The organism is Nocardia sp. NPDC049707 (assembly GCF_040674855.1).
Classification (GTDB): domain Bacteria; phylum Actinomycetota; class Actinomycetes; order Mycobacteriales; family Mycobacteriaceae; genus Nocardia.
In genome coordinates, this window is the sequence record NZ_JBFANN010000038.1 from 1 (window position 1) to 57671 (window position 57671).

Below are 57671 nucleotides of genomic sequence, written 5' to 3' on the forward strand. Positions count from 1 at the left end.
GCCAGCGCGTCGCGGCAACCACGAGCCGGCACTTCGAGCCACATCCTCCTTGTCCTGCTCCTCGTCAGTACTCAGGGTGTAGCGGGCTCCGGTGCGCTTCGACGGCTCGGACGCGAGACGGGCCGCGAACGGTCGCTCGTAAGACTCGCTCCGTGGTGGTCGGTGATGGCGGGTCGTTCGGCACCTGACGTACGCGTATCGGCACTCGAGTCTTGTCGGTCGCGCGTGCTTCGATGACTCGGACGCGAGACGGGCCGCGAACGGTCGCTCGTAAGACTCGCTCCGGTGTGGTTTGTCCGCGCTGCCTGTCGCCGCATGTACCACTAGGAAACGCGGTAGCAACACAACTGTCCCATGCGTCACTTAGGCGAAACACAGCATCATCACGGATGAAACACCGAATAAGGACCCTTCTGTGCAGGTCCAATTGCCGGAGTCGGCTGGGCCCGAGATGAGGAGGACATTAAGGTGGCTTTTCCCCTTACCGGTGCACCGGACACCGGTGACACCGCCTGGATGCTGGCCAGTTCAGCGCTCGTGTTGTTGATGACGCCCGGCCTGGCGTTTTTCTATGGCGGCATGGTCCGCTCCAAGAACGTGCTCAACATGATCATGATGAGCATCAGCGCCATGGGTCTGGTCGGCGTGCTGTGGTCGCTATACGGATACTCGACTGCGTTCGGTGACAATAAGTTCGGCGTGATCGGCGATCCGGCGCAGTTTTTCGGTCTCAAGGGTCTGATCGGCGGCAATTCGGTTGCCGAGGTCAAGGATGCCGCGGGCACCGTCACCACCGAGGCCGTGAACATTCCGCTCGCGGGCACCATTCCCGCGACCGTATACGTCGCGTTCCAGCTGATGTTCGCGATCATCACGGTTGCCCTCATCTCGGGTGCGGTCGCCGACCGCCTGAAGTTCGGCTCCTGGATGCTGTTCGCCGGTATCTGGGCGACAGTCGTCTACTTCCCGGTCGCGCACTGGGTCTTCGACTTCGACGTCAAGGATGCCGACGGCAATGTCGTGCACGAGGGCGGTTGGATTGCGAACAAGCTGCTCGCGGTCGACTTCGCCGGTGGTACCGCGGTCCATATCAATGCCGGTGCGGCGGGCCTGGCCCTGGTACTCGTCCTCGGTAAGCGCAAGGGCTGGCCGAGCACCCCGTTTCGTCCGCACAACCTGCCATTCGTCATGCTGGGCGCCGGTCTGCTGTGGTTCGGCTGGTTCGGGTTCAACGCCGGTTCGGCGGTCACCTCGGGTGGTCTGGCCGGTTCGACCTTCATTACCACCACCCTTGCGACCTGCGCCGCGATGCTGGCCTGGCTGCTGGTGGAGAAGTTTCGCGACGGCAAGCCCACCTCGCTGGGTGCGGCCTCGGGTGTGGTGGCCGGTCTGGTCGCGATCACTCCGTCCTGTTCCTCGGTCAACGTGGTCGGCGCCCTGACGATCGGCTTCGTGGCCGGTGCGGTCTGTGCGCTGGCGGTCGGCCTGAAGTTCAGGTTCGGCTTCGACGATTCACTCGATGTGGTCGGCGTACACCTCGTCGGCGGCATCATCGGCACCCTGATGGTCGGCCTGGTCGCAGCTCCGGAGGCGGGCGCGGGCAAGACCGGCCTGTTCTACGGCGGCGGTTTCGACCAGCTGTGGCGGCAGGCTGTCGGTGCCGGTGCGGTACTTGCGTTCTCCTTCATCGCGACCCTGATCGTTGCCTATATCGTGAAGTTCACCATTGGGCTGCGCGCCAGCGGGGAAGCCGAGTCGGTGGGCATGGACGAATCCGAGCACGCTGAAACGGCATACGATTTCGCTGCTGTGGGTGGCACGGCACGTACCGCCGTCAAGGAGGCATGACGACATGAAACTGATCACCGCAATCGTCAAACCGTTCACTCTGGAGGACGTCAAGTCCGGGCTGGAGCAGGCGGGTGTGCTGGGCATGACCGTCAGCGAGGTGCAGGGCTACGGCCGCCAGAAGGGCCACACCGAGGTGTACCGCGGCGCGGAGTACTCCGTGGATTTCGTGCCGAAGGTTCGGGTCGAGGTGGTCGTTGACGATGCCTCGGTCGACAAGGTCGTCGAGGTGATCGTCGAGGCCTCCCGCACCGGCAAGATCGGTGACGGCAAGGTCTGGGTGACCCCGGTGGAGTCGATCATCCGAGTGCGGACGGGCGAACGCGGTACCGACGCTCTGTAACCGCGACGCGTGCGACGGACCCGGAGGCGGTAGCGCAGCGTGGCCACATAGGGGCCCGGAAGCGTCGCAATCCAACTCGAGCAAATCGAAATCGAGCGGCGGCCCCGCTCCCACCGGATAGCCCGGTTGGGGCGGGGCCGTACGCATGTGGATGGACGGTGGTTTGTGGGTAGTCATGAGCAAGACGGCAGACGGGTAACCGAGGATGTCGGCACGAACGTCTCCAATGACGCGACCGACCTGGTCCGGGCACGCAATCAATTGCTCGAGGGCGGGCTGCCCCGTAATCCGCGGCTGGACGCGGAATCTCTGCGTTCGGCGCTGGTCGATCTGTTCGACCTGTGGCTGACCACCAAGGGCACCGAACTCGGCATCGACCGCGACAGCGGTCTCGCGGTGGTCGCCGTCGGTGGTCTGGGCCGCAAGGAGATGCTGCCGTATTCCGATCTGGATCTGGTGTTGCTGCACGATGACGTCGATCCGGCGCGGGTGGCCGAGGTGGCCGATCAGCTCTGGTATCCGCTGTGGGACGCGCATATCAAGCTCGACCACAGCGTGCGCACCGTGTCGCAGGCATTGCGGGTGGCCTCCGACGATCTCGTCGCGGCCCTTGGCATGCTCGACGCCAGGCACATCGTCGGCGATATGGAGCTGAGCAATCTGCTGATCGACGGAGTGCGCAGGGAGTGGCGGACCGGAATCCGGTCGCGCTTCGACGAATTGATCGAACAGGCCGAGACCAGATGGCAGCGCAGCGGTGCGATCGCCCATCGCGCAGAACCCGATCTGAAGAACGGGCGCGGCGGATTGCGCGATATCCAATTGCTCGACGCGCTCGCCATCGCCCAGCTGACCGATGCGATGCCGGGGCTCGGGCCGGACGTGCCGGGCGGCGGTCTGAAGCATGCGCGGCGCCGTTTGCTGGATGTTCGCACGGAGCTGCATCGGGTGGCGGGCCGGGCGCGCGATCAGCTGCGTGCCCAGGATGCCGACGAGATCGGCGCGGCCTTGCGCATCGGTGACCGTTTCGATCTCGCTCGCACACTGAGCGATTCGGCGCGGACGGTGAGTTATTCCGTCGATGTCGGCCTGCGCACCGCCGCCAATGCGCTACCGCGCCGAGGCCTCGCTCGGCTGCGACGCATGCCGGTTCGTCGACCACTCGATGAGGGGGTGGTCGAACACGCGGGGGAGGTCGTGTTGGCGCGGGATGCGCGGCCGCAGCGCGATCCCGGACTGATCCTGCGGGTGGCCGCGGCATCGGCGCAGACGGGGCTGCCGATGTCCGCGACCACGCTCAATCGACTCTCCGAGGATGCGCCGGAGCTGCGTGAACCCTGGCCGAAAGATGCGCTCAACGACCTGTTGATCCTGCTCGGAGCCGGTCGCGGTGTCATCGATGCGGTCGAGGCACTGGACCGAACGGGCTTGTGGGGCAGGCTCCTTCCCGAATGGGGTGCGGTGCGCGACCTGCCGCCGCGCGATGCGCTGCACACCTGGACCGTGGACCGGCACCTGATGGAGACAGTCGCCTACGCGAGCGTGTTGAGCACCCGCGTGGCGCGTCCCGACCTGCTGATGTTCGGTGCGCTGCTGCACGATATCGGCAAGGGCCGGGCCGGTGATCACAGCATTGTCGGCGCCGAACTGGCCACCCACATCGGGCGGCGGCTCGGCCTGTGGCCATCGGATGTGCGAACGCTCAGCGCCATCGTGCGCCACCATCTGTTGTTGCCCGACACCGCGACTCGGCGCGATCTGGCCGATCCCGACACCGTGCAATTCGTCGTCGATGCCCTCGGCGGCGACGTGCAACTGCTCGAACTGCTGCATACCTTGGCCGAGGCCGATTCGCTGGCTACCGGACCCGGTGTGTGGGGCGATTGGAAGGCCTCGCTGATCGGGGAACTCGTGCGCCGCTGCCGCCTGGTCATGGCGGGGGGCGAGCTGCCGCAGCCGGAGTCGATCGCACCCGAACTGCTCGCCAAGGCCGCGGCGGGCGGTGTGCACGTGGATCTGCGGCCCGGCGCGGGCAAGTACACCTACACGGTCACCGTGATCGCGCCGGATACGCCGGGTCTGCTCTCGGATGCCGCCGGGGTGCTGGCGGTGCATTCGCTGCGCGTGCTCTCGGCGACTGTCGGTGGCGAAGGTGCCTCGGCCATCAATAGCTTCGTGGTCTCCCCGAAGTTCGGTGATCCGCCGGACGGTGGACTGTTACGGCAGGAGCTGATCCGGGCGACCGCGGGCGATCTGGATCTGTCGGCGCTGCTGGCGAAGCGGGAGCGCGAGGCCATCGGGGCTCGCCCGAGTCCCTATGCGCAGGCGCAGCCCCGCGTGATCTGGTCGGCGACCTCGACCCCCGGCCAGGTGGTCCTCGAAGTGCGCGCTGAGGACCGGATCGGCCTGCTCAGCCGTTTGGCCGCGGCATTTGCCCAGTGCGGCGCCGATGTGCGCTGGGCGAAGGTGGTGACCATGGGGTCCGTGGTGGTCGACGCCTTCGGTCTCGATCTCGGCGTCGATATTCCGGAGCGGCGCGAAACCATCGAAAAGGCGGTTATGGGCGTGGTTCCGCGCCCGGCCCCGAAGTCACCGGAGGGAGTCGGGCCACCCGGTACCAACTCGGGCTCCTGACCGGGATGGTTGACATTTGCACATGATTTGCTGAAAGCGTATGCAGCGGGCTCGACGCACCCTACTATCAGAGCGTCTGGCTATCGCGAGCATGAGGGGAGCAGGTCGGTGGCAATTGAAGTCGTTTCGGCATCGATGATGACGAGTGACGAGACCACGCATATGGCGCGTTGCGTCGGCGGTGATCGGTGGGTGGTTTCCTGGCTGCCCGGCCGGACCCTGTCCGGACAGCAGGCTGTGACCGCTATGACAATTGCCACCACTGTCGCCACCCACGATGTGCCCACCGATGCCGACTGGGCCATGCTCGACGATATGGCCCTCGAGCTCGGTCTCACTGGTCGAGAGGCGGTTTTCATGGTTGCGCAGGAGAACCACGACTACCGCAAAACCGCCAAACCGCGCCGCCGCGCGCTGGAATAGCTCCGCGAAGTGAGCACCGCTTGCGCGAGCACTGTTTGCAATAATGGCGCTCGCGGGTCGCTCCGTGGTTACGCTGCGCTTCCTCCTCCGGGCCCGTCGCTCGCGCCGGGGCGAGTCCCATTACCCTGGGATACCAAGTGACGTCCCACGAGATCAGGAGCGCGATCGGTGTTCGAATCCCTGTCCGACCGGCTTACCGGTGCCCTCAAGGATCTTCGCGGTAAGGGGCGTTTGTCACCGGCCGACATCGACGCGACCTGTCGTGAGATTCGCTTGGCCCTGCTCGAGGCCGACGTCGCGCTGCCCGTGGTGCGCGGTTTCATCGCCAAGATCAAGGAGCGGGCCAAGGGGGCGGAGGTCTCCGCGGCCCTCAATCCGGCCCAGCAGGTCGTCAAGATCGTCAACGAGGAGCTCATCGGGATCCTCGGCGGCGAAACCCGCAGGCTGACCCTCGCCAAGAACCCGCCGACGGTGATCATGCTCGCCGGTCTGCAGGGTTCCGGTAAGACGACCCTGGCGGGCAAGCTCGCGAAATGGCTGAAGGGACAGGGGCATCAACCCCTCCTGGTGGCCTGCGACCTGCAGCGTCCCGGCGCGGTGACCCAGCTTCAGGTGGTCGGTGAGCGCGCGGGTGCGCCGGTCTTCGCGCCGCATCCGGGCACCTCCATCGGCGGTGGTGAGAATCCGCTCGGCATTTCGGCGGCCGATCCGGTCGCGGTGGCCGGCGCCGGTGTCGCGGAGGCGCGCAGCAAGCAGTACGACGTGGTCATTGTCGACACCGCCGGTCGTCTCGGTATCGACGCCGAGTTGATGGCGCAGGCTGCCGGCATCCGCGATGCGGTCAAGCCCGACGAGACGCTGTTCGTGCTCGACGCGATGATCGGTCAGGACGCCGTCAATACCGCGGAGGCCTTCCGCGACGGCGTCGGCTTCACCGGTGTCGTGCTCACCAAACTCGACGGTGACGCCCGCGGTGGTGCCGCGCTGTCGGTCCGCAATGTGACCGGTGCGCCGATCATGTTCGCCTCCACCGGTGAGAAGCTCGAGGACTTCGACGTCTTCCATCCGGACCGGATGGCCTCGCGCATCCTCGGTATGGGTGACGTGCTGAGCCTCATCGAGCAGGCCGAGCAGGTCTACGACCAGCAGCAGGCCGAGGAAGCCGCCCGCAAGATCGGCAGCGGCGAGATGACGCTCGAGGACTTCCTCGATCAGATGCTCGCCATCCGCAAGATGGGCCCTATCGGCAACCTGCTCGGCATGCTCCCCGGTGCGGGGCAGATGAAAGACGTGCTGGCCCAGGTCGACGATAAGCAGCTCGACCGGGTGCAGGCGATCATCCGCGGTATGACCCCGGCCGAACGTGCGAACCCGAAGATCATCAACGCATCTCGCCGCCTGCGCATCGCCAATGGCTCCGGCGTGCAGGTCTCCGAGGTCAACCAGCTCGTCGACCGTTTCTTCGACGCCAAGAAGATGATGGCCATGATGGGCCGCCAGATGGGCCTGCCCGGTTCGCGCCGCGGTAATGCGAAGAAGGGCAAGAAGGGCAAGAAGGGTGGGCGCGGACCGACGCCGCCGAAGATGCGCGGCGGACTCCCCGGTATGCCCGGTATGCCTGGCATGCCCGGTATGCCCGCGGGGATGCCCGATCTGTCCGGAATGCCCGCCGGGTTGGACCAGTTGCCGCCCGGGCTGGAGGGTTTCGACCTGTCCAAGCTGAATTTCCCCAAGAAGTAGGGCGTTTCGGCGTCGCGCTGCGACAGTGCCGACGACGCCGAGGAGGTTTGCTGTGCATCTACGGGGTGTGGTGCTCCCTGATGACGAGGTGCGTGACCTGTGGGTGCGGGATGGGCTGGTGTCGTTCGAGCCCGTCGCGGGGGCCGAAACACTGTGCGGCACAGGGTGGATCGTGCCCGGACTCGTCGATGCGCACTGTCATGTCGGGATCCGCTACGGCGGAGGCCACGAGGATCGGGAGGGGGCGATCGCGCAGGCCGAGATCGAGCGGGACGCGGGTGCGCTGCTGCTGCGCGATGCGGGGTCGCCGATCGACACGCAGTTCATCGATGAGCATGAGGAGTTGCCGCGGATCATCCGCGCGGGCCGCCACATCGCCCGCCCACGGCGGTATATCCGGGAACTCGGCATCGAACTCGACGATGAGCGCGATCTGCCGGAGATCGTCGCCGAACAGGCTCGGTTCGGCGATGGCTGGGTGAAGATCGTCGGGGACTGGATCGATCGGTCGGTGGGCGATCTGCGACCGCTGTGGAGTGATGCGATCCTGAAGGAGGCGATCGACGCCGCGCATGCCAACGGCGCGCGGGTGACGGCTCATGTCTTCGGCGAGGATGCTCTGCCCGGCCTGATCAACGCGGGCATCGACTGTATCGAACACGGCACCGGACTGACCGACGACACCATCGAGCTGATGGCCGAACACGGCACCGCACTGGTCCCGACGCTGATCAACATTGATACCTTCCCCGAAATCGCCGACAGCGCAGGCAAATTCCCCATCTACGCCGCGCATATGCGCGATCTGCACGCGCGTGTGCGCCGCACCGTCGCCGATGCGCACGATGCGGGCGTTCCGATCTACGCGGGCACCGATGCCGGCGGATCCATCCGCCACGGCCGCATTGCCGACGAAATCGCCGCCCTGGCCGGAGCGGGCCTGTCGAAACACGACGCACTCGGCGCCGCATCCTGGAATGCCCGCACCTGGCTCGGCCGTCCGAGCATCGAAGCTGGCGCTCCCGCGGATTTCGTTGTCTACCAGGAAGACCCGCGCGCCAATCCCGCCGCCCTCGCCACCCCCCAATACGTCGTGCTGCGTGGCCGTCTCGTCAAAACCCACAATCCGGTCACCGGCCACCGCTGACCCACCGCTGACTGTGCGGGCATCTCGCTCAGGCAATGGGTATCAACCACGCCAGCTTCGCGCTCGAGGACCTCGTGCTGGCTGTCGAGGTGTGGTCTCCCGGCAATACCCGCGAGGAGCGCGATACGAAGATCGCCGGATATGCGGCCGCGCGCGTCCCGTACCTGTGGGTTGTGGAATTGCCCGAGGACAAGCCAGCGCGCTTCTGGGGCTATCGGCTCGGTGAGAGCGGATACCGCCAGGAGGTATACGCCGCGGCGGGCGAGACGGTCGTGGCCCCGGGACCTGTTCCGATCACCGTCAACACGGTGGATCTGCGCTGAGTCGCTGTCGACCGAGCGTCGTAATTCCGCTCCGACGTCGTGCCGATGTGCTATCGAACGGGTAAGTCGATTGTCAGCTGAACCGGTTCGCGACCCCGCTGATCACGCCGCGATTGCCTCCGACAGCGGCTCGCGCAAGGCCGGGTGCCAGCAATTCCATCGCCACGTCACCGCCGATTTCGGTAGCGGGGGGCCGGTCTGGCACAATGGACCATCGTCCTTCCTGGACAAGTGTCAGCCCGTCTCCGGTTACGTACCGCGCGGCGGTCACACACTGCAAGCGCAAAACCGGGCTCGCAGACCGTGCGGGTCGCTGAATTGCGCCGTGACCAACCACTGAAAGGCAGATCAGCACATGGCTGTTCGCATCAAGCTCACCCGTCTCGGCAAGATCCGCAACCCGCAGTACCGCGTGGTCATCGCCGACGCTCGTACCCGTCGTGACGGCCGTGCCATCGAGAACGTCGGCAAGTACCACCCGAAGGAAGAGCCGTCGCTGATCGAGATCAACTCCGAGCGCGTGCAGTACTGGCTGGGCGTCGGCGCGCAGCCGACCGAGGCCGTGCAGCGGCTGCTGGAGATCACCGGCGATTGGCAGAAGTTCAAGGGCCTGCCGGGTGCCGAGGGCACCCTGAAGGTGAAGCCCGCGAAGCCCTCCAAGCTGGACCTGTTCAACGCCGCGCTGGCCGCCGCCGATAACGAGCCGGTCGCCGAGGCTGTCACCCCCAAGAAGAAGGCCGCCAAGAAGGACGAGGCTGCCGAGACCGAGGCTGCTGAATAATCCGTGAGTGAGCGCAGCGAGCGAACCATCGGCACAGCCGCCATGGTGGTCATGACGGAGCCGAGCGTCAGCGAGGCACAGCCATGAGCGCCGTCGTCGCCGATGCGGTGGAACATCTGGTTCGCGGCATTGTCGCCAATCCGGATGACGTCCGGGTCGAGCTGATCACCGGCCGCCGCGGCCGCACCGTCGAGGTGCACGTCAATCCCGACGACTTGGGCAAGGTGATCGGTCGCGGCGGTCGTACCGCGACCGCGCTGCGCACCCTGGTCGCCGGCATCGGCGGCCGGGGTATCCGGGTCGACGTGGTCGATACCGACGCCTAAATGGAACTCGTCGTAGGTCGGGTCGCCAAATCGCACGGTGTGCGCGGCGAGCTGGTCGTCGAGGTACGCACTGACGACCCCGACGCACGTTTCGCACCCGGTGTGCGGCTGCGTGGGCGGGCAGCGCGATCCAGCGAAGTCCGTGAGTTCACCGTGGAGTCGGCCCGAGAGCATTCGGGCCGACTTCTCCTGCAACTCGTCGGCGTCTCCGATCGCACCGCCGCCGATGCGCTGCGCGGCACGCTGTTCGTCGTGGACAGTGCGGAGCTGCCGCCGTCGGAGGACCCCGACGAGTTCTACGACCACGAGTTGGAGGGGCTGACCGTCCAGCTCACCGATGGCACCGTGGTCGGCGAGGTCACCGAGGTGCTGCATTCGGCTGCGGGAGAACTGCTTTCGGTATGCGCTGCCGATGACGGCAGGGAGATCCTGATCCCGTTCGTCACCGCGATCGTGCCGACGGTCGCACTCGCCGATCAACTGGTCGTCATCGATCCACCCGAGGGTCTGCTCGATCCGGAGTAGCCGATCCACCGGGACAGAGGACAGCATGAAACTCGATGTCGTCACGATTTTTCCGGAGTACCTGGAGCCGCTGCGAACGGCGTTGCTGGGCAAGGCCATCGACAAGGGCCTGATCTCCCTCGACGTGCACGATCTGCGTCGCTGGACGCACGACGTGCACAAGTCCGTCGACGATTCGCCCTACGGCGGTGGGCCGGGCATGGTCATGAAACCGACGGTCTGGGGCGATGCCCTCGACGAGGTATGCCCAGATGACGCCCTGCTCGTGGTGCCGACGCCCGCCGGCGTGCCCTTCACCCAGGCCACCGCGCAACGCTGGGCGACCGAGAAACACCTGGTATTCGCTTGTGGCCGTTACGAAGGCATCGATCAACGCGTCTTCGATGACGCCGCCCGCCGGGGTCGCGTCGAAGAGGTAAGCATCGGTGACTACGTCCTCATCGGCGGTGAAGCCGCGGTTCTCGTCATGGTCGAGGCCGTGGTCCGCCTGCTCCCCGGCGTACTCGGCAATCAGCAATCCCACCAAGAGGATTCATTTTCCGACGGACTGCTCGAGGGGCCGAGCTACACACGGCCCGTCTCCTGGCGCGGCCTCGAAGTGCCGCCGATCCTGCTGTCCGGTGATCATGCCAAGGTCGCCGCGTGGCGGCGCGAACAGTCTCTGGCCCGGACCCGCGAACGGCGTCCGGATCTCCTTGCCGACACCGAAGACTGAAATCGTAACCTTTACGCCTCTTGAAAGTATCGTTAATTAACGGCGCGTTAAACAACGGTAGGTGGCTATGGTGGCAGTGGCTCGGTTCGGGACAGTGCGTCGAGCGGTGGCCTCGACTCTCTTCGGCGGCGCGATGCTGGTCTTATCGGACCTGGTCGCACCGGAACTCGTCGAAGCCAGAGTCGCCGCGGACCGGGACACCCATGAGCCGGATGCCGGCCGCAGCGGCAATAGTGCAGGTCAGCGCGGTCGCAGCAGCAACCACGGCCAATACAAGGGCCGCACCGAGCGCCCATGCCAGTACACCCCCGAAGGCGTCTGCACCGGCGGCCGCTGACCGGTCATCCTGCGGGAGTTCATCGGTCAGGGCAGGAGGCCGAGTCGTCTGGCGGTGACGACTGCCTCATGGCGGGAGTGTGCGTCGAGTTTGGTCATGGCGTTGCGTAGGTAGCTTTTGACGGTTTCGGGGCCTAGAGAAAGGCGTTGGGCGGCTTCGTGGTTGGTGCAGCCGAGTGCGATCTCGGAGAGTACATCGAGTTCTCTTCGGGACAGGCGCGGGCCATCCGCAGGTGGGGCGCCGACCAGGACCCGCGTGAGGCGTTCGCATACCGAATGTAGGCGTTCGCGTAGGCCTTCGTCGTCGGCCGAGCGGGCCACGCCGCGCAGTTCGGCATTGATCTCACGGAGTTCCTCGGCGATGGCGGATGCGGTATCGGGTGCGGGCGTGGTCATTTCCAGCAGGCGCAGGCGACGGTCCACCTCGTCGCGGATGGTGATCTCGGTGGCGAGGCGGCGGCCGGCGGCGACGACCAGATCGGCGGTGCGGTCGCCGAGTGGTGTGGCGCCGCGGGTGGCGGCGTAGAGCACCGCACGGGAGCGATCGTCGACCACAACGGGCACCGCGACCACCGAGCGGATGCGTTCGCCGGAGACCGGAGCGTCGTAGTGGTGGGTGATCTCCGAGGCGTTGCGGTAGTCGGTAACCGAGGCGGGTCGGCGCATATCTATGACCCGGCCACCCAGCCCGGAGGTACGCAGCACGGTCAGTCCGCGCAGGCCATTGGTGACAGTGCCGACGAATTCGGTGAGCAGCAGCGCGTCGTCGTGCACCTCGCCGCCGAACACCACCGGCACGCCGGCCGTATTCGCCACCCAGCGGATCTCCGCGCGCAACGCATCGCCGTCGCGCGGCCGCAGCAGCGCGGTGGTGTGAATCAAAAGACTCACCCCTTTTCGGGGGTAGTGCTGGACATGGTGTGACCCACATCCTATGGGAGATCGAGGTGGCCTGGATCACCGATGAGGAGAGGCGATATGACTGCGGACCTGAACGCGCGCGTGCGTGAGCTGTTGGAGAACTACGACGGACCCGACGTCAGTGCGGCGGATCTGCTGTGTGACCGGCACCCCGCCGACCGAGTCGCCTTCACCATCGTCGACCCCGATCTGACCTCGACTGATCTCACCTACGGTGAGCTGCGCGAGCGCTCTCAGCGCTTTGCCGTCGCCCTCGCCGACCTCGGCGTCGAACCGGGCGACCGCGTCGCCACGCTCATGTCGAAGTCCGCCGATCTGGTGGTGGCGCTGCTCGGCATCTGGCGCCGGGGCGCGGTTCACGTCCCGCTCTTCACCGCCTTCGCCCCACCCGCGATCGCCTTCCGGCTGGCCGCGAGCGGCGCGACGATCGTCATCGCCGACGTCGGTCAGGCGACAAAGCTGGCACCGAGCGATGACATCCCAGCCGATCCATCCTGGCGGGTCATCATCGCCGGGGACGGCCCGGCGGCCGACGCGACCGCACCTCGGGCTGATGGCGAAGCCGGGAAGGTCGGCGATGCCGCTGAGAGCGCCGATCCGACGGCTTCGAAACCGGCGACGACCACCCCACTGCGGTTCGCGGATCTGCTTGCCGCGCATACCTCCGACGATCCGCGAGCGGTTGCCGCGCAGGTAGGCGGGGCCGGCCTATTGGTGCAACTGTTCACCAGCGGCACGACGGGCACGCCGAAGGGCGTGCCGATTCCGGTGCGTGCGCTCGCGTCATTCCATGCGTACCAAGAGTTTTCGCTGGACGTGCGCCCGGACGACGTCTATTGGAATGCGGCGGATCCGGGCTGGGCATACGGACTGTACTGGGCGATTCTGGGCCCGCTGGCCTCCGGTATCCGCAGCCTACTGCTGCATGCCGCCTTCTCCGCGCCGCTGACCTGGCAGGTGCTCGAACGGTTCGGCGTCACCAACTTCACCGCCGCGCCGACGGTCTACCGCGCGCTATCTGCCGATAGTGCCACTGCCCCAACGGATCTTCGCTTGCGGCGGGCGTCCTCCGCCGGCGAACCGCTGACGCCGGATGTGGTGAGGTGGTCGGTCGAGAAGCTCGGCGTCGCGGTGCGCGACCACTACGGACAGACCGAGCACGGCATGGTCATCTGTAATTCCTGGCACGACGCGCTGCGTGCGGACGTACCCGCGGGCTCGATGGGCCGGGCGCTGCCGGGATGGCATTGCGCGGTGCTCGCGGACGACGCCGATGTCGAAGCGCCGGTCGGTGAACTGGGTCGGGTAGCCATCGATACCCAACGCAGCCCGCTGCTGTGGTTCCTCGGCTATCTCGACGCCCCGGAACGCACCGCGCAGCGCTACACCGCCGACGGCCGCTGGTATCTGACCGGGGATGCCGGATCCCGAGATGCGGACGGATTCTTCCACTTCTCCGCCCGCGACGACGATGTCATCATCATGGCCGGATACCGCATCGGCCCGTTCGAGGTCGAAAGTGTGCTGGTACTGGATGAGCGGGTGGTCGAGGCCGCAGTGGTCGGCATGCCCGACGAATTGCGCGGCGAGGTACTCGAGGCATTCGTGGTGCTGCGCAATGGTTTCGAGGGGAATGCCGAACTCGAGGCCGAATTGCAGACCCTGGTGAAGCGCAAGTTCGCCGCACACGCGTATCCGCGCAAGGTGCATTTCGTGGACGCTCTACCCACGACACCCAGCGGCAAGGTGCAGCGGTTCATGCTGCGGCAGCAGGGAGTTCGGTGATGTCCGCACTTCCGAGCTACGCATCCGGCACCGCGGAAACCCCGCTGCTCGGCGATACCATCGGCGATGACTTCGACCGCATGGCCGCCGCCTATGCGGACCGAGAAGCTTTGGTGGACTGTCCAACCGGTCGCCGCTGGACCTATCGCGAACTCGGCGCCGCGATCGACGCACTGGCCACCGGATTGGCCGAACGCGGTATCGCCAAGGGCGACCGGGTCGGCATCTGGGCCCCGAACTGCGCGGAATGGTTCCTCACCCAGTACGCGACCGCCAAGCTGGGTGCGATCCTGGTCAATATCAACCCGGCCTACCGCATGAGCGAACTGGAATACGTGCTGCGCCAAGCCGATGTGCGCATGCTGATCGCCGCTGCGGAATTCAAGACCGCGAACTATGTCGCGATGATCGAGCAGGTCCGGCCGAATTGCCCCGGCCTGGAGCATGTGCTGATACTCGGCACTCCCGAATGGGATGCGGTGGCGCGGACCGATATCGACGCGGAACGACTCGCGGCGATTGCCGCGACGCTGTCCATGGACGATCCCATCAATATCCAATACACCTCTGGTACAACGGGTTTCCCCAAGGGAGCGACGTTGAGCCACCACAACATCCTCAACAACGGCTACTTCGTCGGCGAACTCTGCGGCTATACCGAACAGGACCGGATCTGCGTGCCGGTGCCCTTCTACCACTGCTTCGGCATGGTCATGGGCAACCTGGCAAGCACCAGTCACGGTGCGGCCGTGGTGATTCCGGCACCCGCATTCGATCCGGTCGCAACCCTGGATGCGGTCGCGGCGGAGCGGTGCACGTCGCTCTACGGTGTACCGACGATGTTCATCGCCGTACTCGCGGAACTGGATTCGGGTAAGGACGTGAATCTGTCCAGCCTGCGCACCGGCATCATGGCTGGATCACCCTGTCCGGTCGAGGTGATGAAGCGGGTGATCGATCGGATGGGGATGAGCGAGGTGTGCATCTGCTATGGCATGACCGAAACCTCGCCGGTATCGACCCAGACCCGCCGCGACGACGGCATCGACCGACGCACCGCGACCGTCGGCCGGGTCGGCCCGCACCTGGAGGTGAAAATCGTCGATCCCGCAACAGGTTTGACCGTGCCGCGCGGTGAACCCGGCGAACTGTGCACTCGCGGCTACTCGGTCATGCTCGGCTACTGGTCCGAACCCGAGAAGACCGCCGAGGCCATCGATGCCGCCCGCTGGATGCACACCGGCGATATCGGCGTGATGGATGACGACGGATACCTCGCGATCACCGGCCGGATCAAGGATATGGTGATCCGCGGCGGTGAGAACATCTACCCGCGCGAAATCGAGGAATTCCTCTACGGCCACCCGGATATCCTCGACGCTCAGGTTATCGGCATCCCCGACCCGAAGTACGGCGAGGAGCTGATGGTCTGGATCCGAATGAAGGACGGTGCAACACCCTTGGGCGCCGAGGCGATCCGCGCCTATTGCACCGGCAAGCTCGCCCACTTCAAGATCCCGCGCTATGTGCATATCGTCGACGAGTTCCCGATGACCGTCACCGGGAAGATTCGCAAGGCCGAAATGCGTGAGCTGGCCACGGAACTGCTCATATCTTCGGACCGCGACGACTGATTTCATGAGCACATGGGGTAACTCGTCGGGAACGTCCGAAACTTTGCCTGGGGCGCGACCGCCGGCTCACGACGATAGTCTTCGAGCACCTCACCACCGGCAAAAGGCCGGGGGAGGCGCGCGAGCAGGCCGGTATGCCTGGGCGTGGGCTGTTTGTCAGGTGACAACGGTAGTGTCTCGGGCGTGACGACAGCGCCCGAGATCGCCAGTTCAGCGACGAACACCGACACGACCGCCGCCGCACCGGCCGCGACCACAGCTCTGGCCAGCGTGGGCCGGCGCATCGCCGATGAACTCGGCGTGCGCGAGACCCAGGTCCGGGCCGCCGTCGAGCTGCTGGACGCGGGTTCGACCGTGCCCTTCATCGCGCGGTATCGAAAAGAGGTCACCGGTGGCCTCGACGACGCCCAGCTCCGCCAGCTCGACGAGCGTCTGAGCTATCTGCGCGAACTCGACGAGCGCCGCGCCGCGATCATCGAATCCATCAAGGGCCAGGGCAAACTCGATGACGCGCTGCTCGGGCAGCTGATGACCGCCGAGACCAAGGCCCGCCTCGAGGACATCTACCTGCCGTACAAGCCGAAGCGGCGCACCAAGGCCCAGATCGCCCGCGAGGCCGGTCACGAACCCGTCGCCGATGCGCTGATCGGCGATCCGACCACCGATCCCGCGCAGTACACCGCCGAACAGCTCGACGGTGCTCGCGCCATTCTGGTCGAGCGGTTCGCCGAGGATGCCGACCTGGTCGGCGAGCTGCGCGAGCTGATGTGGAACCGCGGCCAGGTCAGCTCGAGTGTGCGTCCCGGCAAGGAAGAGGCGGGCGCGAAGTTCGCCGACTACTTCGAATTCAGCGAGCCGTTCAGCAAACTGCCCTCACACCGGATCCTGGCGCTGCTGCGCGGCGAGAAGGAAGAGATGCTGCAGTTGCAGCTCGAACCCGATACCGAAGAACTCGAGCCGGGCGAGCGGTCCATCTACGAAGGCCGCATCGCGGTGAAGTTCGATATCGCCGATCGCGGCCGGGCCGCCGACACCTGGCTGCTGGATACGGTGCGCTGGGCGTGGCGGACGAAACTGCAAGTGAGCCTTGGCATCGACACCCGAATGCGACTGCGTCAGGCCGCCGAGAAGGACGCCGTCGACATCTTCGCCGCGAACCTGCGCGACCTGCTGCTGGCCGCGCCCGCGGGTACCCGCACCACCATGGGCCTGGATCCGGGCTACCGCACCGGCGTCAAGGTCGCTGTCGTCGATGCCACCGGCAAGGTCGTCGCGACCGAGGTCATCTACCCGCACAAGCCGCAGGGCCAGAGCGAGAAGTCCCTGGCCGTACTCGGCGCATTGGTCGCCCGCTTCGGCGTCGAGCTCATCGCCATCGGCAACGGCACGGCCTCGCGCGAGACCGATGCCCTTGCCGCCGAACTGATTTCGCGGATTCCGGAGCACAAGCCGACCAAGATCGTGGTCTCCGAGGCCGGCGCTTCGGTGTACTCCGCATCGGCGTATGCCTCGCAGGAACTGCCGGATATGGACGTCTCGCTGCGCGGCGCGGTATCCATCGCCCGCCGGCTGCAGGATCCGCTGGCCGAGTTGGTGAAGATCGACCCGAAGTCCATCGGCGTCGGGCAGTACCAGCACGATGTCTCCGAAACGCTGCTGGCCCGCTCGTTGGGCGCGGTGGTCGAGGATGCGGTGAATGCGGTGGGCGTCGATGTGAATACCGCATCGGTGCCGCTGCTGTCGCGGGTATCCGGTATTGCCAATTCGATCGCCGAAAGCATTGTGGCGCACCGAGATCAGCATGGGCCCTTCCGCAGTCGTAGCGCGCTGTTCGACGTTCCCCGCCTGGGCCCCAAGGCCTTCGAACAGTGCGCGGGCTTCCTGCGCATCCGCGGGGGCGACGATCCGCTCGACACCTCCGCCGTGCACCCCGAGGCGTATCCGGTGGTGCGGCGCATCCTGGAATCGACCGGACGCGGCATGGCGGAACTGATCGGCAACACCACGGCCTTGCGCGCGCTGCGGCCCGCCGATTTCACCGATGAGAAGTTCGGTATCCCCACCGTCACCGATATCATCTCCGAACTCGAGAAGCCGGGCCGCGACCCGCGTCCTGAGTTCAAGACCGCCGAATTCGCGGCGGGCGTGGAGAAGGTCGCGGATCTGGAGCCGGGCATGGTGCTCGAGGGGGTGGTCACCAATGTGGCCGCATTCGGTGCATTCGTCGATATCGGCGTGCACCAGGACGGACTCGTGCACGTCTCGGCCATGTCGCACAACTTCGTCAAGGATCCGCGCGAGGTCGTGAAGTCCGGCGATGTCGTCAAGGTGAAGGTGCTCGAGGTCGACGTCGCACGTCAGCGCATCGGACTGTCGCTGCGGCTGGACGACGAGCCGGGCGCTCCGGCCAAGGGCGACGATGGTCGCGGCCGTGGCCAAGGCGGTCGGGGCGGGCAGGACCGCGGTGCACAGCGGCAGAATGGTCAGGGGAGGCAACAGGGCCAGGGCCGACAGCAGAACCAGGGCCGCAACCAGGGCAACCAGCGGCGCAGCACCCCCGCACCGAGCGGATCGATGGCGGATGCGCTGCGGCGCGCTGGTTTCGGGCAGTAGGGCGATACGGGCGGAGGTTTGTGGGCGGCAATGCGACGGTGGCTCGAAGATGATGTGATCGCGCACGGTCGCTTGCCGCTCCTGTGCTTCCTCCTCGGGTTCATCGTCGGCTTCCTGCTGATCCGGCTCAGCGTCCGATTGATCCGCAAGCAGGTCCGCTGGTGGCCCGGCAATCTGCGCTCCGGCGGTGTGCACATCCACCACATGGTGTTCGGGGTCATCCTGGTGCTGTTGTCCGGCATCGGGATGGTCACCATGTACGAGAGCGCCGATACGCTCACTGCGAGCCTGCTCGCCGCATCCTTCGGTGTCGGCGCGGCCCTGACCCTCGACGAATTCGCGCTGATCTTCTATCTGCGCGATGTGTATTGGGAGGAGCAGGGCCGCACCTCGGTCGACGCGGTCTTCGTTGCGCTTGCGGTGACCGGACTGCTACTGCTCGGGTTCCATCCGCTGTGGTTATTGGATATCAACGACTTCCGGCGCGACCCAAGCACCGAAGTCCGCATCTTCGTCGTCTGCTTCGCCGTGGTGAATCTCGGGCTGGCGGCGATCGTGATTGCCAAGGGCAAGATCTGGACCGGCCTGTTCGGCATGTTCTTCCTGCCGCTACTCGTGGTCGGCGCATTCCGCCTGAGCAGACCGGGCGCGCCGTGGGCCCGCTGGCGCTATCCGGGCAGGCGACGTCTGATGTATCGGGCCATAGTCCGCGAACGCCGCTACCGTCGCCCGGTGATCCGAGCCAAGATCTTCATCCAAGACCTGATCGCCGGAAAACCCGACGTCGTCCACGTACGCGAGGCCGCGGAGGCCGAATTGGCCCGAACTGTCGTCCCCGCCCCACCCGCACCCGCCCATTGGCACCTGCCCTCGATATCCGACCACTCCCATCACGATTGATCGTTGCCTCCGGCCCGATTTTTCCCGCGAGCCGCCGATCTGGCACAATGCACAGGTTGCCCTGGGTACATTCAACCCACGGAGCACCTCTTATTCGGAGCATGAACCGGTCGAGCACGCGAGTGCCGCCAGGGTCCTCTGCTCGCGCAAACATCAGAAGGATGAAATGAACACCCTTGACTTCGTCGACGAAAAGTCGCTGCGCAGCGACGTCCCCGACTTCCGTCCGGGCGACACGCTCAACGTGCATGTGAAGGTCATCGAAGGCTCGAAGGAGCGCATCCAGGTCTTCAAGGGCGTCGTGATCCGGCGTCAGGGCGGTGGCATCCGCGAGACCTTCACCGTCCGCAAGGTGTCGTTCGGTGTCGGCGTGGAGCGTACCTTCCCGGTGCACAGCCCGAACATCGACCACATCGATGTCGTGACCCGCGGTGATGTCCGCCGTGCCAAGCTCTACTACCTGCGCGATCTGCGCGGCAAGGCCGCCAAGATCAAGGAAAAGCGCTGAGTCGAGCCGCTGCGCCCTCGGCGTGGCAGTTTGTGGTCATCAGGCCACACGCGGTTCCTGGAAAGCCCGGCATCATTGGATGTCGGGCTTTTCTTATGTCCGGAGATCCCGAGGTGCGGGGCACTATGTCGACAGACGTCGACGGCTCTGCCGGAAAGTTGACCAGCTGGCGATGCTGTGTTGAAATCCTTTGTGGCAGAGTCAAACTGAGCCAGGTGCCAGGGTGGGGAATCGTACGTGTGAAGTCGGAGAAGCGGGTTCTGGCAATCTCCGCCAGCAGTGCGTGTCCGAGGCAGGCTCAGCGTGTATACGCATCACTGCGGCAGTACCACCGTACGATGCCGGTGAGTGAGGCTGTACTCGCTGCGGCACTCCAAACCAGCGGGCTAATCTGGTCGGCGTGGCAGACGAAAGTGGGTTGAGGGCGGTGTCCGAGCCGGACGACGACAAAGCGGGGCGATCCGACGGCAAGCAGCGTGGGCGTAAACAACGTCCGTTCTGGCAGGAACTCCCGATCCTCATCGTGATCGCGGCGGTCATCGCAGCGCTGATGGTCACGTTTGTCGGACGACCGTACGTGATTCCATCGCAGTCGATGGAACCCACGTTGCACGGTTGTACAGGATGCACGGGCGACCGTATCTATGTCGAGAAGCCCAGCTACTACTGGGGCGACCCCCAACCGGGCGATGTCGTAGTTTTCGTCGGTCCGCCGTCGTGGAACGACACCTTTCGGTCGATTCGCTCGGACAACACCGTCGTTCGTGGCGTGCAGAATTTCTTTTCGTTCTTCGGCCTGGTGCCACCGGATGAGAACGATCTGGTGAAGCGCGTGATTGCCGTCGGTGGCCAGACGGTACAGTGCTGCGACCCGCAGGGCCGGATTCTGGTGGACGGCAAGCCATTGGACGAGCCGTACGTCGAGAACGACTTCGCGTGGTACCCCGGCCAGCAGAACGCGACCTACCCTGCGGGCCGAGTATTCGGTCCGGTGAAAGTGCCCGAGGGCAACCTGTGGGTCATGGGCGACAATCGCAATCAATCGCGAGATTCCCGCGCCCACGTCAGCGATAACCTGCAGGGCACCGTCCCGATCGACAATGTGCGCGGTAAGACGGTCTTCAAGATCTGGCCGCCCAACCGGATCGGTCCGGTGAAAGCACAGGATCCCCAGACGAACTGATCGGTGCTGGCCGCAGGATAATTGGAGAGTGGAGCAGGGGCGAGTGGCTAGGGCTAATGGCGCGACTCCGGGCAACGGGTGGCCGCCGCGGGTCGTGATGCGTCGAGCCGGTGGGTTGCGCACGCTGGAGGCGGCGCTGATCCGTAGCGGACTGGGCCCGGTTGCCGGTGTCGACGAGGCCGGACGCGGACCCTGTGCGGGGCCTCTGGTCGTCGCCGCCTGTCTGCTCGCTCCCAAGGCTTACGACAGGCTGGCCGGACTCGACGATTCCAAGAAGCTCACCGAATCCGTGCGCGAGGAGCTGTACCCGGTCATCACCCGGTTGGCGCTGGCCTGGAAGGTTGTCGTCATTCCGGCCTGGGAGATCGATTCGATCGGCATCCACGTCGCCAATATCGAGGGCATGCGCCGCGCGGTCGCCGGTCTCGGCCGGACACCGGGGTATGTGCTGACCGACGGATTCCGAGTGCCCGGAATTCCGGTGCCGTCGCTGCCGGTCATCGGCGGTGACGCCGCCGCGGCCTGCATCGCCGCGGCGAGCATTCTGGCCAAGGTGACCAGGGATCGGATGATGGTCGAGCTGGACGAGCGGTTTCCGGGCTACGGATTCGCCGCGCACAAGGGTTACAACACGCCCGAGCATACGGCCGCGCTGGAGCGGCTCGGACCGAGCAGCGAGCACCGCCGATCCTGGCGCAATGTGCGGGAGGCGGCAGGGTTGCGGCCGGTAGCGGCGGCGGAGTATGCCGACGCGGAACTGGCCGATGAGGTTTCGCTGGAAGGCGTCGAACCGGATGGCCGAGTGGCTACCCACGCGGCGCATGCGCGATGATGGTGACAGCAGAAGCAATGCGGCGAGAAGGAGGACGTCCCACCCGATGAGTGCCGAGGACCTGGAGAAATACGAAACCGAGATGGAGCTCTCGCTGTATCGGGAGTACAAGGACATCGTCGGTCAGTTCTCGTACGTGGTGGAGACCGAGCGCCGCTTCTATCTGGCCAACTCCGTCGAATTGCGGCCGCAGAACGCCGACGGCGAGGTGTACTTCGAGGTGCGCATGAGCGATGCGTGGGTGTGGGATATGTATCGGCCCGCACGCTTCGTGAAGCATGTTCGGGTGATCACGTTCAAGGACGTGAATATCGAGGAGTTGGAGAAGCCCGATCTGCGGTTGCCGGAGTAGGCGAGCGCGCTGATCAGCGCAGACTGCGATCCGTGCTGATCTGGCGTGGTCCAATAGCATTGCGCACCGACAAGTAGGCGGAGTACGGGTGCCGGAGGCCCGGGTTGTCCACAGCTGAGCGGATTTCCACAGGCTTTCTGTTTGCGCAGGTCGCTGTCATCGGCCGCGAGCGCGGCCCAGGCACGCTGAACCGGTGGCAGACAACCAGGCGCTCGGCGCACAAGGGGAAGAACTGGCGGCCCGATTCCTGCAGGCCTCCGGGGTGGAGATCATCCGCAGGAATTGGCGGTGCAAGTACGGCGAACTGGATCTGATCGCCAGGGACGGCCGCGTCACCGCCTTCATCGAGGTAAAAACGCGAACCGGAGCGAAATTCGGCACGCCGGCCGAGGCGGTCACCTTCGATAAGCAGCAGCGGATCAGGCGGTTGGCGCTGGTGTGGCTGGCCGAGCAGGACGGTCCGTGGCGCGATATCCGCTTCGATGTCATTTCGGTGCTGCTGCATCGCGGCCATCAACCGGTCATCGATCATCTGAAAGCGGTGTTCTGATGGCGCTGGGGCGGGCGTATTCGGTCGCAGTTGCCGGAGTGGACGGTCAACTGGTCGAAATCGAGGCAGATATCGGACAGGGGCTGCCATCGTTGCACCTGGTTGGGCTGCCGGACACAGCACTGCAGGAATCCCGAGATCGGGTGCGGTCCGCAGTGGTCAATACCGGCGAGAAGTGGCCCGATGGGCGAGTGACCCTCGCGCTGTCGCCCGCGACGTTGCCGAAGATCGGAAGCGTTTATGACCTGGCCCTCGCCACTGCCGTGTTGGATGCGGCGGGGGCTGTGCCTTCCGAACGCCTGGCGAAGACCGTGCTGCTGGGAGAGTTGGGGCTCGACGGCCGGGTCCGACGGGTACGCGGGATCCTGCCTGCGGTGATGACCGCCCGCAATGCGGGGTACTCGCGGGTGATCGTGCCGCAGTCTGCCTTGGCCGAGGCCGGTCTGGTGGCCGGGATCGAGGTACTCGGGGCGGTGAGCCTGCGTACCGTGATCATGTGGCTGCGAGGCGAGGGCATGCTCGCCGAGCCGGAGGGCATGATGCCGGATACCCTGCGCAAGGGCGGCGATCTGAGTGAGGTGGTCGGTCAGGACGAGGCCAGGTGGGCGCTGGAGGTGGCGGCGGCGGGCGGACACCACCTGCTGCTGACCGGGCCGCCAGGTATCGGGAAAACGATGCTGGCGCAACGCCTTCCAGGCCTGTTGCCGCCGCTGACCGAGGCAGAGGCACTCGAGGTGACCGCCATTCATTCGGTAGCGGGCCTGTTGTCCGACGAGCATCCGCTGATCACCATGCCGCCGTTCGTCGCACCACACCATTCGACGTCGGCGAGCGCCATGGTTGGCGGTGGTTCGGGGACCGCTCGCCCGGGTGCGGTCAGCCGCGCCCACCGCGGCGTACTGTTTCTGGACGAATGCGCTGAGATTGCCACGAAGGTTCTGGAAGCGATGCGAACTCCGTTGGAGGAGGGTGAAGTTCGCATCGCTCGCCGCGACGGCGTGGCTCGCTACCCGGCCCGTTTCCAACTCGTCTTGGCCGCGAACCCTTGCCCGTGTGCCCCCGCCCGCGATGTCGACTGCATCTGTGCGCCACTCGCCCGCCGCCGATACCTCGGCAAGTTATCCGGACCGTTGATGGATCGCATCGATATCTGGGTCCAAATGCACGGCCACTCCGGCGCATCGTTCGCCGCCGAGGAGGCCGAGAGCAGCGAGGTCGTACGCTGCCGAGTCGCGGCCGCACGGCACGCCGCAGTACAGCGCTGGAAGGACTACGGCTGGGCAACCAATGCCGAAGTTCCCGGCCACATCCTGCGCCAACGCTTTCGGCTCCCGCGCGAAGCGACCGCCCCCATCGAGGCCGCCCTCCGCCTCGGCCGCCTCTCCGCCCGCGGCGCCGACCGCGCGATCCGCGTCGCCTGGACCATCTGCGACCTCCGCAACGCCGACCGACCCAGCGCCCGAGATGTATTGGCCGCCTTGAACTTCCGTCAACGGGGTGCGCAGTGAGCGCGGCAACGGGAGACCAGCGTCCGATCGAGGGTGATATCTCCGTGACCGGGGGCGCTGCGACAGAGGTGGTCGGCGCAAACGCCTCCGGGTGCGCCGATACGGCGCACATCGATACGACCGCATCGGATTTCGCGGCGGCGCCAGTGGGTAATGGTTCTACCGACGGTTATCCGGGCGCGGCGGCGGATAGTGATTCTGCTGCCGCCTGGTGGGTGGGTGAGCCGGCGGGCAGTGACTCGGATTGCGCGTCCGTGGCGGCTTGTGGCCGGCGTCCCGCCGGAGATTCGGACGTTGCCACCGCCAGCGCCGAGATACCGGTCGGCAACGGATCTACTGCTTCGGCGAGTGGGGCGACGAAGACCGCGGGTGCGGCGGTGGGAAGTGATACGTATCCGGTCGCCTCGAGGGTCAGCAGGATGGATGCGGCGGGGCATGGCGGTGCGGAGCGTGGGGTTGTGGATCTGGATGGTTGGGCTTCGGAGGGTTCGGGGGCGACGGTTCCCAGTGGGGATGCTGATGAGCGCCGGTTGGCTTGGGCGTATTTGTCACGGGTTGTTCAGGGGCCGTGTGCTGCGTTGTCGTCGTTGATCGAATCGGTGGGGGTGGTGGAGGCGGCGCGGGCGGTGCGGGAATGTGAGTTGCCGGAGTCGTTGTTCGGGCCGACGGCCAAGCGGCGGGAGATCGATAGTGCAGCACGGGATCTCGAGATCCTGGCGCGGATGGGCGGGCGGTTGGTCACTCCGGATGATCCGGAGTGGCCGGCCTGGCGGATGCTCGGGCTCCGCCAGCTCGAGCCCGGACGTGATCGTGATGGGGCGGTCCCGTTGGTGCTGTGGGTACGCGGGCCACGGTCATTGCTGGAGTCGAGCGAACGGGCGATCGCGGTGGTCGGGGCGCGGTGCAGTAGCGGATACGGGGAGCACATCACCGGCGAGATCGTCGGTGATCTGGCCGCCCAGGGGTGGACCATCGTCTCCGGTGCCGCATTCGGCATCGACGGTATGGCCCATCGAGCGGCCCTCGCCGTCGGTGCTCCGACGATCGCCGTTCTGGCATGTGGTATCGATCGCCCGTACCCGGCCCAGCATGAGCGACTGCTGGCCGAGATTGCCGAAACCGGTGTGGTAATCAGCGAATATCCGCCAGGCACGGTCGCCCACAAGAATCAGTTCCTGGCCCGCAATCGTCTGATCGCTGCCCTGGCAGATGGCGTCCTCGTCGTAGAGGCCGGATTGCGCAGCGGCGCTCGCAATACTGTGAAATGGGCTCGCCGCCTCGGCCGCCCCGCCCTGGCCATACCCGGCCCGGTCACCGCCGCCGCCTCGGCAGGCTGTCACCGCATGATCCGCGAAGGCGAGGCCCTCCTGGTCACCCGCGCCGAAGAGGTCATCGATGAAGCAGGCCCACTACGCCTTTCGCTACCAACTACCCAGCCGTCCGACCCCAGCGACCGATTACACGGTAACGAAGCATCGGTCTACGCCGCGCTCCCGAAAGTCGGCTCCCGCCAACCCCGCGCTATCGCCGAAAACTCCGGCGTAGAACTCCCCACCGTTCGCGCCATCCTCCCAGCGCTAGAACTCGCGGGCCTGGTCGGCATGGACCAGAACGGTTGGCATCGAACCCGCAAGCCCCCTGAGCCGATACCCCGATAACTCAACGCTCAACGACGCGAAGGGAGGTGAGGCTGTCATTTCGTGAACGGTCCGGGTCGCGCTCTGCGGCGACGGCTGCCTGCACCCGGCTACGACGGGAGTGCCCGCTCCGCCGTGCGGCGCCTCGTGCGTCGGTCGTGTCGGATCCCGAACCTCGAAGTCACGGGCTCGCGCTTGACGGTGACAGCCGGCAACCGGGAGCCCTCAGACCTGTGACGTCGGGGCCGGTTCCTTCGCGGCGAGGGAGGGTTCCGCCGTGGAACCTGGTGCTTCGCCGCGATGGGAGGTAAAGACGGTCGTGGCTTGCACTCGGAATCCGGTGGAGGTGTAGCAGTTGACACGGTCGTGGTGTTCGCGGTCGTGGTGTGTGTGGCGGTGTCGTGCACGGATTTCGGGCCGGGTTCCACGGTCCCGACCGGCCCGGGATGCGCCCCGTTCCGTACCGCCACCGCGACCTGACGGCGGTTCCGGGGGTGGCGCGATGACGAGCATCCACCTGCTTGACGCGGTATAGCCGGGTCCACAGCAGGTAAACCGGTGGCGCTGCGGCGTGCTGACTTGCCAAGGGGGGATGGCGCGGTGACGGTAACGGAATGGAGTTGCCGGAGGATCTCGAGGCGTTGCTGGCGGAGTATGAGCGGCATTTGCGGCTCGGGCGGAATCGGTCGGCGCATACGGCGCGGGCGTACGTGGGGGATGCGCGGTCATTGTTGGGGCATTTGGTCGCGCGGTCGGCGGACTCGGCGGTGCGGGAAATGGATCTGGCGTTATTGCGGTCGTGGTTGGCGGCGCTGTCGGCCGGCGGGGCGGCGCGGACGACCCTGGCACGGCGGGCGTCTTCGGCGCGGACGTTCACCGCGTGGCTGACCAGTGCCGGGCGGCTGTCGATCGATCCGGGGTTGCGGCTCGGATCGCCGAAGGCGCATCGGGTGCTGCCCGCGGTGCTCGGCGCGCAGCAGGCTGTCGCGGCTATGGATGCGGCGGAATCCGGTGCGGTGCAACGTGATCCGATGGCGTTGCGCGATCGGCTGATCGTGGAACTGTTGTACTCGAGCGGCATTCGGGTGAGCGAGTTGTGCGGCCTCGATATCGACGATATCGATCGGGAGCGGCGGCTGGTCCGCGTTATCGGTAAGGGCAATAAGGAGCGCTCGGTGCCCTTCGGTGTTCCGGCCGACGAGGCGATCGCGAACTGGCTGCGGTACGGCCGCCCGGCACTCGCGACAGCCGAATCCGGCCGCGCTCTGTTGCTCGGCCGTCGCGGCAAACGACTGGACCAACGTCAGGCCAGAACGGTTGTCCACGAGGTCGTTTCGGCAATCCCGGGCGCACCCGATATGGGTCCGCACGGCCTGCGGCATTCGGCCGCAACCCATCTACTCGAGGGTGGCGCGGACCTGCGCGTAGTACAAGAACTCCTCGGCCACGCCAGCATGGCGACTACTCAGCTCTACACCCACGTCTCTATCGAGCGCCTGAAAAAGGTCCACGACCAGGCCCACCCCCGCGCCTGACCGTCCACGGATCGGCAGATCAGAGGCCCGATCGGAGCGACACCCGCTGTCCGTGGTCGGAATCATCGGACCGCCGCGTGTGACTGCCCGCAGGAGTGGCGGGCGACTATCGGAACTAAGGCCATGACTGGGGCGTCGGCCCCTTCTCGCAGGCGGAATCGGACCGAACTCGCCCTGGTCAGGGGCGATGGTGTACGAACTCGACATGAACTGCTCGCTAGCGGGTCCAGTAGCGATTCTGAAACGTGTTCGTGTGAATGAAAGCCGTGCGGCAACCGTGAAACCGTGACTATCCTGGCACGAGTTCCAGTTTGGAGGATTTGTGGACGCCGCGCGTTTGGTCGACCGGTCGGCAGTCGACGGATGCCGCACTGCCGTGTCGGGGTGGAGCCGATGAGTACGCATACTGTGCTGGGCAAGGAAGTGCGCGTGCCGGTGCGGATTCGGCTCGCGCACGCCTTCATGGCGACCTACTCGGTACCGGCGGCTGCCGCGCAGCGACTCATCGACTACTCCGGCCTGGAGATCCTTCGGCTGCCGGGCGTTCGCGCCATGTGCACCCTCGTTTTCGTCGATTACATCGATGGCGACCTCGGGCCGTACAACGAGTTCGGTGTGTCCTTCATGATCCGACACCACACCGCTGCGCCCGACGGCGCATTCGGTGATCTGCGTGCGCTGTCCGCCGGTCGCGCGGGCGTCTTCATCCATCGTCTCCCCGTCGACGGCGAATTCACGCTGGCCGCGGGCCGCGGCATCTGGGGATTCCCCAAGGAAATCGCCGATTTCGACGCACAGCATGAGGGCAGCGTGCGACGTGGCGTACTGCACCAGAGCGGGCAGCTGATCGTCGATCTCGCCATCCGTACCGGCCTCGCGGTTCCGCAACGCCGAGGCGGCTCGTCCTTCGACGCGTACTCCCACATCGACGGGGTCACCCGCTGCACGCAGTGGCAGATGAAACCGTCCGGCACGCATGTTCGCCCCGGCGGCGCCGAACTGGCCCTCGGTGAGCATGACTGGGCCGACGAGTTACGCTCCCTCGGCTTACCCAAGCGCGCACTCATGGCTTCGGCCGTCGATCGGCTCGCGATGACCTTCCAGGACGCCACACTCGTCTGACCCGTGTTCCTACCGGTCCGCGGCACGTGCGATCGTGCTCTTCGTAGACGACGACAACGCCGCTCGATAACCTGACGTAGCGGAGCGTTCGCATGCGCTAGGAAACCGACCAGCGATGGAGAGGTGCCCGTGAATCGTGAAACCCGAGCCGAGGCGGCATGACCCTGCCCAACCCCGCCGAGGAATCCGAGGACGGGGAAGAGGAGATCGATTACCGCTTCACCCTCGCCAACGAGCGCACCTTCCTGGCCTGGATGCGTACCTCGCTCGGCCTGCTCGCGGGCGGTGTCGCGGTGCACACGCTGGTGCAGCCGTTGCGGATGCCGGGGTTGCGGCGCACGCTCGCCATGAGCTGCATCGTGCTCGCCGTGATCATCGCGGTCGGTGCGTACGGACATTGGCGGCGCGTTGGTCGGGCCATGCGGAACGGCGAACCGCTGCCCGACACGATCATGGTGCCGATTCTGTCGGCGGGTATCGCCGTCGTTTCGGTATTTGCGTGCGTGGTGGTGTTGTTCCGATGAGCCCCCAGGGGCTGGCCGCCGAGCGCACCGCGTTGGCGTGGCGGCGCACAGCCATTGCTGCGATGGTCGTCGCCGCGCTTTTCCTCAATCATGCCGCGTCCAGCGGGTGGCGCGCCACGGCCATCGCATCGATCGGCGCGGCGATCACCATGGCAGCCGTTGCGGCCCTGTGTATTTCGCGCAATCGTGCCTTGCATCAGGGGCGCTTCGGGCACGGCGGGAGCGTCATTGCCGCGACAGTGCTGGCGGTGGTGGCCGTCGCATGTATTGCGGCCACAGTCGGTTTCACGGATCCACGGCCCTAATGCGTTGCGGGCCGGACATGTTCGGCTGACAACCACAGGAGGACGGATATGAACACAGCAACCGAGCCGAGCCAATTCATCGTCGCCGAGCAGCATCGAGCGGCGGCCGGACTGCCCGCTGACACGGCCGATCTCATGGACGTGGATCGCGGGTTCGTCGCGGCACTCGAGCCCGGGGAGGTGCGCACGCCGGACGGAAAGGTAGTGTGGGACAACGACTCTTACGCCTTCCTACAGGGAACCTGTCCGGCGTCGGTCAATCCGAGCCTGTGGCGGCAGTCCGGGTTGGTCGTCAAACAGGGCCTGTACGAGGTCGCGCCGGGTATCTATCAGATCCGCGGGCTCGATCTGTCGAATATGACCCTGATCGAGGGCGCCACCGGTGTGCTCGTGATCGATCCGCTGATCTCGGCGGAGACCGCGGCGGCGGGCCTGGCGCTGTATCGCGCGCACCGGGGCGATCGACCGGTGACCGGGTTGATCTATACCCATTCGCACGTCGACCATTTCGGCGGTGCGATGGGTGTGACGACGGTCGAGGATGCCGCGTCGGGCCGCTGCCCGGTACTCGCACCGGCCGGATTCCTCGAACACGCGGTTGCCGAAAACATCTATGTGGGAACGGCGATGGGGCGTCGATCCGCCTATATGTACGGCGCCGCGCTACCGCGGGGGCCGAAGGGGCAGGTCGGGGCTGGGCTCGGACAGACCACGTCGCTGGGCACGATCACCTTGATTCCGCCGACGCTGGATATCACCACCACCGGTCAGGAAATAACGGTCGATGGAATCCGGATCGTCTTCCAGCTCACCCCGGGCACCGAGGCGCCCGCCGAGATGAACTTCTACTTCCCGGATATGCGCGCGTTGTGCATGGCCGAAAACGCGACCCACACACTGCACAATCTATTGACGCTGCGTGGTGCGCTGGTGCGCGACCCGCACGTGTGGGCCAAGTATCTGACCGAGTCGATCAATCTGTTCGCCCGTAATTCCGACGTGGTTTTCGCCTCGCATCACTGGCCGACCTGGGGTACCGACCGGCTGGTGGAATACCTCTCGCTGCAACGGGATCTGTATGGGTACCTGCACGATCAGACAGTGCGCCGGCTCAATCAGGGGTATGTGGGCGGGGAGATCGCGGAGATGCTGGAACTGCCACCGGCCATTGCCGATGCGTGGCATACGCACGGGTATTACGGCTCGGTCAGCCACAATGTCAAGGCCATCTACCAGCGGTACCTGGGGTGGTTCGACGGTAATCCGGCGCATCTGTGGGAGCATCCGCCGGTCGAATCCGCCAAACGCCATGTGGAGTTCATGGGCGGCGCCGGCGAAGTGTTGCGCAAGGCGCAAACCGCTTACAGCGCAGGGGATTACCGGTGGGTTGCCCAGGTGGTCAACTATGTTATCTTCGCAGATCCGGCCAACGAGGCGGCGAAAGCGTTGCAGGCCGATACCTTCGAACAACTCGGCTACGGCGCGGAGAACGCTACCTGGCGCAACTTCTACCTCAGCGGAGCCTATGAGCTGCGCAACGGCTCGTTCGGCACGCCGACGACGGCGGATTCGCCGTCCATGCTCGCCGCGCTGACCATCGAGCAGATCTTCGACGCGATCGCGCTGCGCATCGACGGGGCGAAGGCATGGAATCTGCGCGTGGTGACCGACTGGCACATCACCGACGAGAAACGCACCTATCGCCTCGAACTGCGCAACGGCCTGCTGGTCCACTACGACAAGCCCGAAGGCGTCGACCTACCCGATCCGGACGCCTCCTTCACCCTGACCAGGTCGATCCTGATTCGAGTCCTGTTGGCGGGCGCGGATCTCGGCGCGCTGGTCGCCGCAGGCGATATCGCCATCGCCGGCGATCCGGCCGGGCTGGCACAGCTGGTCGGTGTGATCGACGCGCCGGATCCGGACTTCGCGATCGTCACACCGTGAGATAGCGGCGCGACCTCGCGGGCCATTCGGCTGAATCGCTCGACCCGTGGGGTGCGGCCGCGCACGGTCGGCGACCATGTCCACCGAAGCCATCGACAAATCCGTACCCATGCATGCGCGGCTGTCCGCCGCGATGAAGACCGCGACCGCAGCACGATCGCCGGATTGCGTTCCGCCCTCGGTGCCATCGATAACACCGAAGCCATCGACACCGTGGACATAAAGGCCGGTGCGATCGAGAGCGGCACGGTCGGACTCGGCGCCGCCGAAGTTCGTCGCCAAGAACTCACCGAGGCCGATATCGAGCAGATCGTTCGCGCCGAAATCTCCGACCCATAGCAGGCGGCCGCCGAATACGACACTCTCGATCGCTCCGACCACGGTGACCTGTTGCGCGCCGAAGCCGCCGCACTCGCGGCGCAGCTCTAGGTCCTTCGAGCGGGCACGTCGAATTCGGATGTGCTGCCGCTGAATTCGACGTTCCATGTCAGGTGTAACGTGCCGGGCTGCTAGGCGGACATCGGAAGCGTGTCGATGTACTTTCCGGCGATGATGCGCTGGATAGCTCGAACCGCCGGTCCGCCCAGCCGGACGTACCAGGCTCCGGGGCGGGAGAAGGCCGTCACCAGGCCGTAGACGGTGTCATCGGTCGGGTCGTATTCGACAGCGAACAGTTCCTCGCCGATCTCCGGATGCCCGGGCAGCGTGCCGTAGGCGAAGCCGCGCCGGTCCGGTTCGTCGAGGATGTACACGACCCGGCACGGTGCGGTGATGCCGATCGGACCGACGCCCAATCGCATCGTGAGTCGCGTCCCCGGCTCCGCGGTCGGTGTATCGGCGTCTCGAAAAATGCGGGTGCCCTTCTGCATTCGATACGCCAGGATTTCCGCGCCCGCGCGCTCGAACAGTGCTCGCCCGTATCCGATCCTGCGGCGCAGCCGAAACCGGTGATAGCCCGCAGGCAGCACCCCCTTGGTCGCGCCGACCTCGGTATAGGTGAACGGCGGATCTCCGAGCGCATATCCCATAACCCGATCCTCACCTCGGAACTGCCATGACGGAAGAGCAACCTCCGAAGTTGCTGCTCGGCGGGGTTGATCAGATGGCCTAGCGTGGAGGGAGATCCGCGGCGTCCGCGGTGAGGAGAAAGTGTGTCGGGTTCACGCCCGGCGTGTCCGGTGCCGTAAATGATCCTGATGCAGATTGTTTTCATGACCTGACTTGGTGATGTGCGGGGCATGGGGGAGGCATTCGTGACGCGGTGCGAAGGTCCGAATCCCCCACCTGCAGGTGCGGGGAGGAAGTCAGGTCACCGGCTTCAGTCGTAGAGTTGGGTGCAGTAGTCCGAGCGGATCCATGTATTCACGTCGGCTGTGTCCGCTCGCTTCCCGTCTCGCACCCCAATGCAGGCACGCGGCCGCCGCGCAACCCTCATGTCCCACCACCAAGGTGCCGATTCGCGTTCCGCGGCCGACGCGCAGGCCCACTGAAACCTCTGCCTGCACCGGCTCGTAGGTGGTTCGAAACCCGGCGGGGTGATCGATCGACACGACCGGCTTGCCCGCGACCGTCCCCGCGAACACCACGATTCCGTCTCCGGCCGCCAGCACCGCCTGCCCAGGCGCACCTGCCAGATCGACCCCGCGATGCCCGGGTAGCCAGTCCTGCGCCGGTTTGTCGAATTGTCGCTCGACCGTGGGCCGTGGTTGCAGCGGCCAGCTGAACTCCCCGTGCGGGGCAGCCGAAACCGACTGCTCCGCAACGAGTCCCAGCAGAGCGATGACCCCGAGGACAATCGGAATCAGCCGCCGCCGATACGGCCAGCTAACCCTGCCGAGGCGGTTCATCCGTGATCAGCGGGGCATGGGGAGCGGAGCCCGCCGAACCAGATCCCGCAGCCGCGACATCAGATCGCTGACAATCCGCGGTAACGAACTCGCCGACCCGGTGCCATCCGCCCGCGCGATATCGGCGGTGAGTGGTGCCGCATCCGCATCGGAGATCGGCGTCTGCCCGCCATCGGCCGCACCCGCATCGAACGTATTGCCCGTCCGGAGCGCTGTGGGTGCACGGTCCGCGCGGACTGCGTCGGGCGCCACATCGACGTGGAGTGCGTCCGGTGTGACGTTCTCCTGTTGTGCATCAGACGCGACGTTTACCGGAGGTGGCTCGAGAGTGACATTTCCGCAGAGCTCGTCGGATGAGATATTCGCGTGCACTGCATCCGGCGCACCAGCAGCCCGGAGCGCATTCGACGCAAAGATGACTTCCAGCGGGCTGGGCGCAATGTTGACCAAGGCTGCGTCGGGCATGACAGCTACACCCAACGCATGAGGCGCAATGTGCACACGGGCATTCAGTGCGACATCCAAACCCAACGTATCGGGCGCAACATTCACTACGAGTGGCGCAGCCCGGAGTGGATCCGGCACGCGCATCGGCCCACCTTCGGCCTGCGGCGTCGAACAAGCCGAACCCGTGCACTCCCCGAACACGACTTCCGATCCAGGAAAACCGCCACCAGGCGTGGCGATTGCCGCAGGTCCCGAAGGTAGCGCGACGGCAGCCGCGTCATTCGGTGGTGCGGCCGAAACCGGCTGTGCCAGAGCCAGTGACACCAGGAACAGCGGTGGGATGAGCATGGTCATCGAGATAGCTATGCGATTCATGCTTCAAGCGTCGGCCGCGCACGGCAGCCGCAGTACCCCCGCTTCGGCGAGTGTGGACAACGTGCCCGGTTGTGAAGATCGCCCGTTTCGACCTGTGACAGGGCGATTTAGAAACTCGCCCCCGCAGCCCGTAGACTAGTCGAGCGGTCTGTGCCTGCATGGACCGACTTCGCGCGCCACCCCGTGCTTGTTCGTAACGGCGCTGTTCGAACGAAGCTCGACTTCGTGACTCGGCAGCGCATGCGAAGCAGGGAATCATCGGCTGGTCCTGATCCTCACGGTCGGGTCCGATGATTCGGCGGCGCCAGGGCGGCGGATCACCGATTCGCCGCGGCAACCGGCAACGAAAGAGAGATACGGCACCATGGCTGTCGTAACCATGAAGCAGCTGCTCGACAGCGGCGCACACTTCGGACACCAGACCCGGCGCTGGAACCCGAAGATGAAGCGGTTCATCTTCACCGACCGCAACGGCATCTACATCATCGACCTGCAGCAGACGCTGACCTACATCGACAAGGCCTACGAGTTCGTCAAGGAGACCGTCGCCCACGGTGGCACCGTCCTCTTCGTCGGCACCAAGAAGCAGGCCCAGGAGTCGATCGCGGCCGAGGCGACTCGCGTCGGGATGCCCTACGTCAACCAGCGTTGGCTGGGTGGCATGCTCACCAACTTCTCCACCGTGCACAAGCGCCTGCAGCGCCTCAAGGAGCTCGAGGCGATGGAGCAGACCGGTGGCTTCGAGGGGCGCACCAAGAAGGAAATCCTCATGCTGACGCGTGAGATGAACAAGCTGGAGCGCACCCTCGGCGGTATCCGCGATATGGCCAAGGTGCCCTCGGCCATCTGGGTCGTCGACACCAACAAGGAGCACATCGCCGTCGGCGAGGCGCGCAAGCTGAACATCCCGGTCATCGCGATCCTCGACACCAACTGCGATCCTGACCTGGTCGACTACCCGATCCCGGGTAACGACGACGCGATCCGTTCCGCCGCACTGCTGACCAAGGTCGTCGCCTCCGCGGTGGCCGAGGGCGTGCAGGCGCGGGCCGGTATTGCCACCGGTGACGAGAAGCCGGAAGCCGGTGCGGGCGAGCCGCTCGCCGAGTGGGAGCAGGAGCTGCTCGCGCAGGCCGCGCCCGCCGCGACCGAAGCGACCGAGGCGACCGACGCCGAGGCACCCGCTACCCCGGCCGACGCCTGATCGACGCAGTGTTGGATGGCGGCGGCAGCGGGGCCTACACGGCTACGCGGGCTGCCGCCTCCGACCCTGAGGCTGCCGACGCAATGGCGTTTGTTCACCTTGCCGACCCCTCCTAGGTAGGAGTGGTCGGCAAGGTGGTGTTACCACCCGAGACAACACACAGGAGGATCGCCACCGATGGCGACTTACACCGCCGCTGACGTGAAGCGGCTGCGGGAGCTCACCGGCTCCGGGATGATGGACTGCAAGAACGCGCTCGTCGAGACCGACGGCGATTTCGACAAGGCCGTCGAGGTGCTGCGCATCAAGGGCGCCAAGGATGTCGGCAAGCGCGCCGAGCGTGCTACTGCTGAGGGCCTGGTCGTCGCCAAGGACGGCGTGCTGATCGAGATCAACTCCGAGACCGACTTCGTCGCCAAGAACGACGAGTTCCAGGGCCTCGCCGACAAGATCGTGACCGCCGCCGCGGCCGCCAAGGCCGCCGACCTGGACACGCTGAAGGCGCTGAAGCTGGACGGCCAGACCGTCGAGGAGGCGATGCAGGCGCTCGCGGCCAAGATCGGCGAGAAGCTCGAGCTGCGTCGCGTCGTCGCCTTCGACGGCCCGGTCGCCGTCTACCTGCACAAGCGTGCCACCGACCTGCCGCCCGCCGTCGGCGTGCTGGTCGAGTACCAGGGCGAGGGTGACACCGCTGCCGAGGCCGCGCGTGCCGTCGGCATGCAGGTCGCCGCGCTCAAGGCCAAGTACCTGACCCGCGAGGAAGTGCCGGCCGACGTGGTGGAGAACGAGCGCCGCATCGCCGAGGAAACCGCCAAGGAAGAGGGCAAGCCCGAGGCCGCGTTGGCGAAGATCACCGAGGGCCGCGTCAACGGCTTCTTCAAGGATGTCGTCCTGCTGGAGCAGGCGTCGGTCACCGATTCGAAGAAGACCGTCAAGGCGCTGCTGGACGAGGCCGGTGTCACCGTGACCCGCTTCGCCCGCTTCGAGGTCGGCCAGGCCTGATCACGCCCGCGAAACCCCTCGTACACCGGATCCGGTGTACGAGGGGTTTCGGCTGTCCGGATGCTGCTCGTTCATTCGCAATTCCCGAGCCTGACCGGGCGAGTTCCTTGCGTCCAAGGGGGGCTTCTACCCACATCGAATCCGAGTAGGGCAGGATAAAGGCGCTCCGTGTTGAGCCTCCGCGTTGCCATCCGGCCCACGTGCTGTGTAGACAGACCGAAATCTATCGCCGAAGGAGACGAACACCCATGACGTACCCCGGGACCGACCGCCCAGGATATCGCCGGGTGCTCCTCAAATTGGGCGGGGAGATGTTCGGCGGTGGCAAGGTCGGGCTCGACCCCGATGTGGTGCAGATGGTCGCCGAGCAGATCGCCGAGGTGGTTTCCAGCGGAGTTCAAGTGGCCGTCGTGATCGGCGGCGGCAACTTCTTCCGCGGCGCCGAACTCGAGGAGCGCGGTATGGAACGCGCCCGCTCGGACTACATGGGCATGCTCGGCACGGTGATGAACAGCCTTGCGCTGCAAGACTTTTTGCAACAGCAGGGCATCGACACCCGTGTGCAGACCGCGATCACCATGGGGCAGGTGGCCGAACCGTACCTGCCACTGCGCGCCAAGCGGCACTTGGAGAAGGGGCGCGTTGTCATCTTCGGCGCGGGTATGGGCATGCCCTACTTCTCCACCGACACCACCGCCGCGCAACGCGCGCTGGAGATCGGCGCCGATGTGGTGCTGCTGGCCAAGGCGGTCGACGGGGTCTTCACCGCGGATCCCCGCGTCGACCGGAGTGCAACCATGTACACCGAAATCACCCATAAAGAGGTCATCGAGCGTGACCTGAAGGTCGCCGACGCGACGGCCTTCAGCCTGTGCATGGACAACGAAATGCCCATGTTGGTGTTCAATTTGTTGACGAAGGGCAATATCGCCCGTGCGGTCGCCGGTGAGAAGATCGGCACATTGGTTCGGTCCTGACCCCGCGCCCGCGGATCATGACGATGACGACGCTGTGGAGGAAACGGTCGTGATTGAAGAAGCGCTCTTCGATGCCGAGGAGAAGATGGAGAAGGCCGTCTCGGTTGCGAAGGACGATCTCGGGTCCATCCGTACCGGTCGGGCGAATCCGGGTATGTTCCAACGGATTGTCATCGACTACTACGGTTCGCCGACACCGATTACCCAGGTGTCGAGCATTACCGTGCCCGAGCCGCGGATGGTGGTGATCAAGCCGTACGAGCAGTCGACGCTCGGCGCGATCGAGACCGCGATCCGCAATTCGGATCTCGGTGTCAACCCCACCAACAACGGTGACATCATTCGGATCTCGGTCCCGCAGCTCACCGAGGAGCGGCGCCGTGAACTGGCCAAGCAGGCCAAGGGCAAGGGCGAGGACGCCAAGGTCTCGATTCGAAATGTCCGCCGTAAGGCCATGGACGAACTGTCGCGGATCCAGAAGGATGGCGAGGCGGGTGAGGACGAGGTCGGGCGCGCCGAGAAGGAGCTCGACAAAACCACCGCGAAGTATGTCGGCCAGGTCGATGAACTGGTCAAGCACAAGGAAGCTGAACTGCTCGAGGTCTGAGGTCCGAGGCCGGATCTTTCGGGACCGCCCGGGCGGGGGACGAACGGAACGACGAGTTGAGCGACGGGACAATCGTGGCCGAGAACGCCGACGCGACCGGTGCGGCCGAGGAGCCGAGGCCGGCCAACGGCACAGTTGATGCGAAGGATGGGCGCGCGGTCGATGCCGCGATTCCCAAGGCCGCACCTCCTGAACCCGTGCGCACCGACTCCGCGACGTCCGAGGCCACGCGCCGGGGATCCACCACGCCCGTGGCCACCGGAAAGCCGATGGCCGCACCTTCAGGGCCAACGACGCCCGGACCCGCGAGCGGTGGGATCTCGGCCTGGGGACCGGCGACGCCGGGACCCGAGAACGAGGAATCCGCGACCCCCGAACACGCGACCCCCGAACATTCGACGGGTGAGCCGGTGAATGCCACCGGCCAGCAGAAGAACTCGGCGGAGCCCGCGGCCCCCGCCTCGCGTGCCGGCCGCAATCTGCCCGCCGCCTTGGCCGTCGGCTTCGGTCTCGGTCTCTCGCTCATCGCGATCCTGCTGTTCGTGCCGAAGGTGTTCATCGGTGTCGTGGCTGCCGCTGTCGGCGTCGCCACCTGGGAGGTCGCCAAGCGACTGCGGGAGGCCGATGTGCTCGTCCCGCGCATCCCGCTCATCGTCGGCGGTCAGGCGATGTTCTGGTTCGGCTGGCCATGGGGCGCCAGCGGTGTGGCAGGCGCCTTCGCCGCGACCACGCTGATCTGTATGGTGTGGCGCCTTTTCGATCACGGCTTGCAGACCGCGCCGCGAAACTTCCTGCGCGACACCGCGATCGCGATCTTCACCCTGGCCTGGATCCCGCTGCTCGCCTCGTTCGCGACGCTGCTGCTGCTCGAGCCCAACGGCAATCTGCGGGTGCTGACCTTCATGATCCTGGTGGTCTGCTCCGATGTCGGCGGTTATGTGGCAGGCGTGCTGTTCGGGCGGCATCCGATGGTGCCCGCGATCAGCCCGAAGAAGTCTTGGGAGGGCTTCTGCGGTTCGCTGGTGTTCAGCGTGATCGGCGGACTGCTGACGGTCACCCTGCTGTTGGAAGCCAATTCGATGGTCGGCGTGGTGCTCGGCGTCGGCCTGGTACTGGTCGCGACCGTCGGCGATCTCATCGAATCTCAGGTCAAGCGGGAACTCGGTATCAAGGATATGGGCACCCTGCTGCCCGGCCACGGTGGCATCATGGACCGCCTCGACTCGATGTTGCCCTCGGCCTTCGTGTCCTGGCTGGTGCTGTCCACCCTGATCTGACCGCCTCGACCACGCCGCGTACCTGAGGCGATCGACCGCCGATGGGTGTCGCGCATCGGGCAGTCGTTGGGTATGCCTCCGGTACTGGTTTCGGCCGAGCGTTCCAGCCGATGCGGCGCGTCCCACCACGTTGGCGGCGACGAGGGGATGGTGCTAGCGCTTCACCGCGCGGCGGAGTTGGAAAATGCGCAGACCGCCCACCAGCGCCATCACCAATGCACCGGCGATCACCGACAGCAAGACCATGATTCCGACCGGCAGCGAGAAGTTCCAGAAGAACAGATCCACTCGCTGCTGTTCCAGGTTCTGCAGGATAAAGATCAGAACCACGATCCCGATCAGCGCCGCGACGATCAATCCGACCCAGGTCTGGCCGGTCCGAGTCGTCGTCACTGTCTTGCGGTCGGATGGCTCCACCGTCTTGCCGCCGGTCGTTGACGGGGGTGTGACCTCTCCGGTGCGCTCCGGCTCCGGCGACTCGGCGTGGCTGGTCATGGTCCGATCATTGCTGATCGCCATGGCCGGTGTACGCGTTTCGGCATCGAGGATCGGCACGTTGTGCAACCCGGCAAGGGGAGCTCGCTGTTGCTGGTGCCGATTGATCGAACGTGACCTTCGTCGCGTCGGAAGTCGTGATGGTCACCTTCGGGCAGGGCCACTCACGCGAGATGGGACACTGGAGGAACTATGACGGCCTCCCTGCCCCTCGTCTTCGATGCTCCGCGCCGTGGCATGCCGCCGCGCCACCTCGCCGACCTCGATGCCGACGGCCGCAAGGCCGCGGTCGAGGAGCTCGGTTTACCGAAGTTCCGCGCCGACCAGATCGCGCGCCAGTACTACGGCCGCCTGCAGGCCGATCCGGAGCAGATGACCGATCTGCCCGCTACGGTGCGTGAAAAGGTCGGTGCAGCGCTGTTCCCGCCGCTGATGTCGGTAGTAAAGCATCTCGTTTGCGACGGCGGCGAGACGCGAAAGACCCTGTGGCGCGCGGGCGATGGCACCCTGTTGGAGAGCGTGCTGATGCGCTATCCCGACCGCGCCACCCTCTGTATCTCCAGCCAGGCGGGCTGCGGTATGGCCTGCCCGTTCTGTGCCACCGGCCAGGGCGGCCTCAACCGCAATCTCTCCACCGCCGAGATCGTCGATCAGGTCCGTGCTGCGGCCGCCGCTATGCGCGATGGCGAGGTCTCGGGAGGTCCGGGCCGCCTGTCCAATATCGTTTTCATGGGTATGGGCGAGCCGCTGGCCAACTACAAGCGAGTGGTGGCCGCCGTCCGTCGCATCACTTCACCCGCGCCGGACGGGTTCGGTATTTCTCAGCGCAACGTGGTCGTCTCCACCGTCGGCCTGGCTCCGGCGATTCGCAAGCTCGCCGATGAGGACCTCTCGGTCACCCTCGCGGTGTCGCTGCATACCCCTGACGACGAACTGCGCGACACCCTGGTGCCGGTGAACAACCGCTGGCCGGTCGCCGAGGTCCTCGATGCCGCCCGCTACTACGCCGATAAGAGCGGTCGTCGGGTATCCATCGAGTACGCGCTGATTCGCGATATCAACGACCAGCCGTGGCGCGCGGATATGCTCGGCGCCAAGCTGCACAAGGCCCTTGGCTCCCGAGTGCACGTGAATGTCATCCCGCTGAACCCGACTCCGGGGAGCAAGTGGGATGCCAGCCCGAAACCTGTTGAGGCCGAATTCGTTCGCCGCGTCAACGCACAGGGCGTCCCGTGTACAGTGCGTGACACCCGCGGCCAGGAAATCGCCGCCGCCTGCGGACAACTCGCCGCCGAAGGTTAGCAGCGCTCGGCGTTCCAGCCCGTGCAGCGCATGTTCACGCGCGGTCGTCATGAGGTACTGAATGTCATATCGGTGCAAGATCCGGCCGGGTTCCAGTGCTCGACCGTGACCGGTTGGTGGGTATTGGGGCGCAGGCCGATGTGGCCGTCGGGGGCAATGCCGATACCGGCGGTGCGGTGGAGGCGGTGTCAATGGACTGACTGCCTCCATGACCGACTCGGCTCCCGCAGGGCCCTGGCTCAGGTGTGATTGTGCCGCTTGCGGGTATGCGCGGACGAGAGGAGCCGCGGTCGCTCTGTCCCCGATCGAGGAGGTACGCGATGGCCACCGGTCAGCAGAAAGACGTCGTCACGCTCTTGCACGCACAGCACGAACTGATCAAGGGGCTGATCGAAAAAGTACAGCTCGCGCAGGGTGCGGCCAAGCGTGGGTCGTTCGAGGAGTTGGTCCGCACGCTGGCCGTGCACGAGAGCGTTATCGATCCGACTTCGGTATGGCTGACCGGTACGGTGGCCTGGTTCGACGAACAGCGTGGGTTCGGCTTCATCGATCCCGACGGTGTCCGGCAATGGCCGGTATTCGTCGAATACAGCCATATCGATGTGCCGGGCTACCGCGCGCTGGCCGAGGGTCAGCCGGTGCGTTACCGGTGCGATCCGCAGGCGTACGGTCGCGCTGCCGCGGTCGTGCGCCCCTACGTGCCCGTTATGATCACGGAACTTCAACTGCCGCAAGCAGATTGAGCTACAGACTTATCCGGCGATCGACTTCATCCAGTCGATAACGGCTGCCTGATACTGCGCGGTATTCCGCGCGAGATTCACCGAGTGTCCGCTGCCTGGCAGCACGAAGGTGCGCAACCGCGCGGCCGGAGTGAAAAACGCCGCCTCTGCGGCATGCAGGGTGGCGCTGTCGGTGCAGATCGAATAGGCGGGTCCGCAGGACAACCGGTCCAAACTGCCATTGACCAGCATGACCGGGGCGCTGATCGAACTGGACATCCCGGGCAGAGTGGAGGTCAACCCGTCGGGATATTCGGTGAGCGAGAAGGTCTCCTTGGTTGCCTCATCGATCGCGAGCACCTGGGGATCGACATTGTCCGGTCCGAAGAACGCACTGGCGCGGGTGCCCGGTCGGGTCACGAGATAGCCCGAATCGTATCCGCGGCTGGCGAATACGGGGTCCTGCACGGCCTGGTAATAGCTGCCGATCACGCCGAGGACGTCCGGCACGCTCAGGGTGTGCGAATATCCGGTGAGCAGCACACCGTCGACGTCGTGGTAGGTGGTGGCTTCCATGACCGAGGTTCCGGAACTCAGGGAATGACCACCGGTGACGACCTTGCCGAACGGTTGTCCGCCCGCGAGTCCGTTGCGCAGGGCCTGCACGATGTCGTGCAGGGCTGCTGCGGTGGCGGTCGCGGTCAGTGTCATGCTCGGCGGGCGAGTGCTCGCGCCGTTACCGAGTCGATCGGCCACCAGCGTCGCGTAGCCCGCGGCATTCATCGCGCGCCGGAAGTTGTAAGTCTCTGGGGCGTAAGGGAAATCCCAGTAGATGTGGTTGTAGTTGGACCCCGCCATCAACACCATGACGGTGTCGGTCGGCCGGTCCGGCAGGCACAGGGTAGCGCCCAGGGTCCCCTGTGGCACCGGGAAAGTGAGCTCCTGACACCGGTCGGGCGAGGCGGCCGGATCGGCATCGGCCACGGCCGGCACCACACCGAACATTGTTGCCGCCGCGGTAGCGGCTACCAGCATTCGGGTGTAGAGCTTCTTTGTCACCGCGTTCCCTCCGAATGGGAAATATTGTGCGCCGCGCCATCTTCTGGCGAATCACCCTACCGCACACGAAGATCCGTAGCTATGGGGTTGCGTGATGAAGACACGTTCTACGATGCACGGCATGGTTTCGCGTGGTGTGCATTTCGTCGGCAGCTTTCCGGGTACGAGTACGGACGACGCGATGGGCGCGATGCTCGATGCCGCGGGGTCACGGCTACGCACGCTCCCGACCGGTGAGACACGTCGCTACGAGTTCTATGTCCAGCCGATCATCGAGGATCTGGTGGCGCAGGGCGCATTGGAGGTGAAGAAGGCGGGCACGTGGGGGTCGAGTCGGGAGCGGACCATCCATCGCGTCCCGGACGGTCGCGAGCTGACGGGCGACATGATGAACCTCGGCTATCTCGCCGAGGCCGAGGAGGCGCTCCCGATATTCCGGGATTTGCGCGCGGCGCGCGGGTTGCCCGAACTGTCCCTCCAAATCGGGATGCCGACCGATTTCACGTTGGCATTCGTCGCCATGGGCATTCCCGGTGTCCGGTTGCACCGCAAGGCATTCCGTGATGCCACCGTGCGCGATATCGCCGCCATCCAGGAACTGGTCGGTACCGACGGGATCGTGCAACTGGAGGCCACCGCGGAAATGGTCATCATGGCAAAGACGCAACCACTGCACCGACGACTGGACGCGGCATTGCGTCTGGGTGAGGGGATTGCCACGCTGGCCGAATCCGCCCCTGCGGGAACCAGATTCGGCGTGCACCTGTGCGTCGGCAGTATGCACAACAAGTCCCGGGCCGGTATGCGTGATCTGCGCCCGTTCGTGGACCTGGCCAATTCCGTTGTCCGGCAGTGGCCGTCGGATCGCCCGCTGACCTATGTGCACGGTCCGCTCGCTGCGGGAGATATCCCGCCGTCGACGAATCCCGCGTACTACGCACCTCTTGCGGACCTGTCCCTCGGCGATGGCACCAATTTCTATGCGGGATTCGTCCACGACACGCCCACGGTGACACAGCAGGTCGAGACCTTACGGATGATCGAGAACGCACTGGGCAGACCGGTCGACGGCGTCGCGAGCGCTTGTGGCCTCGGTCGCCGCCCGCGTCCGATCGCCGATGCGCTCGCAGCGCGGGCCGATACGCTCGCCGACACCTAGGGCTTGCGTCCGACGCCGCCCAAGATCACCAACTTGGTGGGGGGCAGGTCGTTGCCGAGCCATTCCTGTACCGGTACCAGCCCGGGTTCGACCACCTCGAAGCCGTCCAGGTAGGCCGCCACCATTTCCGGGGTCCGGAATCGGACCTGCGCCGAGCTGCCGTCGGTATCGCCGGTCGACCGCGCGACGAACTCCGGGATCGTATCCGCGGATCCGTGGGTGAAGGCCAGGATGCTTCCTGGCGCCATGGCATCGCGCAAGCGTGCGATGATCTCGGCCGGCCGCTCATCGTCCATCACGAAGTGCAGCACGCCGACAATCAGAATCGCTACCGGCTTGTCGAAGTCGATCTGCCCTTCGGTCTTCGCCTTCTCGATGATCTCGTCCGGTCGGCGAATGTCACCAAGTATCGCCGTGACGCCGGATGTGCTGGACAGCAGCGCGTTGGTGTGTACGTACACGACCGGGTCGTAGTCGACCATCGCCACGCGCGCCGAGGGGTCGACCTTCTGCGCGACCTGGTGCACGTTGGGTGCGATGGGGATGCCCGCACCGATATCGATGAACTGCCGAATCCCCGCCACGGCAGCGTCTTCCACGGCTCTGAGGAGGAATTTGCGACTGAACCATGCCGTCGTCTTGGTGTCGGGCGCGACCGCGAGCATGCGCTCGGCGACCCGCTGGTCCACCGTGTAGTTGTCTTTACCGCCGAGCATGTAGTTATACACCCGAGCTGCATTCGGCTTGGATGGATCGACGCCCGCCGGTGCTCGATCGGCCTCAGCCACCGCACCTCCTCTATGTCCTTCGGCACATAGTAACAATGCCTGCTCATTTGTTGCATTGATCAGGCGGCGACGCACGATCGCGGTGAATCCTTTGCGCGGGTTACACCTCTCATACTTGTGTCGGCAACACGGCCGGCACGAGATCGGGAGGTTGACGTGATCCTTGCCGCGATTGTTGTTGGAGCACTGCTCATTTGTGCGTGCAGTATCACCGTGCTGCGGCGGCGGAGCCGGTCGCAGTGACCGGGGTGTGCTGGCCCGACGAACATCTCGTCGCCGCGGCGCGCGAGGGCGATATCGAGTCGATCAGCACGCTGGTATCCGGATCGCATCCGCATGTGCGGCGATTCGCCTACTCGCTGTGCGCGACGCCGGAGGATGCCGAGGATGCGGCGCAGGAGGCGTTGATCATTCTGTACCGCAAGATCGGGACGCTGCGGGCATCGGGTGCGTTGGCCTCGTGGATGTTTCGGATCGTGCGCAACGAATGCCTGCGGCAACTGCGGTTGCGCACGCGTCGGGCTGAACCGAATCCCGACTCGGCCGTCGCATCGGCGGAAGAGCAGGCGATCAATCGCCTGGAGGCCGAGCGGGTGGCCGCGGCGATCGCGGCACTGCCCGTCGATCAGCGGCGGGTGCTGATCATGCGAGATGTGCAGGGGTACAGCGGTCGAACGGTCGCGGATCTGCTCGGACTGAGCACCGCGGCGATGAAATCACGACTGCATCGGGCACGTTCGGCGGTACAGCGGAGTCTGGAGGTCGGTAATGACGGAAACATCGCATAGCGATGCCATGTGGGGTGGTGGTTCGGGACGGGCGGGTGAGTTTGCCAGCACGTCGTTATCGCGCCATGTGGTCCGTGGCGCAATCGGATTCGGCGCCGTAATCGGTTCGGTCGCGCTGATGCCCGCACTCGGCCCCGTCAGCCTGCTGCTCCTGCCGGTCGGCCTCGTCGCATTGCGTGGCTGTCCGACCTGCTGGGCGATCGGCTTGCTGCAGACCCTCTCACGTGGCCGACTGCAGCGTTCGTGCACCGATGGAACCTGCCAACTGGTGACCACGAAATCCGGTGCGACATAACCGCTTCCATCGCCCCGCACAGAGCGCGGCCGCACCCCGACCGGGTGTGGCCGCGCTAGGTGCGGTTCTTGGCGGGGCGGTTGGAGGCGGCGCGGCGTTCGGCCTGTTGGGTTTTGATGCGCTCGTTTTCCTTCCGCACCTCGGCGTAGTTCTCGCGCTCGCGAATCAGCCATTCCGGCGGGTCGGCGAGCAGGTCGGCGATTTCGTCGGCGTTCATCGCGTCGGAGACTTCGGCGCGGGCCAGGCCGGTATTGGAAACTCCGAGTTTGCGGGCGACGATATCGCGGGGGAAGGGTCCGGTCTTGCGCAGTTCCGCCAGCCAAGCCGGGGGATTGGTGCGCAGTTCTTCGAGTTCGGCGCGGGAGATCGGGGAGTTGCGGAATTCCTCAGGCGTCGCCGGAAGGTAGATGCCGAGCTTGTTCGCCGCGGTCAGCGGCTTCATGGTCTGCGGTTTCTTATCCGGGCTCACCCGTACAGCCTAATGGGCACAGCCGGACGCAGTCTGCCCGCGGTCTGTTGCGCTTGGACGAGTATGCGAGGCCACCTCCTATCCGGCCCGCCGCGGCTCCGGACCACCCACCTCGCGAGTCCCCGGCCTCGAGGGCAATACGCTCATAGGAATGAACCCCGAATCCATCGATGTGACTCGCCTGCGCTGGTTCGTCGCGGTTGCCGAGGAACTGCATTTCGCCCGCGCGGCGAAATCGCTGCACATTTCGCGGCAGAAGTTGAGTCACACGGTGATCGACTTGGAGCACGAATTGGGGACCGAACTCTTTGTGCCCGGGGCGCAGTCGACCCAGCTGACCGCGGCCGGACAGCAGTTGCTGCGCGATGCCAGGGATATCATCGCGCGCGCCGAGCAGCCCGAGCCCGTGGCCACTGCGGATGTCGTGCTGCGGGTCGGCTTCGTGCCGGGTGTCACGGTCTCCAAGTGGACGCGGATCTGGGGTGAGCGGTTTCCGGACACTGCGCTGGAGGTGATCCCGATTCCGATGGCAGAACAACTCGCCGCGCTCCGTGACGGGCGCGTCGACGCCTGCTTCGTTCGCCTACCCATCGATCGTGCGGGTCTGAGCGCGATTCCGCTCTACCGCGAGCTGCCCGTCGTTGTAGTGCCCAAGGACCACACCCTGTCACTGTTCGAGCAGGTGGGCATGGGTGATCTGGCGGGTGAACGGATCCAGGACGCGAGCGATATCGATGCGATCGCGGGCACCATCGAATTGGTCGCGGCCGGTGTCGGCGTCGCCATCGTCCCGCATTCCATTGCCCGCCTGCACGCCCGTCGCGACCTCGTCTACCGGACGATGATGGGCGTCCCGGAAACCGAAATCGCCTTGGCCTGGCCCGCCACAAAGACCACCGAGCTGATCGAGGAGTTCGTCGGTATCGTGCGCGGCCGCTCGGAACGCAGTTCGCGCACCCAGGCGCAGCGCAAGAAGACCGAGCCGAAGAAGACCGCCGCGAGGCGCTCGACGAGGGGGGCCGCGAAAAGCGTCGTCAAGAACACCGGAGCCAAGAAAAAGCCCGCCAAGCGACGAGGGCGTTAGGCGGGCGAATCCGCAACCGAGTCGATGCCTTTCGGCGTGGACTATCGAGGCTTGCGGCGCAGGATCGAGTCGCGGATCATGATGACCGCGAGCAGGATGGCGAAGCCGACCAGGAACACGTCCTCGACATGGCCCTTGTGGTTGCCGATCGTCATGGCCACCAGGATGAAGCAGACGATCCAGCCCGCGGCGCGGAAGGTGCGGCGCGATTCCCCGCTCCAGCCCCATGCGGCGGACGGAACCTCGGCGGTATCCACGTGGGTGACGATTGCGCGGTCACTGGTGGGTTCGAGTTCCGTGGCGGCCACGATCGCTCCTTAGCTCGGTGTGGGCGTTGCTGCCGATATCGTGGCATACGACCGCTCGTCGTAGCCAGCAGGGCTGTGTTTGATCGGCGGTGTCAGCGGCGCCCTACGTGGTTACGCAGGCTACCGTCTTCGGGTCCGGCGCTGGCCCCGCTGCCACAATGGGGCTGTGTCCGACATTGTGAGAGTCCTTCTGCTCGGCAGTACCGGTTCCATCGGTACCCAAGCGCTCGAGGTGATTGCCGCCAATCCCGATAAGTTCGAGGTGGTCGGCTTGGCCGCGCGCGGCGGCAATACCGAACTGCTCGCGGCGCAGATGGCGGCCACCGGGACCCGCAATGTCGCGGTCGCCGATCCGGCCGCGGGTGCCCACCTCGACCTGGCGCTGAGCGGTCCGGGCGCGGTCACCGAACTGGTGCGCCGCACCGAGGCCGATGTCGTACTCAACGCATTGGTCGGCTCGCTCGGCCTGGAACCGACCCTCGCCACGCTGCAATCGGGCACCCGCTTGGCGCTGGCCAATAAGGAATCCCTCGTCGCGGGCGGCTCGCTGGTAACCCGGGCCGCCGCACCCGGGCAGATCGTGCCGGTCGACTCCGAACACTCCGCGCTCGCCCAATGCCTGCGCGGCGGCCGGGCCGAGGAGGTGGATCGGCTGGTGTTGACCGCATCGGGCGGCCCGTTCCGCGGCTGGACCACCGAAATGCTGGAATCGGTGAACCCGTCCGAGGCGAAAGCGCATCCGACCTGGTCGATGGGCCTGATGAATACGCTGAATTCGGCCTCGCTGGTGAACAAGGGCCTCGAACTGATCGAGACGCATCTGCTGTTCGGTGTGCCCTACGACCGCATCGATGTCACGGTGCATCCGCAGTCGATCGTGCACTCCATGGTCACCTTCACCGACGGTTCCACCCTGGCCCAAGCCAGCCCGCCCGACATGAAGCTGCCGATCGCATTGGCCCTCGGCTGGCCCGATCGCGTGCCGGGCGCAGCCGCCGCATGCGACTTCAGCACCGCCTCGACCTGGGAATTCGAGCCGGTCGACAATGCGGTATTCCCGGCGGTCGAGCTGGCCAGGCAGGCAGGCAGCGCGGGCGGCAGCGTGACCGCGGTCTACAACGCGGCGAATGAGATTGCGGTGCAAGCCTTTCTGGATGGCGTCATTCGTTTTCCGGATATCGTGCGCACCGTCGCCCGCGCTGTCGAGGCGGCCGATCAGTGGCGCACCGAACCGGAGACCTTGCAAGACGTACTCGCCGCCGATACCTGGGCCCGCGACTACGCGCGCACACTGGTCAACCGCTAGATCGAACGGCGTAGGACGCGCCGAAGGACGGCGGCCTGGCAGACTTGACGGAGAGGGTTGGTCGGCGTCCGGTTACTGTGGTCGGGGTGCTCGCGGTGCGGATGGACGCGCCTGTGCGGGTAGTCGCGGCCACTGTGGGCGGCGGCACTTCATTCGAGGCGAGCTGCGTAACGCAGGAGGGCTGTACAGCAAATGGTGTTCGCGTTGGGGTTCGTACTGTTCGCCCTCGGCATCACGATCTCGATCGCGCTGCACGAATGCGGGCATATGTGGGCCGCTCAGTCCACCGGCATGAAGGTGCGGCGCTATTTCATCGGCTTCGGTCCGAAGATTTTCTCCTTCCGGCGCGGTGAAACCGAATACGGCCTCAAGGCGCTGCCGCTCGGCGGCTTCTGCGATATCGCGGGCATGACCGCATTGGACGAACTCGCACCGGAGGATCTCGACCGGGCCATGTATCGCCAGGCCACCTGGAAGCGCCTGGTCGTGATGTTCGGCGGGATCGGGATGAACTTCGTGCTCGGCTTTCTGCTGCTGGTCGTGCTCGCGATCGGTTGGGGCCTGCCGCGCTTCGACCAGCCGCCCGCCACCACCATCGGCGCGATGAAATGCGTCGCCCAGCAGAATCCGGATAAATCGCTGGCCGACTGCCAGGGCACCGGTCCGGCGCAGCGGGCCGGGATGCAGCGCGGTGACGTGGTCAAGGCCGTCAACGGCGTGAAGGTGACGACCTGGCAGCAGTTCACCGCCGAAACCCAGAAGCAGACCGGCCCGTTCACCTACACCATCGAGCGCGACGGTCAGACCAAGACCATCGAGGTCACTCCCGAACGCGTCACGCGTTATCCCGAGGACGGTCCGGGCCGTGAAGTCAGCGCGGTCGGCGTCGGTTCGGAGTACTACGAACCCCTGAAGTACAACGCGTTGGCCGCGATTCCGGCCGCCGGCGCGTACACCGGGCAGATGTTCGTGCGCACCGTGGAATCGCTGGCCCAGCTGCCGCAGAAGGTTTCCGCGCTGTGGACCGCGGTGACCGGCGGCGAGCGCGATCCGGAAACCCCGGTCAGTGTGTACGGCGCGAGCAAGATCGGCGGCGAGACCGCCGAGCGCGGCCTGTGGGGCGTGTTCATCCTGGTCCTGGCCAGCCTGAACTTCTTCCTCGGCGCCTTCAACCTGGTGCCGCTGCTGCCGCTGGACGGCGGCCATATCGCGGTGGTGCTCTACGAGAAGATCCGCAATACCGTGCGCGGCTGGAAGGGGCTGGCACCGGGCGGTCCGGTCGACTATCTGAAACTGCTTCCGGTGACCTATGTCGCAGTGGTGATCGGTGGTGCGTATATGGTGCTCACGCTGGTCGCCGACATCGTGAATCCGATCCAGTTGTTCCGCTGACGCCCCAACCTGTCGCGGTTGTACCGCGATAGCCACCGCGAAGGCTGGATTGCTGGTATTCCGGGACATCTGTGCGTCATGACTCATGTCATGGCTGTCACAGGGTGAGTAGCCGCAGTGCGCGGTTAAGCTCGATAGGCGAACGGCCCAAAAGTACGCACGAAAGTAGGCAGCCGAAAGTGACCAGCACAATCGGATTGGGGATGCCGACCGCACCCGCGGCCGTTCTCGCGCCTCGCCGCAAGACTCGCCAATTGATGGTGGGCAATGTGGGCGTCGGCAGTGATTCCCCGATTTCCGTGCAGTCGATGACCACCACCAAGACCCACGACGTCAACGCCACCCTGCAGCAGATCGCCGAACTGACGGCCTCGGGCTGCGATATCGTGCGCGTTGCCTGCCCGCGTCAGGAGGACGCCGACGCACTGGCGACCATCGCGCGCAAGAGCCAGATCCCGGTTATCGCGGATATCCATTTCCAGCCGCGCTACATCTTCGCCGCCATCGATGCGGGTTGTGCCGCAGTGCGCGTGAACCCGGGCAATATCAAGGAATTCGACGGCCGGGTCGGCGAGGTGGCCAAGGCCGCGGGCGCGGCGGGCATTCCGATTCGCATCGGCGTGAACGCCGGTTCGCTGGATAAGCGGATGTTGGAGAAGTACGGCAAGGCGACCCCGGAGGCGCTGGTCGAATCGGCGCTGTGGGAGGCGAGCCTGTTCGAGGAGCACGGCTTCGGCGATATCAAGATCTCGGTCAAGCACAACGATCCCGTGGTCATGGTCGAGGCCTACCGTCAGTTGGCCGCGCGGTCCGATTACCCGCTGCACCTCGGTGTGACCGAGGCCGGTCCGGCGTTCCAGGGCACGATCAAATCCGCCGTCGCATTCGGTGCGCTGCTGTCCGAGGGCATCGGCGACACGATTCGGGTGTCGCTGTCCGCGCCGCCGGCCGAGGAGGTCAAGGTCGGCGGGCAGATCTTGCAGTCACTGAACCTGCGCCCGCGCAAGCTCGAGATCGTTTCCTGTCCGTCCTGCGGCCGCGCCCAAGTCGATGTGTACACCTTGGCCAATGAGGTGAGCGCCGGTCTGGAGGGCATGGAGGTGCCGCTGCGGGTGGCCGTAATGGGCTGCGTGGTGAACGGTCCGGGTGAGGCGCGCGAGGCCGACCTCGGTGTCGCCTCGGGTAACGGCAAGGGCCAGATTTTCGTGAAGGGTCAGGTCATCAAGACCGTGCCGGAGGCGCAGATCGTGGAGACCTTGATCGAAGAGGCCATGCGCATTGCCGAAGAGATGGGCGAGACAGTCGTCGCCGGCGAACCCGTGGTCACGGTCGGCTGACTCTTCGAGCGACCAGCGAGCGATCGCGGGTTCCCGAGTAGCCGTACCACAGTCGAGCGATTCGTGGCAGGCTGGCGATGTGCGGAGTCTGCTGGAGCCGGCGCGACGGGCAAAGGATGCCCCCGCGCGTCAGCTCGCGAACCGGGATCTGGCACAGGTGCTACGGGTGCTGGATAGCGATCCGATCGCCTCGTGCATGGTGGCGGCGCGGTTACAGGAATTCGGTCTGGATACCGGCGTCGGCCATGGTGAACTGTGGAGTCGGGGTGGTCCGGCCGAATCGCTGTGCTTCTCCGGTGCGAATCTTGTGCCCCTGCGCGGCGACGAGGATGCATTGCGCGCCTTCGCCGCGCGGGCGGTCCGCTGGCCGCGGGTGTGTTCGTCGGTGGTCGGGCGTCAGGAATTGACGTTGCCGCTGTGGGAGATGTTGTCCGCGCATTGGGGACCGGAACGCGAGCTCCGCGGTGCGCAGCCGCTGCTCGCCCTCGGCCAGCCCGCACGGGCTACCGCCGACGCGCAGGTCCGCCGCGTCCGGCCGGATGAGTTGGAGCGCTACCTCATTGCGGCGATCGCCATGTTCACCGAGGAGGTCGGGGTCGATCCGCGCGCGGGTGACGGCGGCCGCGGCTATCGGCGCCGGATCCAGAGCCTGATCGAATCCGGCCGTGCCTGGGCGCGTTTCGAGGGCGGCGAAGTGGTGTTCAAGGCCGAGGTCGGATCGCTGTCCCGGCGCACCGGGCAGATCCAGGGCGTTTGGGTACATCCAGAACGTCGCGGCGAGGGCCTGGGCACCCGAGGCACGGCCGCGGTGGCGAATGCGGTGGTGGCATCCGGCCGCACCGCCAGTCTGTACGTGAACGACTACAACAACATCGCCCGCCGGGCCTACAGCCGGGTCGGATTCCGGCAGATCGCCACCTTCGCGACCGTGCTGCTCGATTGAACGCGGCGCCGAACACCGGTGCGCCACAGCCGTTTGCTCGCCGTTGGCTATACGATCTGTCCCGATGTCGACTCGCATGCTCATCACGCTGGCCGTCGCGGCACTCGCGGCGGCGGGATCCGGCTGTTCGGCCAGCCCACAGGGACCGGTGCCAGCGGCCGAAGCCTTCCTTGCCGCCCTCACCGACCACGACATCGAGGCCGCGGCCGAACTCACCAGTCAGCCTGAGAAGGCAACCGCCGCACTACGTGCCACATGGGACGAGTTGCAGGCCGAGAAATTGCGCGCGCATACCGGCGCGGCCAGGGTCGCCGGCGATACCGCGACCGTCGACTACACCTACGAGTGGCATCTGCCGAAGGACCGGATCTGGAAATACACCGGACAATTGCAGATGGGGCGCAGTGACGGCCGCTGGATGGTGCGCTGGACATCCTCGGATATCCATCCCAAACTCGGCAACACCCAGACCATGGCATTGCGTGCCAACCCGGCCCCGCGCGCCAGGGTGAACGAGCAGTCCGGCAGCGATGTGCTGGTGCCGGGCAAGGTATCTCGGGTCATGTTCACCCTGGCCACCGCACCGGATCCGGGTTATACGGTGACCTCGTTGGCGGCGGCACTGAACCGTTTCGACGAGCGGCTCACCCCCGAGGCGATCCTGAGCGCGGCGTACGCCGCCAAGGGCGAGTACACCGTTGCGCTCTTGAGCGAGAACGAATTCGAGCAGGTGAGTGCCGATCTCATCGGTCTGCCCGGAGTAACAGTGACCCAGCAGTGGGATATGGTCCCCACCGACCGGGATTTCGCACCCGATCTGCTCGCGCAGGTGCGCAAGACGGTGATCGCCGAGGTGGATGGCAAGGCGGGCTGGAGCGTTGTCACCATGAACGCCAACGGCGCCGATACCGACGTACTGACCGAAGAACCCGCACAACCGGCCCCGTCGTTCTCGCTCAGCATCGACCGCAATGTGCAGAACTCCGCACAGCGCGCCGTCGACGGCCGCGCGGAGCAGACCATGATGGTGGTGCTGCGACCATCGACCGGCGCGATTCTCGCTGTCACACAGAACAAGGCGGCCGACCGTGACGGTCCGGTGGCGACCATCGGCCAGTATCCGCCGGGCTCGGTGTTCAAGACGGTGACCGCGGCGGCCGCGATGACGCTTGGAAAGGCCACTCCCGAAACGGTTTTGCCATGTACGAGCCGAATTATCATCGGGGAGAGGACGATTCCGAACTACAACCTCTTCCAACTCGGCGATGTGCCGATGGCCACCGCCTACGAGCGGTCCTGCAATACCGCATTCGCGAAGCTGGCCAGTGAGCTGCCGGGCGACGCACTGTCTAATACTTCCGCGAAATTTGGTGTGGGACAGCGGTATACGATTCCCGGGCTGCCGGCCGAATCGGGTTCGGTGCCACGGGACGACGATCTGATCCAGCGCACCGAGGACGGTATCGGACAGGGCAAGGTGGTCGTGAGTCCGTTCGGAATGGCGGTGCTGGCCGCGACCGTCGCGCACGGATCGGCGCCGGTGCCGTATCTGATCGCCGGACGAACCACCGAGATCAACGGCGACCGTCCGGCTCTCAGCGCCGAGGTGATCGATGGTTTGCGCCTGATGATGCGCAAAGTGGTCACCGGCGGTACCGCCGAACGCATTGCCGACCAGGGCGAGGTGTACGGGAAGACCGGGGAGGCCGAGGTCGACGGTGGCTCGCATTCGTGGTTCGTCGGTTATCGCGGCGATCTGGCCTTCGCGACACTGCTGGTCAAGGGCGGCAGTTCGGATAATGCCGTCGCGGTGACGCGCGATATGCTCGCCGCCCTACCTGCGGGCTACTGATCCCGGAGACAGCGGCGTAACGGCCGTCGACGGAGCGATTCGGCAGCTAGCGCTCGGCACATACGCGAGTTGGTCACCAGAGGGTGCGTGCGACGCGGTGGCCGTCAGGCACGGTGCAAGGTAGCCGCAAGGTGGTGGGTCAATGGTTCGCCGACCGCGGCCATGCGCAGTGTGTATTCGATGGTGTCGTCGGTCAATACGATCGAACGGCCGAGAGCGGTCACCATTTTCGCGGTACTGCTGCGGCCGATGCTGGTCGATTCGAACTCCATACGCAGTTCGCCATCGGCAATGGTGAGACTGCCCTCACAGATCTCGGTGATGCCGGTCGGGTGGGCCAGGATCAACTCGACGTGATCCGGGCGTGGGCAACGCAGATAACCGGTTTCGGCATGCATCGGCCGGCTGCCGTCGGCGGCGCGGGTGCGCTGCCGGTAGGTGAGGAATGGTCGGCCCAGGTGACCGAACTTGACTTCTTCGACATAGTCGAATGACTCGATGGTCGGGTATTCACCGTGCCCGGGTCCGCGCCATGTGCCGAGCAATGGTGCAAGCGGAGCGATATCGGGATGGGGGGCAATGGCAGGTTGGGGGGCGACCACGCGCGACAGCTTAAACCTGTCGGATCCGGGGTGCTCCCATGCGGTCGAAATTCCTCCAAGCTAAGGTTAGCGTCGCCTAATCGCTAAATGAGATTGCGAGTGGCTGGAAAGGACGAAGAAGTTGAACGCACGCCTTAGTGAATCGCGCCGCACCGGTGCCTGGCGGTCGCGGACCCGCAACGGTCTGCTGCGCGCATCGGTGCTCGGCGCTGCCCTGGTTGTGGCCGCGGCATGCTCGGATTCGAAGTCGTCGAACGATGAAGTGCCCGCCCTCGACGGCAATCACTATGCGCAGACCAACCTCGCCGCCAACAAGGCCGAATACAAAGCGCAGTACACCTTTCCGGACATGGTGAACGCGTGGGGAATCGCCGATCGCCCGAAGGGGGAGGGTGGGCACTTCTGGGTCGGTGCCGGCGGTAAGTCCTTCCAATTCGTCGGCGATGTCAGCGCATCCGCGGATCCCAAGGTGCAGAAGTTGTTCCAGGATCCGCTGAAGATCGTCACGATTCCGGGCGCGGATGCCGACACCTCGGATAAGAGCATCGGCAAGACCACCGGCGTCGTCTTCAACGGCGCTCCCATCACCTCCGATCTGTTCGTCGTGCGCGATCAGCCGGTGGACGTCGATGGTGCGCCGGTGCTGCTGACTGGTTCGTCGCGGTTCATCTTCGCTACCGACTCCGGCAAGATTTCGGCCTGGACCGAGCAGGGTCCCGAAGGCGCGATCATCCGGCACGACGGTCCAGCGAATCTGGTCTTCGATGGCGAGGCCCAGGGCATGGCGTTCTTCGGCATCGCGCTCGCCCCGTCCGGTGACAAGCTGCTCGCTGCCGATTTCGGTGAGAACCCGCAGATTCGCACCTTCGACAAGGACTGGCAGCTGATCCCGACCGTCGGCTTCGCCAACCCCTTCGCTACCGGCGACCAGATCGACGCGGCGGCACCGGATAAGGGCAAGGCGGCCAAGCCCGGCGATCCCGCGCCGTTCAATGTGACCACCATCGGCAACCGCGTATTCGTCTCCTACGCGGATACCAAGCCGGATGAGCACAACGCGTCCAAGTTCGACAAGGCCGAAGAGGATTCGCTCGACAAGGACCAGGAGAAGGACGCCAAGGGCAAGCCGGCCAAGGGTAAGGTCGCGGAGTTCGACGGCAACGGCAAGCTGGTGCGCATCCTCGACGACGGTGGCCGCCTCAATGCGCCGTGGGGCGTCGCGGTCGCTCCCGCGAACTTCGGTCCGCTCGGCGGCAAGCTGCTGGTCGGCAACTTCGGCGGTCTCGGCCATGTGCTCGCCTATGACGATGCCACCGGCAAATTCGTCGACTATCTGCGCGATGAGAAGGGCCGGCCGGTCGAGATCGACGGTCTGTGGGCGTTGATGTTCGGCAACGGCGAGAGCCTCGGCGACGCCGATTCGCTGTACTTCACCGCTGGCCCGCACGACGAGAAGGAAGGTTTGTTCGGAAAGCTCCGCCTGAAGTAGCCCTGCGGTAGGGCAAAGGCGGTTCTCGGTAGCGCCCGGGGACCGCCTTTGTTGTAGGTCCTACTCGGAAGCGGGGGCTTGCGGGGTCCAGCGTTCGGACCAGCTCCACAGTGGTTGGAGGGCCGCGGTGAGTTCGTGGCCCGCGGGGGTGAGTTCGTAGGTTTTGTCCGCGTTCTTGGCGATCACACCCGCGTTCTGCAGGTATTGCAGGCGGGTCGAGAGCATGCTCGACGAGCAGTTGCCCATGCGGCGGCGCAGTTCGAGAAAGCCGAGGCGGCCGGGTTCCAATTCCCAGAGGACGCGCAGGATCCAGCGTTGGCCGATGAGCTCCATGGTGGCCAGCATGGGTGCGTGCGCCGGGTCGTTTCGCCCGCGCGACGTCGCGGCTTCATTTGCGCTTCTCATTTCGAACTACCATAGTGATTCTAAATTAGAAGCGTTGTCGTGGGCTGACGAAGGAGGCAGATGATGGGCGACTCGACGGAACGCCGGATTGTGCTGATCACCGGCGCATCGCGGGGGATAGGGGCCGAGACGGCGAAAGTGCTGGCGGCGGCCGGTGATCATGTGATCATCAACTATCGGGAGAAGCGCAAGCGTGCCCAGATGATCGCCGATGAGATCGGCGCGGCTGGTGGCAGTGCGTCGATTGCGGGTGCCGATATCGCGGATGCGGACGCCGCGGCGGCGCTGATCGTCGATGTGGTGGCGGAGTTCGGTCGATTGGATGTGTTGGTGCTCAACGCATCCGGCGGCCTCGAGCGTGCGGCAGCGCCCGGCTACGCGATGGCGTTGAACCGGGACGCACAGGTCGGTCTGGTACGAGAGGTTTTGCCGCACTTGCCATCCGGTGGCCGGATCGTCTTCGTGACCAGCCATCAGGCCCACTTCCACGGCCGCAAACCCGTTCCGGCGGACTACGAGCCGATCGCTGCGAGCAAGCGTGCGGGCGAAGACGCCTTGCGCGCAATGATTCCGGAGCTAACCGAACGTGGTGTCGGGCTGAATGTGGTATCTGGCGACATGATCGACGGCACGATCATTGTCCGCCTGCTGGAACGCCGTAATCCCGAGGCGGTTTCGGACCGCCGCGACCACGGCGCACTGCCGACGGTCGCGGAGTTCGCCGCCGTTGTCGGCGAAGCCGCAAGTGCTGCAAGCAAATCCGGACAGACGTTCTATGTCGGCGGTCCGGACTATCTTGCGCAGGGCACGGCCGGGGACATTCCTGCCTAGTCGAACGGGTTCAGCGTGGACCGCTCGGGTTGACTGCCGGACCATAATCTTGATTACTGGGCATTTGCCAGACGCTCGTATGTCTATAACAAATTGATATCGCCGGTTTATGGTCACGGGCGGGGATCTGGGGCGATAATCGAGCTGTGGGGCGCGGTCGTGCCGGGCGGCAACGACATTGCTGGTCGGGAGCTCCTGTCGACGGCGGCGGGCTCCGGTGTCGGCGGGAGGCTGGGATGAGCGACGATGGAAATGGCCGGATGGTTCCGGGTCGGGATAGATTGCTGGCCGCATGCCGTGGGCTACCGCGCG

At 65.6% G+C, this 57671-nt stretch carries 59 protein-coding genes (1 of these 59 running past the window's edge); 48 read left to right on the forward strand and 11 right to left on the reverse strand.

The window, feature by feature from the left end:
- Positions 1–468 precede the first annotated feature (468 nt).
- From AB0J29_RS27435 to AB0J29_RS27490, 12 genes are all read left to right on the forward strand, one after another.
- Entirely contained in the window at positions 469–1848 is a 1380-nt protein-coding gene (locus tag AB0J29_RS27435) for an ammonium transporter (RefSeq protein ID WP_364792265.1), read from the forward strand.
- 4 nt (positions 1849–1852) lie between these two features.
- On the forward strand, positions 1853–2191 hold the full coding sequence (locus tag AB0J29_RS27440) for a P-II family nitrogen regulator (protein ID WP_040868325.1): 339 nt from the start codon (positions 1853–1855) through the stop codon (positions 2189–2191).
- 165 nt (positions 2192–2356) lie between these two features.
- Entirely contained in the window at positions 2357–4825 is a 2469-nt protein-coding gene (locus AB0J29_RS27445) for a [protein-PII] uridylyltransferase (protein ID WP_364792267.1), read from the forward strand.
- 108 nt (positions 4826–4933) lie between these two features.
- On the forward strand, positions 4934–5248 hold the full coding sequence (locus AB0J29_RS27450; protein ID WP_364792271.1) for a hypothetical protein: 315 nt from the start codon (positions 4934–4936) through the stop codon (positions 5246–5248).
- 168 nt (positions 5249–5416) lie between these two features.
- On the forward strand, positions 5417–6988 hold the full coding sequence (gene ffh / locus AB0J29_RS27455; protein ID WP_364792274.1) for a signal recognition particle protein: 1572 nt from the start codon (positions 5417–5419) through the stop codon (positions 6986–6988).
- Between the two features lie 52 nt (positions 6989–7040).
- On the forward strand, positions 7041–8135 hold the full coding sequence (locus AB0J29_RS27460) for an amidohydrolase family protein (protein WP_364792277.1): 1095 nt from the start codon (positions 7041–7043) through the stop codon (positions 8133–8135).
- Between the two features lie 35 nt (positions 8136–8170).
- Complete coding sequence (locus AB0J29_RS27465; protein ID WP_364792280.1) at positions 8171–8458, forward strand: Uma2 family endonuclease; 288 nt, start codon at positions 8171–8173, stop codon at positions 8456–8458.
- Positions 8459–8813: 355 nt separating this feature from the next.
- On the forward strand, positions 8814–9239 hold the full coding sequence (gene rpsP, locus AB0J29_RS27470) for a 30S ribosomal protein S16 (protein ID WP_063045795.1): 426 nt from the start codon (positions 8814–8816) through the stop codon (positions 9237–9239).
- Between the two features lie 83 nt (positions 9240–9322).
- Positions 9323–9565, forward strand: a complete 243-nt coding sequence (locus AB0J29_RS27475; RefSeq protein WP_040693288.1) for an RNA-binding protein — start codon at positions 9323–9325, stop codon at positions 9563–9565.
- Entirely contained in the window at positions 9566–10090 is a 525-nt protein-coding gene (rimM, locus tag AB0J29_RS27480; RefSeq protein WP_364792284.1) for a ribosome maturation factor RimM, read from the forward strand.
- Positions 10091–10115: 25 nt separating this feature from the next.
- On the forward strand, positions 10116–10805 hold the full coding sequence (gene trmD / locus AB0J29_RS27485) for a tRNA (guanosine(37)-N1)-methyltransferase TrmD (protein WP_364792287.1): 690 nt from the start codon (positions 10116–10118) through the stop codon (positions 10803–10805).
- A 67-nt stretch (positions 10806–10872) separates the two neighbouring features.
- The gene (locus AB0J29_RS27490) at positions 10873–11142 is read left to right on the forward strand and encodes a hypothetical protein (protein ID WP_364792290.1); all 270 of its coding nucleotides are present in this window, start codon (positions 10873–10875) and stop codon (positions 11140–11142) included.
- A 26-nt stretch (positions 11143–11168) separates the two neighbouring features.
- Here the strand turns inward: AB0J29_RS27490 and AB0J29_RS27495 are convergent, their stop codons facing one another.
- Entirely contained in the window at positions 11169–12023 is an 855-nt protein-coding gene (locus AB0J29_RS27495; protein WP_364792293.1) for a LuxR C-terminal-related transcriptional regulator, read from the reverse strand.
- 96 nt (positions 12024–12119) lie between these two features.
- Between AB0J29_RS27495 and AB0J29_RS27500 the strand changes: the two genes are divergently transcribed.
- The 17 genes from AB0J29_RS27500 (at position 12120) to AB0J29_RS27580 (ending at position 31336) form a co-directional block, all read left to right on the forward strand.
- Positions 12120–13847 carry an AMP-binding protein gene (locus AB0J29_RS27500; protein WP_364792296.1) on the forward strand — a complete coding sequence of 576 codons (1728 nt, stop codon included), beginning with the start codon at positions 12120–12122 and terminating at the stop codon, positions 13845–13847.
- Positions 13847–15481, forward strand: a complete 1635-nt coding sequence (locus tag AB0J29_RS27505; RefSeq protein WP_364792299.1) for an AMP-binding protein — start codon at positions 13847–13849, stop codon at positions 15479–15481. The genes AB0J29_RS27500 and AB0J29_RS27505 overlap by 1 nt, the downstream gene beginning before the upstream one ends.
- A 261-nt stretch (positions 15482–15742) precedes the next feature.
- Positions 15743–18094 carry a Tex family protein gene (locus AB0J29_RS27510; protein WP_364792461.1) on the forward strand — a complete coding sequence of 784 codons (2352 nt, stop codon included), beginning with the start codon at positions 15743–15745 and terminating at the stop codon, positions 18092–18094.
- Between the two features lie 30 nt (positions 18095–18124).
- Positions 18125–18994, forward strand: a complete 870-nt coding sequence (locus AB0J29_RS27515; RefSeq protein ID WP_364792302.1) for a hypothetical protein — start codon at positions 18125–18127, stop codon at positions 18992–18994.
- A gap of 166 nt (positions 18995–19160) precedes the next feature.
- A complete protein-coding gene (rplS, locus tag AB0J29_RS27520) occupies positions 19161–19502 on the forward strand; it encodes a 50S ribosomal protein L19 (RefSeq protein WP_011210681.1) in 342 nt (113 codons plus the stop codon).
- Between the two features lie 427 nt (positions 19503–19929).
- Positions 19930–20685 carry a signal peptidase I gene (lepB, locus tag AB0J29_RS27525; protein ID WP_364792464.1) on the forward strand — a complete coding sequence of 252 codons (756 nt, stop codon included), beginning with the start codon at positions 19930–19932 and terminating at the stop codon, positions 20683–20685.
- A 43-nt stretch (positions 20686–20728) separates the two neighbouring features.
- Positions 20729–21517, forward strand: coding sequence for a ribonuclease HII (locus AB0J29_RS27530; RefSeq protein WP_364792305.1), 789 nt, complete (start codon positions 20729–20731; stop codon positions 21515–21517).
- Between the two features lie 46 nt (positions 21518–21563).
- Complete coding sequence (locus tag AB0J29_RS27535) at positions 21564–21869, forward strand: DUF2469 domain-containing protein (protein ID WP_011210678.1); 306 nt, start codon at positions 21564–21566, stop codon at positions 21867–21869.
- A 193-nt stretch (positions 21870–22062) separates the two neighbouring features.
- A complete protein-coding gene (locus AB0J29_RS27540; protein WP_364792308.1) occupies positions 22063–22419 on the forward strand; it encodes a YraN family protein in 357 nt (118 codons plus the stop codon).
- Positions 22419–23927 (forward strand): YifB family Mg chelatase-like AAA ATPase, encoded by a 1509-nt coding sequence (locus tag AB0J29_RS27545; protein WP_364792311.1) that lies wholly within the window; start codon positions 22419–22421, stop codon positions 23925–23927. Before AB0J29_RS27540 ends, AB0J29_RS27545 begins: the two co-directional genes overlap by 1 nt.
- Positions 23928–24457: 530 nt before the next feature.
- A complete protein-coding gene (dprA, locus tag AB0J29_RS27550; protein WP_364792467.1) occupies positions 24458–25585 on the forward strand; it encodes a DNA-processing protein DprA in 1128 nt (375 codons plus the stop codon).
- A 593-nt stretch (positions 25586–26178) separates the two neighbouring features.
- On the forward strand, positions 26179–27099 hold the full coding sequence (locus AB0J29_RS27555; RefSeq protein ID WP_364792314.1) for a tyrosine recombinase XerC: 921 nt from the start codon (positions 26179–26181) through the stop codon (positions 27097–27099).
- A gap of 393 nt (positions 27100–27492) precedes the next feature.
- On the forward strand, positions 27493–28221 hold the full coding sequence (locus AB0J29_RS27560; RefSeq protein WP_364792317.1) for an acetoacetate decarboxylase family protein: 729 nt from the start codon (positions 27493–27495) through the stop codon (positions 28219–28221).
- 158 nt (positions 28222–28379) lie between these two features.
- Positions 28380–28745, forward strand: coding sequence for a DUF202 domain-containing protein (locus AB0J29_RS27565; RefSeq protein WP_364792320.1), 366 nt, complete (start codon positions 28380–28382; stop codon positions 28743–28745).
- Positions 28742–29050 carry a DUF202 domain-containing protein gene (locus AB0J29_RS27570; protein WP_364792323.1) on the forward strand — a complete coding sequence of 103 codons (309 nt, stop codon included), beginning with the start codon at positions 28742–28744 and terminating at the stop codon, positions 29048–29050. Before AB0J29_RS27565 ends, AB0J29_RS27570 begins: the two co-directional genes overlap by 4 nt.
- Before the next feature lie 48 nt (positions 29051–29098).
- Positions 29099–30997, forward strand: a complete 1899-nt coding sequence (locus AB0J29_RS27575; RefSeq protein ID WP_364792326.1) for an alkyl sulfatase dimerization domain-containing protein — start codon at positions 29099–29101, stop codon at positions 30995–30997.
- Between the two features lie 165 nt (positions 30998–31162).
- Positions 31163–31336: a hypothetical protein gene (locus tag AB0J29_RS27580; RefSeq protein ID WP_364792329.1), complete on the forward strand. Its 174-nt coding sequence runs from the start codon at positions 31163–31165 to the stop codon at positions 31334–31336.
- A gap of 170 nt (positions 31337–31506) precedes the next feature.
- Here AB0J29_RS27580 and AB0J29_RS27585 read toward each other — a convergent pair whose 3' ends face one another.
- From AB0J29_RS27585 to AB0J29_RS27595, 3 genes are all read right to left on the reverse strand, one after another.
- Positions 31507–32025: a DUF1990 domain-containing protein gene (locus AB0J29_RS27585; RefSeq protein WP_364792332.1), complete on the reverse strand. Its 519-nt coding sequence runs from the start codon at positions 32023–32025 to the stop codon at positions 31507–31509.
- A gap of 276 nt (positions 32026–32301) precedes the next feature.
- Positions 32302–32844 carry a M23 family metallopeptidase gene (locus AB0J29_RS27590; RefSeq protein ID WP_364792335.1) on the reverse strand — a complete coding sequence of 181 codons (543 nt, stop codon included), beginning with the start codon at positions 32842–32844 and terminating at the stop codon, positions 32302–32304.
- A 6-nt stretch (positions 32845–32850) separates the two neighbouring features.
- Positions 32851–33666 (reverse strand): hypothetical protein, encoded by an 816-nt coding sequence (locus tag AB0J29_RS27595; protein ID WP_364792338.1) that lies wholly within the window; start codon positions 33664–33666, stop codon positions 32851–32853.
- A 364-nt stretch (positions 33667–34030) separates the two neighbouring features.
- Between AB0J29_RS27595 and rpsB the strand changes: the two genes are divergently transcribed.
- The 5 genes from rpsB to AB0J29_RS27620 all read left to right on the forward strand — a co-directional run bounded on the left by rpsB (position 34031) and on the right by AB0J29_RS27620 (position 38733).
- Positions 34031–34870: a 30S ribosomal protein S2 gene (gene rpsB / locus AB0J29_RS27600; protein WP_364792341.1), complete on the forward strand. Its 840-nt coding sequence runs from the start codon at positions 34031–34033 to the stop codon at positions 34868–34870.
- A gap of 177 nt (positions 34871–35047) precedes the next feature.
- The gene (gene tsf, locus AB0J29_RS27605; RefSeq protein ID WP_364792344.1) at positions 35048–35872 is read left to right on the forward strand and encodes a translation elongation factor Ts; all 825 of its coding nucleotides are present in this window, start codon (positions 35048–35050) and stop codon (positions 35870–35872) included.
- 248 nt (positions 35873–36120) lie between these two features.
- Positions 36121–36849 (forward strand): UMP kinase, encoded by a 729-nt coding sequence (gene pyrH / locus AB0J29_RS27610; protein ID WP_364792347.1) that lies wholly within the window; start codon positions 36121–36123, stop codon positions 36847–36849.
- Positions 36850–36898: 49 nt separating this feature from the next.
- On the forward strand, positions 36899–37456 hold the full coding sequence (gene frr / locus AB0J29_RS27615; RefSeq protein WP_040693344.1) for a ribosome recycling factor: 558 nt from the start codon (positions 36899–36901) through the stop codon (positions 37454–37456).
- A gap of 410 nt (positions 37457–37866) precedes the next feature.
- The gene (locus tag AB0J29_RS27620; RefSeq protein WP_364792470.1) at positions 37867–38733 is read left to right on the forward strand and encodes a phosphatidate cytidylyltransferase; all 867 of its coding nucleotides are present in this window, start codon (positions 37867–37869) and stop codon (positions 38731–38733) included.
- A 153-nt stretch (positions 38734–38886) separates the two neighbouring features.
- On the opposite strand, the gene AB0J29_RS27625 is transcribed toward AB0J29_RS27620, so the two are convergent.
- Entirely contained in the window at positions 38887–39288 is a 402-nt protein-coding gene (locus tag AB0J29_RS27625) for a lipopolysaccharide assembly protein LapA domain-containing protein (RefSeq protein ID WP_364792473.1), read from the reverse strand.
- A gap of 132 nt (positions 39289–39420) precedes the next feature.
- On the opposite strand from AB0J29_RS27625, the gene rlmN reads away from it, so the two are divergent.
- Both rlmN and AB0J29_RS27635 read left to right on the forward strand, forming a co-directional pair.
- Positions 39421–40530 carry a 23S rRNA (adenine(2503)-C(2))-methyltransferase RlmN gene (gene rlmN, locus AB0J29_RS27630; protein ID WP_364792351.1) on the forward strand — a complete coding sequence of 370 codons (1110 nt, stop codon included), beginning with the start codon at positions 39421–39423 and terminating at the stop codon, positions 40528–40530.
- Positions 40531–41027: 497 nt separating this feature from the next.
- A complete protein-coding gene (locus AB0J29_RS27635; RefSeq protein WP_364792476.1) occupies positions 41028–41273 on the forward strand; it encodes a cold shock domain-containing protein in 246 nt (81 codons plus the stop codon).
- A gap of 9 nt (positions 41274–41282) precedes the next feature.
- Here AB0J29_RS27635 and AB0J29_RS27640 read toward each other — a convergent pair whose 3' ends face one another.
- A complete protein-coding gene (locus AB0J29_RS27640; protein WP_364792354.1) occupies positions 41283–42311 on the reverse strand; it encodes an alpha/beta fold hydrolase in 1029 nt (342 codons plus the stop codon).
- A gap of 121 nt (positions 42312–42432) precedes the next feature.
- On the opposite strand from AB0J29_RS27640, the gene AB0J29_RS27645 reads away from it, so the two are divergent.
- Positions 42433–43470: a hypothetical protein gene (locus tag AB0J29_RS27645; protein ID WP_364792357.1), complete on the forward strand. Its 1038-nt coding sequence runs from the start codon at positions 42433–42435 to the stop codon at positions 43468–43470.
- On the opposite strand, the gene AB0J29_RS27650 is transcribed toward AB0J29_RS27645, so the two are convergent.
- Positions 43467–44258: an SAM-dependent methyltransferase gene (locus AB0J29_RS27650; protein ID WP_364792360.1), complete on the reverse strand. Its 792-nt coding sequence runs from the start codon at positions 44256–44258 to the stop codon at positions 43467–43469. The genes AB0J29_RS27645 and AB0J29_RS27650 overlap by 4 nt on opposite strands.
- A gap of 200 nt (positions 44259–44458) precedes the next feature.
- On the opposite strand from AB0J29_RS27650, the gene AB0J29_RS27655 reads away from it, so the two are divergent.
- On the forward strand, positions 44459–45046 hold the full coding sequence (locus tag AB0J29_RS27655; RefSeq protein WP_364792363.1) for an RNA polymerase sigma factor: 588 nt from the start codon (positions 44459–44461) through the stop codon (positions 45044–45046).
- Entirely contained in the window at positions 45027–45341 is a 315-nt protein-coding gene (locus tag AB0J29_RS27660) for a hypothetical protein (protein WP_364792366.1), read from the forward strand. Before AB0J29_RS27655 ends, AB0J29_RS27660 begins: the two co-directional genes overlap by 20 nt.
- 55 nt (positions 45342–45396) lie before the next feature.
- Here the strand turns inward: AB0J29_RS27660 and AB0J29_RS27665 are convergent, their stop codons facing one another.
- Positions 45397–45810 (reverse strand): DUF5997 family protein, encoded by a 414-nt coding sequence (locus tag AB0J29_RS27665; protein WP_364792369.1) that lies wholly within the window; start codon positions 45808–45810, stop codon positions 45397–45399.
- A gap of 151 nt (positions 45811–45961) precedes the next feature.
- On the opposite strand from AB0J29_RS27665, the gene AB0J29_RS27670 reads away from it, so the two are divergent.
- The gene (locus AB0J29_RS27670) at positions 45962–46894 is read left to right on the forward strand and encodes a LysR substrate-binding domain-containing protein (protein ID WP_364792372.1); all 933 of its coding nucleotides are present in this window, start codon (positions 45962–45964) and stop codon (positions 46892–46894) included.
- Between the two features lie 41 nt (positions 46895–46935).
- Here the strand turns inward: AB0J29_RS27670 and AB0J29_RS27675 are convergent, their stop codons facing one another.
- Positions 46936–47202 (reverse strand): DUF2631 domain-containing protein, encoded by a 267-nt coding sequence (locus AB0J29_RS27675; RefSeq protein ID WP_364792375.1) that lies wholly within the window; start codon positions 47200–47202, stop codon positions 46936–46938.
- 166 nt (positions 47203–47368) lie between these two features.
- Here AB0J29_RS27675 and dxr point away from each other — a divergent pair, with 166 nt between their 5' ends.
- The 5 genes from dxr (at position 47369) to AB0J29_RS27700 (ending at position 54032) form a co-directional block, all read left to right on the forward strand.
- Positions 47369–48508, forward strand: coding sequence for a 1-deoxy-D-xylulose-5-phosphate reductoisomerase (gene dxr, locus AB0J29_RS27680; protein ID WP_364792378.1), 1140 nt, complete (start codon positions 47369–47371; stop codon positions 48506–48508).
- 192 nt (positions 48509–48700) lie between these two features.
- On the forward strand, positions 48701–49900 hold the full coding sequence (locus AB0J29_RS27685) for a site-2 protease family protein (protein ID WP_364792382.1): 1200 nt from the start codon (positions 48701–48703) through the stop codon (positions 49898–49900).
- Positions 49901–50079: 179 nt separating this feature from the next.
- Positions 50080–51237 carry a flavodoxin-dependent (E)-4-hydroxy-3-methylbut-2-enyl-diphosphate synthase gene (ispG, locus tag AB0J29_RS27690; RefSeq protein ID WP_364792385.1) on the forward strand — a complete coding sequence of 386 codons (1158 nt, stop codon included), beginning with the start codon at positions 50080–50082 and terminating at the stop codon, positions 51235–51237.
- Positions 51238–51316: 79 nt separating this feature from the next.
- Positions 51317–52180 carry a GNAT family N-acetyltransferase gene (locus tag AB0J29_RS27695; protein WP_364792388.1) on the forward strand — a complete coding sequence of 288 codons (864 nt, stop codon included), beginning with the start codon at positions 51317–51319 and terminating at the stop codon, positions 52178–52180.
- A gap of 64 nt (positions 52181–52244) precedes the next feature.
- Complete coding sequence (locus AB0J29_RS27700; RefSeq protein WP_364792391.1) at positions 52245–54032, forward strand: penicillin-binding transpeptidase domain-containing protein; 1788 nt, start codon at positions 52245–52247, stop codon at positions 54030–54032.
- 104 nt (positions 54033–54136) lie between these two features.
- Here AB0J29_RS27700 and AB0J29_RS27705 read toward each other — a convergent pair whose 3' ends face one another.
- Positions 54137–54643: a peroxynitrite isomerase gene (locus AB0J29_RS27705; protein WP_364792479.1), complete on the reverse strand. Its 507-nt coding sequence runs from the start codon at positions 54641–54643 to the stop codon at positions 54137–54139.
- A gap of 205 nt (positions 54644–54848) precedes the next feature.
- On the opposite strand from AB0J29_RS27705, the gene AB0J29_RS27710 reads away from it, so the two are divergent.
- On the forward strand, positions 54849–56123 hold the full coding sequence (locus AB0J29_RS27710; RefSeq protein ID WP_364792482.1) for a TIGR03118 family protein: 1275 nt from the start codon (positions 54849–54851) through the stop codon (positions 56121–56123).
- Positions 56124–56183: 60 nt separating this feature from the next.
- Here the strand turns inward: AB0J29_RS27710 and AB0J29_RS27715 are convergent, their stop codons facing one another.
- Positions 56184–56528, reverse strand: coding sequence for a helix-turn-helix domain-containing protein (locus tag AB0J29_RS27715; RefSeq protein ID WP_364792393.1), 345 nt, complete (start codon positions 56526–56528; stop codon positions 56184–56186).
- Between the two features lie 63 nt (positions 56529–56591).
- On the opposite strand from AB0J29_RS27715, the gene AB0J29_RS27720 reads away from it, so the two are divergent.
- Positions 56592–57359: an SDR family oxidoreductase gene (locus AB0J29_RS27720; RefSeq protein WP_364792485.1), complete on the forward strand. Its 768-nt coding sequence runs from the start codon at positions 56592–56594 to the stop codon at positions 57357–57359.
- Between the two features lie 236 nt (positions 57360–57595).
- On the forward strand, positions 57596–57671 hold the 5' end (the start) of the coding sequence (locus tag AB0J29_RS27725; protein ID WP_364792396.1) for a DUF4254 domain-containing protein. The gene runs 362 nt beyond the window's last position; 76 of the gene's 438 nt are visible here — the first part of the coding sequence; its start codon is at positions 57596–57598; its stop codon lies beyond the right edge, outside the window.

What these genes read in the sequence shown, in the direction of transcription:
- rimM (WP_364792284.1), top strand. Translation starts at nt 9,566, where the DNA reads ATGGAACTCGTCGTAGGTCGGGTCGCCAAATCGCACGGTGTGCGCGGC.
- AB0J29_RS27505 (WP_364792299.1), top strand. Translation starts at nt 13,847, where the DNA reads ATGTCCGCACTTCCGAGCTACGCATCCGGCACCGCGGAAACCCCGCTG.
- rpsB (WP_364792341.1), top strand. Translation starts at nt 34,031, where the DNA reads ATGGCTGTCGTAACCATGAAGCAGCTGCTCGACAGCGGCGCACACTTC.
- AB0J29_RS27440 (WP_040868325.1), top strand. Translation starts at nt 1,853, where the DNA reads ATGAAACTGATCACCGCAATCGTCAAACCGTTCACTCTGGAGGACGTC.
- AB0J29_RS27465 (WP_364792280.1), top strand. Translation starts at nt 8,171, where the DNA reads ATGGGTATCAACCACGCCAGCTTCGCGCTCGAGGACCTCGTGCTGGCT.
- AB0J29_RS27645 (WP_364792357.1), top strand. Translation starts at nt 42,433, where the DNA reads ATGGTTTCGCGTGGTGTGCATTTCGTCGGCAGCTTTCCGGGTACGAGT.
- AB0J29_RS27570 (WP_364792323.1), top strand. Translation starts at nt 28,742, where the DNA reads ATGAGCCCCCAGGGGCTGGCCGCCGAGCGCACCGCGTTGGCGTGGCGG.
- pyrH (WP_364792347.1), top strand. Translation starts at nt 36,121, where the DNA reads ATGACGTACCCCGGGACCGACCGCCCAGGATATCGCCGGGTGCTCCTC.
- AB0J29_RS27720 (WP_364792485.1), top strand. Translation starts at nt 56,592, where the DNA reads ATGGGCGACTCGACGGAACGCCGGATTGTGCTGATCACCGGCGCATCG.
- AB0J29_RS27555 (WP_364792314.1), top strand. Translation starts at nt 26,179, where the DNA reads ATGGAGTTGCCGGAGGATCTCGAGGCGTTGCTGGCGGAGTATGAGCGG.
- AB0J29_RS27490 (WP_364792290.1), top strand. Translation starts at nt 10,873, where the DNA reads ATGGTGGCAGTGGCTCGGTTCGGGACAGTGCGTCGAGCGGTGGCCTCG.
- trmD (WP_364792287.1), top strand. Translation starts at nt 10,116, where the DNA reads ATGAAACTCGATGTCGTCACGATTTTTCCGGAGTACCTGGAGCCGCTG.
- AB0J29_RS27560 (WP_364792317.1), top strand. Translation starts at nt 27,493, where the DNA reads ATGAGTACGCATACTGTGCTGGGCAAGGAAGTGCGCGTGCCGGTGCGG.
- AB0J29_RS27700 (WP_364792391.1), top strand. Translation starts at nt 52,245, where the DNA reads ATGTCGACTCGCATGCTCATCACGCTGGCCGTCGCGGCACTCGCGGCG.
- AB0J29_RS27515 (WP_364792302.1), top strand. Translation starts at nt 18,125, where the DNA reads ATGCGACGGTGGCTCGAAGATGATGTGATCGCGCACGGTCGCTTGCCG.
- rplS (WP_011210681.1), top strand. Translation starts at nt 19,161, where the DNA reads ATGAACACCCTTGACTTCGTCGACGAAAAGTCGCTGCGCAGCGACGTC.
- AB0J29_RS27670 (WP_364792372.1), top strand. Translation starts at nt 45,962, where the DNA reads ATGAACCCCGAATCCATCGATGTGACTCGCCTGCGCTGGTTCGTCGCG.
- AB0J29_RS27590 (WP_364792335.1), bottom strand. Translation starts at nt 32,844, where the DNA reads ATGAACCGCCTCGGCAGGGTTAGCTGGCCGTATCGGCGGCGGCTGATT.
- AB0J29_RS27715 (WP_364792393.1), bottom strand. Translation starts at nt 56,528, where the DNA reads ATGAGAAGCGCAAATGAAGCCGCGACGTCGCGCGGGCGAAACGACCCG.
- AB0J29_RS27585 (WP_364792332.1), bottom strand. Translation starts at nt 32,025, where the DNA reads ATGGGATATGCGCTCGGAGATCCGCCGTTCACCTATACCGAGGTCGGC.
- AB0J29_RS27685 (WP_364792382.1), top strand. Translation starts at nt 48,701, where the DNA reads ATGGTGTTCGCGTTGGGGTTCGTACTGTTCGCCCTCGGCATCACGATC.
- AB0J29_RS27660 (WP_364792366.1), top strand. Translation starts at nt 45,027, where the DNA reads ATGACGGAAACATCGCATAGCGATGCCATGTGGGGTGGTGGTTCGGGA.
- AB0J29_RS27545 (WP_364792311.1), top strand. Translation starts at nt 22,419, where the DNA reads ATGGCGCTGGGGCGGGCGTATTCGGTCGCAGTTGCCGGAGTGGACGGT.
- AB0J29_RS27535 (WP_011210678.1), top strand. Translation starts at nt 21,564, where the DNA reads ATGAGTGCCGAGGACCTGGAGAAATACGAAACCGAGATGGAGCTCTCG.
- rlmN (WP_364792351.1), top strand. Translation starts at nt 39,421, where the DNA reads ATGACGGCCTCCCTGCCCCTCGTCTTCGATGCTCCGCGCCGTGGCATG.
- AB0J29_RS27500 (WP_364792296.1), top strand. Translation starts at nt 12,120, where the DNA reads ATGACTGCGGACCTGAACGCGCGCGTGCGTGAGCTGTTGGAGAACTAC.
- AB0J29_RS27595 (WP_364792338.1), bottom strand. Translation starts at nt 33,666, where the DNA reads ATGAATCGCATAGCTATCTCGATGACCATGCTCATCCCACCGCTGTTC.
- rpsP (WP_063045795.1), top strand. Translation starts at nt 8,814, where the DNA reads ATGGCTGTTCGCATCAAGCTCACCCGTCTCGGCAAGATCCGCAACCCG.
- AB0J29_RS27475 (WP_040693288.1), top strand. Translation starts at nt 9,323, where the DNA reads ATGAGCGCCGTCGTCGCCGATGCGGTGGAACATCTGGTTCGCGGCATT.
- AB0J29_RS27575 (WP_364792326.1), top strand. Translation starts at nt 29,099, where the DNA reads ATGAACACAGCAACCGAGCCGAGCCAATTCATCGTCGCCGAGCAGCAT.
- AB0J29_RS27565 (WP_364792320.1), top strand. Translation starts at nt 28,380, where the DNA reads ATGACCCTGCCCAACCCCGCCGAGGAATCCGAGGACGGGGAAGAGGAG.
- tsf (WP_364792344.1), top strand. Translation starts at nt 35,048, where the DNA reads ATGGCGACTTACACCGCCGCTGACGTGAAGCGGCTGCGGGAGCTCACC.